This window comes from Candidatus Pelagibacter sp. (assembly GCF_052049855.1).
In the GTDB taxonomy this organism is placed as follows: domain Bacteria; phylum Pseudomonadota; class Alphaproteobacteria; order Pelagibacterales; family Pelagibacteraceae; genus Pelagibacter.
The window spans coordinates 1-56671 of sequence record NZ_JBNGZE010000002.1; the positions used below are offsets into that span (position 1 = coordinate 1).

63 protein-coding genes and 1 pseudogene (1 of these 64 cut by a window edge) are annotated in these 56671 nt (G+C 30.0%); 41 read left to right on the forward strand and 23 right to left on the reverse strand.

Annotation, left to right across the window (positions count from 1 at the left end; genetic code table 11):
- Positions 1–1068 (forward strand): annotated as a pseudogene (locus ACTT9X_RS01985) (hypothetical protein); the annotation flags it as partial.
- Here the strand turns inward: ACTT9X_RS01985 and tyrS are convergent.
- A complete protein-coding gene (gene tyrS / locus ACTT9X_RS01990; RefSeq protein ID WP_440934029.1) occupies positions 1065–2294 on the reverse strand; it encodes a tyrosine--tRNA ligase in 1230 nt (409 codons plus the stop codon). The pseudogene ACTT9X_RS01985 and the gene tyrS overlap by 4 nt on opposite strands.
- Positions 2295–2339: 45 nt before the next feature.
- Between tyrS and ACTT9X_RS01995 the strand changes: the two genes are divergently transcribed.
- A complete protein-coding gene (locus ACTT9X_RS01995; protein WP_440934030.1) occupies positions 2340–3482 on the forward strand; it encodes an anhydro-N-acetylmuramic acid kinase in 1143 nt (380 codons plus the stop codon).
- Here the strand turns inward: ACTT9X_RS01995 and ACTT9X_RS02000 are convergent.
- A complete protein-coding gene (locus ACTT9X_RS02000; RefSeq protein ID WP_440934639.1) occupies positions 3479–4123 on the reverse strand; it encodes an alpha/beta hydrolase in 645 nt (214 codons plus the stop codon). The genes ACTT9X_RS01995 and ACTT9X_RS02000 overlap by 4 nt on opposite strands.
- A 148-nt stretch (positions 4124–4271) precedes the next feature.
- On the opposite strand from ACTT9X_RS02000, the gene ACTT9X_RS02005 reads away from it, so the two are divergent.
- The 9 genes from ACTT9X_RS02005 (at position 4272) to ACTT9X_RS02045 (ending at position 10676) form a co-directional block, all read left to right on the forward strand.
- Complete coding sequence (locus tag ACTT9X_RS02005) at positions 4272–4697, forward strand: Rrf2 family transcriptional regulator (protein WP_440934031.1); 426 nt, start codon at positions 4272–4274, stop codon at positions 4695–4697.
- Between the two features lies 1 nt (position 4698).
- Positions 4699–6141 carry a Fe-S cluster assembly protein SufB gene (gene sufB / locus ACTT9X_RS02010; RefSeq protein ID WP_440934032.1) on the forward strand — a complete coding sequence of 481 codons (1443 nt, stop codon included), beginning with the start codon at positions 4699–4701 and terminating at the stop codon, positions 6139–6141.
- The gene (gene sufC / locus ACTT9X_RS02015; RefSeq protein WP_440934033.1) at positions 6141–6875 is read left to right on the forward strand and encodes a Fe-S cluster assembly ATPase SufC; all 735 of its coding nucleotides are present in this window, start codon (positions 6141–6143) and stop codon (positions 6873–6875) included. Before sufB ends, sufC begins: the two co-directional genes overlap by 1 nt.
- Positions 6876–8123, forward strand: coding sequence for a SufB/SufD family protein (locus tag ACTT9X_RS02020; protein ID WP_440934034.1), 1248 nt, complete (start codon positions 6876–6878; stop codon positions 8121–8123).
- Entirely contained in the window at positions 8120–9337 is a 1218-nt protein-coding gene (locus ACTT9X_RS02025; RefSeq protein WP_440934035.1) for an aminotransferase class V-fold PLP-dependent enzyme, read from the forward strand. Before ACTT9X_RS02020 ends, ACTT9X_RS02025 begins: the two co-directional genes overlap by 4 nt.
- Positions 9337–9801: a Fe-S cluster assembly sulfur transfer protein SufU gene (sufU, locus tag ACTT9X_RS02030; RefSeq protein ID WP_440934036.1), complete on the forward strand. Its 465-nt coding sequence runs from the start codon at positions 9337–9339 to the stop codon at positions 9799–9801. The genes ACTT9X_RS02025 and sufU overlap by 1 nt, the downstream gene beginning before the upstream one ends.
- 3 nt (positions 9802–9804) lie before the next feature.
- On the forward strand, positions 9805–10104 hold the full coding sequence (locus ACTT9X_RS02035; RefSeq protein ID WP_440934037.1) for an SUF system Fe-S cluster assembly protein: 300 nt from the start codon (positions 9805–9807) through the stop codon (positions 10102–10104).
- A complete protein-coding gene (locus ACTT9X_RS02040) occupies positions 10104–10439 on the forward strand; it encodes a HesB/IscA family protein (protein WP_440934038.1) in 336 nt (111 codons plus the stop codon). Before ACTT9X_RS02035 ends, ACTT9X_RS02040 begins: the two co-directional genes overlap by 1 nt.
- 66 nt (positions 10440–10505) lie before the next feature.
- Positions 10506–10676 carry a hypothetical protein gene (locus ACTT9X_RS02045; RefSeq protein WP_440927473.1) on the forward strand — a complete coding sequence of 57 codons (171 nt, stop codon included), beginning with the start codon at positions 10506–10508 and terminating at the stop codon, positions 10674–10676.
- Positions 10677–10684: 8 nt separating this feature from the next.
- Here ACTT9X_RS02045 and glnA read toward each other — a convergent pair whose 3' ends face one another.
- Positions 10685–12091 carry a type I glutamate--ammonia ligase gene (gene glnA / locus ACTT9X_RS02050; protein WP_440934039.1) on the reverse strand — a complete coding sequence of 469 codons (1407 nt, stop codon included), beginning with the start codon at positions 12089–12091 and terminating at the stop codon, positions 10685–10687.
- A 138-nt stretch (positions 12092–12229) separates the two neighbouring features.
- Here glnA and ACTT9X_RS02055 point away from each other — a divergent pair, with 138 nt between their 5' ends.
- Both ACTT9X_RS02055 and ACTT9X_RS02060 read left to right on the forward strand, forming a co-directional pair.
- Entirely contained in the window at positions 12230–12712 is a 483-nt protein-coding gene (locus ACTT9X_RS02055) for a YbaK/EbsC family protein (protein ID WP_440934040.1), read from the forward strand.
- On the forward strand, positions 12709–13596 hold the full coding sequence (locus tag ACTT9X_RS02060) for a DMT family transporter (RefSeq protein WP_440934041.1): 888 nt from the start codon (positions 12709–12711) through the stop codon (positions 13594–13596). The genes ACTT9X_RS02055 and ACTT9X_RS02060 overlap by 4 nt, the downstream gene beginning before the upstream one ends.
- Here ACTT9X_RS02060 and ACTT9X_RS02065 read toward each other — a convergent pair.
- The 3 genes from ACTT9X_RS02065 to ACTT9X_RS02075 are packed head-to-tail and all read right to left on the reverse strand — an operon-like array spanning position 13589 to position 15868.
- Complete coding sequence (locus ACTT9X_RS02065; protein ID WP_440934042.1) at positions 13589–14494, reverse strand: homocysteine S-methyltransferase family protein; 906 nt, start codon at positions 14492–14494, stop codon at positions 13589–13591. The genes ACTT9X_RS02060 and ACTT9X_RS02065 overlap by 8 nt on opposite strands.
- The gene (locus ACTT9X_RS02070) at positions 14494–15084 is read right to left on the reverse strand and encodes a putative 2OG-Fe(II) oxygenase (protein ID WP_440934043.1); all 591 of its coding nucleotides are present in this window, start codon (positions 15082–15084) and stop codon (positions 14494–14496) included. Before ACTT9X_RS02070 ends, ACTT9X_RS02065 begins: the two co-directional genes overlap by 1 nt.
- 37 nt (positions 15085–15121) lie before the next feature.
- Positions 15122–15868, reverse strand: coding sequence for a sulfite exporter TauE/SafE family protein (locus tag ACTT9X_RS02075; RefSeq protein ID WP_440934044.1), 747 nt, complete (start codon positions 15866–15868; stop codon positions 15122–15124).
- 9 nt (positions 15869–15877) lie between these two features.
- Between ACTT9X_RS02075 and moaB the strand changes: the two genes are divergently transcribed.
- Positions 15878–16378: a molybdenum cofactor biosynthesis protein B gene (moaB, locus tag ACTT9X_RS02080; protein WP_440934045.1), complete on the forward strand. Its 501-nt coding sequence runs from the start codon at positions 15878–15880 to the stop codon at positions 16376–16378.
- Here the strand turns inward: moaB and ACTT9X_RS02085 are convergent, their stop codons facing one another.
- The 9 genes from ACTT9X_RS02085 to ACTT9X_RS02125 are packed head-to-tail and all read right to left on the reverse strand — an operon-like array spanning position 16379 to position 22548.
- Positions 16379–16624 carry a DUF1244 domain-containing protein gene (locus ACTT9X_RS02085; protein ID WP_440934046.1) on the reverse strand — a complete coding sequence of 82 codons (246 nt, stop codon included), beginning with the start codon at positions 16622–16624 and terminating at the stop codon, positions 16379–16381.
- Positions 16617–17201 carry a sulfite oxidase heme-binding subunit YedZ gene (locus ACTT9X_RS02090; RefSeq protein ID WP_440934047.1) on the reverse strand — a complete coding sequence of 195 codons (585 nt, stop codon included), beginning with the start codon at positions 17199–17201 and terminating at the stop codon, positions 16617–16619. Before ACTT9X_RS02090 ends, ACTT9X_RS02085 begins: the two co-directional genes overlap by 8 nt.
- The gene (msrP, locus tag ACTT9X_RS02095) at positions 17201–18106 is read right to left on the reverse strand and encodes a protein-methionine-sulfoxide reductase catalytic subunit MsrP (protein ID WP_440934048.1); all 906 of its coding nucleotides are present in this window, start codon (positions 18104–18106) and stop codon (positions 17201–17203) included. Before msrP ends, ACTT9X_RS02090 begins: the two co-directional genes overlap by 1 nt.
- Positions 18093–18545, reverse strand: a complete 453-nt coding sequence (locus ACTT9X_RS02100) for a molybdopterin synthase catalytic subunit (RefSeq protein WP_440934049.1) — start codon at positions 18543–18545, stop codon at positions 18093–18095. The genes msrP and ACTT9X_RS02100 overlap by 14 nt, the downstream gene beginning before the upstream one ends.
- Positions 18545–18814: a molybdopterin biosynthesis protein MoeD gene (locus tag ACTT9X_RS02105; protein ID WP_440934050.1), complete on the reverse strand. Its 270-nt coding sequence runs from the start codon at positions 18812–18814 to the stop codon at positions 18545–18547. The genes ACTT9X_RS02100 and ACTT9X_RS02105 overlap by 1 nt, the downstream gene beginning before the upstream one ends.
- 7 nt (positions 18815–18821) lie before the next feature.
- On the reverse strand, positions 18822–19367 hold the full coding sequence (moaC, locus tag ACTT9X_RS02110) for a cyclic pyranopterin monophosphate synthase MoaC (RefSeq protein WP_440934051.1): 546 nt from the start codon (positions 19365–19367) through the stop codon (positions 18822–18824).
- Between the two features lies 1 nt (position 19368).
- The gene (gene moaA, locus ACTT9X_RS02115) at positions 19369–20361 is read right to left on the reverse strand and encodes a GTP 3',8-cyclase MoaA (protein ID WP_440934052.1); all 993 of its coding nucleotides are present in this window, start codon (positions 20359–20361) and stop codon (positions 19369–19371) included.
- Between the two features lie 43 nt (positions 20362–20404).
- Complete coding sequence (gene iolG, locus ACTT9X_RS02120) at positions 20405–21418, reverse strand: inositol 2-dehydrogenase (RefSeq protein ID WP_440934053.1); 1014 nt, start codon at positions 21416–21418, stop codon at positions 20405–20407.
- Complete coding sequence (locus ACTT9X_RS02125) at positions 21400–22548, reverse strand: Gfo/Idh/MocA family protein (protein ID WP_440934054.1); 1149 nt, start codon at positions 22546–22548, stop codon at positions 21400–21402. The genes iolG and ACTT9X_RS02125 overlap by 19 nt, the downstream gene beginning before the upstream one ends.
- A 28-nt stretch (positions 22549–22576) precedes the next feature.
- Between ACTT9X_RS02125 and iolE the strand changes: the two genes are divergently transcribed.
- A complete protein-coding gene (iolE, locus tag ACTT9X_RS02130) occupies positions 22577–23479 on the forward strand; it encodes a myo-inosose-2 dehydratase (RefSeq protein ID WP_440934055.1) in 903 nt (300 codons plus the stop codon).
- 38 nt (positions 23480–23517) lie between these two features.
- On the opposite strand, the gene ACTT9X_RS02135 is transcribed toward iolE, so the two are convergent.
- A complete protein-coding gene (locus ACTT9X_RS02135; protein WP_440934056.1) occupies positions 23518–24483 on the reverse strand; it encodes a hydroxyacid dehydrogenase in 966 nt (321 codons plus the stop codon).
- A gap of 111 nt (positions 24484–24594) precedes the next feature.
- Between ACTT9X_RS02135 and ACTT9X_RS02140 the strand changes: the two genes are divergently transcribed.
- From ACTT9X_RS02140 to ACTT9X_RS02150, 3 genes are all read left to right on the forward strand, one after another.
- Positions 24595–25191 carry a TRAP transporter small permease gene (locus ACTT9X_RS02140; protein WP_440934057.1) on the forward strand — a complete coding sequence of 199 codons (597 nt, stop codon included), beginning with the start codon at positions 24595–24597 and terminating at the stop codon, positions 25189–25191.
- A complete protein-coding gene (locus ACTT9X_RS02145; RefSeq protein WP_075504318.1) occupies positions 25191–26480 on the forward strand; it encodes a TRAP transporter large permease in 1290 nt (429 codons plus the stop codon). The genes ACTT9X_RS02140 and ACTT9X_RS02145 overlap by 1 nt, the downstream gene beginning before the upstream one ends.
- Positions 26481–26570: 90 nt before the next feature.
- Complete coding sequence (locus ACTT9X_RS02150; RefSeq protein ID WP_440927502.1) at positions 26571–27623, forward strand: TRAP transporter substrate-binding protein; 1053 nt, start codon at positions 26571–26573, stop codon at positions 27621–27623.
- A 40-nt stretch (positions 27624–27663) separates the two neighbouring features.
- On the opposite strand, the gene ACTT9X_RS02155 is transcribed toward ACTT9X_RS02150, so the two are convergent.
- Positions 27664–28134 carry a tetratricopeptide repeat protein gene (locus ACTT9X_RS02155; RefSeq protein WP_440934058.1) on the reverse strand — a complete coding sequence of 157 codons (471 nt, stop codon included), beginning with the start codon at positions 28132–28134 and terminating at the stop codon, positions 27664–27666.
- 120 nt (positions 28135–28254) lie between these two features.
- Between ACTT9X_RS02155 and ACTT9X_RS02160 the strand changes: the two genes are divergently transcribed.
- Together ACTT9X_RS02160 and ACTT9X_RS02165 are read left to right on the forward strand one after the other, a co-directional pair.
- Positions 28255–29472 (forward strand): cytochrome-c peroxidase, encoded by a 1218-nt coding sequence (locus tag ACTT9X_RS02160; RefSeq protein ID WP_440934640.1) that lies wholly within the window; start codon positions 28255–28257, stop codon positions 29470–29472.
- 30 nt (positions 29473–29502) lie between these two features.
- Positions 29503–30585 (forward strand): Gfo/Idh/MocA family protein, encoded by a 1083-nt coding sequence (locus ACTT9X_RS02165; protein WP_440934059.1) that lies wholly within the window; start codon positions 29503–29505, stop codon positions 30583–30585.
- Here the strand turns inward: ACTT9X_RS02165 and ACTT9X_RS02170 are convergent.
- From ACTT9X_RS02170 to ACTT9X_RS02185, 4 genes are read right to left on the reverse strand one after another with little or no spacing between them, the layout of a single operon-like run.
- Positions 30578–31501 carry an NAD(P)-dependent oxidoreductase gene (locus tag ACTT9X_RS02170; protein ID WP_440934060.1) on the reverse strand — a complete coding sequence of 308 codons (924 nt, stop codon included), beginning with the start codon at positions 31499–31501 and terminating at the stop codon, positions 30578–30580. The genes ACTT9X_RS02165 and ACTT9X_RS02170 overlap by 8 nt on opposite strands.
- A 15-nt stretch (positions 31502–31516) precedes the next feature.
- The gene (locus ACTT9X_RS02175) at positions 31517–32497 is read right to left on the reverse strand and encodes a phytanoyl-CoA dioxygenase family protein (RefSeq protein WP_440934061.1); all 981 of its coding nucleotides are present in this window, start codon (positions 32495–32497) and stop codon (positions 31517–31519) included.
- 31 nt (positions 32498–32528) lie between these two features.
- Positions 32529–33398: a 2OG-Fe(II) oxygenase gene (locus ACTT9X_RS02180; protein ID WP_440934062.1), complete on the reverse strand. Its 870-nt coding sequence runs from the start codon at positions 33396–33398 to the stop codon at positions 32529–32531.
- Positions 33399–34343, reverse strand: coding sequence for a ketopantoate reductase family protein (locus ACTT9X_RS02185; protein WP_440934063.1), 945 nt, complete (start codon positions 34341–34343; stop codon positions 33399–33401).
- Between the two features lie 88 nt (positions 34344–34431).
- Here ACTT9X_RS02185 and ACTT9X_RS02190 point away from each other — a divergent pair, with 88 nt between their 5' ends.
- From ACTT9X_RS02190 to ACTT9X_RS02200, 3 genes are read left to right on the forward strand one after another with little or no spacing between them, the layout of a single operon-like run.
- A complete protein-coding gene (locus ACTT9X_RS02190; protein ID WP_440934064.1) occupies positions 34432–35409 on the forward strand; it encodes a DUF1907 domain-containing protein in 978 nt (325 codons plus the stop codon).
- Positions 35410–35437: 28 nt separating this feature from the next.
- Positions 35438–35854 carry a MarR family transcriptional regulator gene (locus ACTT9X_RS02195; protein ID WP_440934065.1) on the forward strand — a complete coding sequence of 139 codons (417 nt, stop codon included), beginning with the start codon at positions 35438–35440 and terminating at the stop codon, positions 35852–35854.
- The gene (locus tag ACTT9X_RS02200) at positions 35851–36666 is read left to right on the forward strand and encodes a 3-methyl-2-oxobutanoate hydroxymethyltransferase (RefSeq protein ID WP_440934066.1); all 816 of its coding nucleotides are present in this window, start codon (positions 35851–35853) and stop codon (positions 36664–36666) included. The genes ACTT9X_RS02195 and ACTT9X_RS02200 overlap by 4 nt, the downstream gene beginning before the upstream one ends.
- On the opposite strand, the gene ACTT9X_RS02205 is transcribed toward ACTT9X_RS02200, so the two are convergent.
- On the reverse strand, positions 36663–37457 hold the full coding sequence (locus ACTT9X_RS02205; protein WP_440934067.1) for an HpcH/HpaI aldolase family protein: 795 nt from the start codon (positions 37455–37457) through the stop codon (positions 36663–36665). The genes ACTT9X_RS02200 and ACTT9X_RS02205 overlap by 4 nt on opposite strands.
- Positions 37458–37460: 3 nt before the next feature.
- A complete protein-coding gene (locus ACTT9X_RS02210) occupies positions 37461–38903 on the reverse strand; it encodes an NAD-dependent succinate-semialdehyde dehydrogenase (RefSeq protein WP_440934068.1) in 1443 nt (480 codons plus the stop codon).
- Positions 38904–38995: 92 nt separating this feature from the next.
- Here ACTT9X_RS02210 and iolD point away from each other — a divergent pair, with 92 nt between their 5' ends.
- From iolD to ACTT9X_RS02300, 18 genes are all read left to right on the forward strand, one after another.
- Positions 38996–40840: a 3D-(3,5/4)-trihydroxycyclohexane-1,2-dione acylhydrolase (decyclizing) gene (gene iolD, locus ACTT9X_RS02215; RefSeq protein WP_440934069.1), complete on the forward strand. Its 1845-nt coding sequence runs from the start codon at positions 38996–38998 to the stop codon at positions 40838–40840.
- Positions 40841–40846: 6 nt separating this feature from the next.
- A complete protein-coding gene (locus ACTT9X_RS02220) occupies positions 40847–42001 on the forward strand; it encodes a Gfo/Idh/MocA family protein (protein WP_440934070.1) in 1155 nt (384 codons plus the stop codon).
- Positions 42002–43024, forward strand: a complete 1023-nt coding sequence (locus ACTT9X_RS02225; RefSeq protein ID WP_440934071.1) for an NAD(P)-dependent oxidoreductase — start codon at positions 42002–42004, stop codon at positions 43022–43024.
- A gap of 22 nt (positions 43025–43046) precedes the next feature.
- Complete coding sequence (locus tag ACTT9X_RS02230; RefSeq protein ID WP_440934072.1) at positions 43047–43796, forward strand: ATP-binding cassette domain-containing protein; 750 nt, start codon at positions 43047–43049, stop codon at positions 43794–43796.
- Between the two features lie 2 nt (positions 43797–43798).
- Entirely contained in the window at positions 43799–44812 is a 1014-nt protein-coding gene (locus ACTT9X_RS02235) for an ABC transporter permease (RefSeq protein ID WP_440908068.1), read from the forward strand.
- A 119-nt stretch (positions 44813–44931) separates the two neighbouring features.
- Positions 44932–45864 carry a sugar ABC transporter substrate-binding protein gene (locus tag ACTT9X_RS02240; protein ID WP_440908067.1) on the forward strand — a complete coding sequence of 311 codons (933 nt, stop codon included), beginning with the start codon at positions 44932–44934 and terminating at the stop codon, positions 45862–45864.
- Positions 45865–45937: 73 nt separating this feature from the next.
- Positions 45938–46399 carry an RbsD/FucU family protein gene (locus ACTT9X_RS02245; RefSeq protein WP_440934073.1) on the forward strand — a complete coding sequence of 154 codons (462 nt, stop codon included), beginning with the start codon at positions 45938–45940 and terminating at the stop codon, positions 46397–46399.
- Positions 46400–46402: 3 nt separating this feature from the next.
- Positions 46403–47317 (forward strand): ribokinase, encoded by a 915-nt coding sequence (gene rbsK / locus ACTT9X_RS02250; RefSeq protein WP_440934074.1) that lies wholly within the window; start codon positions 46403–46405, stop codon positions 47315–47317.
- A gap of 12 nt (positions 47318–47329) precedes the next feature.
- On the forward strand, positions 47330–48091 hold the full coding sequence (locus ACTT9X_RS02255; RefSeq protein WP_440934075.1) for an SDR family NAD(P)-dependent oxidoreductase: 762 nt from the start codon (positions 47330–47332) through the stop codon (positions 48089–48091).
- An 18-nt stretch (positions 48092–48109) separates the two neighbouring features.
- Positions 48110–48859: an SDR family NAD(P)-dependent oxidoreductase gene (locus tag ACTT9X_RS02260; protein WP_440934076.1), complete on the forward strand. Its 750-nt coding sequence runs from the start codon at positions 48110–48112 to the stop codon at positions 48857–48859.
- 1 nt (position 48860) lies between these two features.
- A complete protein-coding gene (locus ACTT9X_RS02265) occupies positions 48861–49763 on the forward strand; it encodes an ROK family protein (RefSeq protein WP_440934077.1) in 903 nt (300 codons plus the stop codon).
- Between the two features lie 190 nt (positions 49764–49953).
- Entirely contained in the window at positions 49954–51210 is a 1257-nt protein-coding gene (locus ACTT9X_RS02270) for an ABC transporter substrate-binding protein (RefSeq protein WP_440934078.1), read from the forward strand.
- A gap of 71 nt (positions 51211–51281) precedes the next feature.
- On the forward strand, positions 51282–52157 hold the full coding sequence (locus ACTT9X_RS02275) for a carbohydrate ABC transporter permease (protein WP_440908057.1): 876 nt from the start codon (positions 51282–51284) through the stop codon (positions 52155–52157).
- Positions 52147–53052 (forward strand): carbohydrate ABC transporter permease, encoded by a 906-nt coding sequence (locus ACTT9X_RS02280; RefSeq protein ID WP_440934079.1) that lies wholly within the window; start codon positions 52147–52149, stop codon positions 53050–53052. Before ACTT9X_RS02275 ends, ACTT9X_RS02280 begins: the two co-directional genes overlap by 11 nt.
- A 2-nt stretch (positions 53053–53054) precedes the next feature.
- Complete coding sequence (locus tag ACTT9X_RS02285; RefSeq protein ID WP_440934080.1) at positions 53055–54149, forward strand: ABC transporter ATP-binding protein; 1095 nt, start codon at positions 53055–53057, stop codon at positions 54147–54149.
- A gap of 1 nt (position 54150) precedes the next feature.
- Complete coding sequence (locus tag ACTT9X_RS02290; protein WP_440934081.1) at positions 54151–54912, forward strand: SDR family NAD(P)-dependent oxidoreductase; 762 nt, start codon at positions 54151–54153, stop codon at positions 54910–54912.
- A gap of 5 nt (positions 54913–54917) precedes the next feature.
- A complete protein-coding gene (locus tag ACTT9X_RS02295) occupies positions 54918–55886 on the forward strand; it encodes an aldose epimerase family protein (RefSeq protein ID WP_440934082.1) in 969 nt (322 codons plus the stop codon).
- A gap of 3 nt (positions 55887–55889) precedes the next feature.
- Positions 55890–56671, forward strand: the 5' portion of a protein-coding gene (locus ACTT9X_RS02300; protein ID WP_440934083.1) for a Gfo/Idh/MocA family protein. The gene runs 256 nt beyond the window's last position; 782 of the gene's 1038 nt are visible here — the first part of the coding sequence; it begins with the start codon at positions 55890–55892; its stop codon lies beyond the right edge, outside the window.

Here is a 56671-nt window from a genome sequence, read left to right on the forward strand (position 1 = left end):
CTTCAAATTAATGGAGAAATAAAAAATGATAAAAATCTTAATATAAATAGTTTTATCATTAATGAAGAAAATAATAACATTAAAATTAAGAATTTATCTCTTAATGCTTCTAACCAAATAATAAAAATTGATCAAGCAAATTTTAATTATTTAGATACAGAAAATAAAAAAAATAATTACAATATAAAAAAAGTAGAAGGCCAAAATTATTTAATTGATGGTATCTCATTTAATGCAAATTCTTTAATTTCGAATTTACTAGATGCTAATGATAAAAAAAAAAACAATCTTTTTGAAAATAACTTAAGTATGGACCTAAATTTCAAGGAAGTTTATTTTGATGAAATACACTTTGTTAAAGATTTAAATGGAAAGATAAAAATTATTGATAATAAAGTAGAAGAAGCAGATATTTTGGCCCTTTATAATAATTCGCAAAATATTAAATTTACAATTAGAACAAATGATCGAGGTGAAAAAATTACGACCCTTTTCTCATCTAAGGCAAAACCATTAGTAGATAGATATAAATTTATTAAAGGTTTTAAAGATGATAGAGATGGATATTTGGACTTTTACTCTTTGAAAAAGGATGGAGTTTCAAATTCTAAATTAGTAATTGATAATTTTAAAGTTAAGGAAATTCCAGCGTTAGCAAAATTGTTAGCGCTTGCATCCCTTCAAGGAATAGCAGATTTACTCACAGGAGAGGGTATAAGATTTACAGATTTTGAAATGAATTTTACTAATCAAGATAAACTAATGAAAATTCAAGAATTATATGCAATTGGTCCAGCAATATCTATTTTATTGGAAGGATACATTGAGGAGGATAAATTAATTAGTTTAAGAGGAACATTGGTTCCAGCGACAACAATTAATAGATCTATTGCTTCAATACCTTTACTTGGAGATTTATTGATTGGAAAAAAAGTAGGTGATGGTGTTTTTGGAGTTAGTTTTAAAATTAAAGGTCCTCCTAAAGATTTAGAAACTACTGTAAATCCTATAAAAACTTTAACACCTAGGTTTATAACTAGAACTTTAGAGAAAATTAAAAAAAATTAATTTAATTCTATTTTAATATGCCTTTTTTTTCCAAGGGAAAGTTTAAGATAGTTATCTTTAAATAAATTTTTATTGATTTCGAATTTTTCATCTGAAATAACATTGTTATTAATTTTTACCGCATTCCCTTTTATAAGTCTTCTGATTTCGCTTTTCGATTTTTCTAGTTTAGATAATAAAACAAGGTCTACTATATTTATTTTTTTTTCTATTTTATTTGATTGAATATTAACTTTAGGTAAGTTCGAACCTAGAGTTTTTCCAAAGAAAGCTTCTTTTGCTGCTTGCTCAGAATTTTTAGCTGCCTCCTTTCCATGCAACATTTCTGTAGTTTTATTAGCAAGTAGTATTTTTAATTCATTTATATCTTTATCTTTTATTTTTTCTATTTCCTTAATTTCAATCTCAGTAAACATTTTTAAAAATTTAATTACATCTCTATCGTCTACGTTTCTCCAAAATTGCCAATAATCATAGGCTGATAAGTATTTTTCATCCAACCAAATAGCCCCACTTTCAGTTTTTCCCATTTTAGCACCAGTTGCTAAAGTAATTAAGGGTGTTGTTAAACCAAAGGTTTGATTATTAGAATATCTTTTAATAAGCTCAACACCATTAACAATGTTTCCCCATTGATCTGAACCTCCCATTTGCAACACACAATTTTCTGTCTTGTTTAATTTAAGAAAATCATATGCTTGTAAGATCATGTAATTAAACTCCATGTAGCTTAGCGACTGCTCTCTATCCAATCTAAGTTTTACACTATCAAATGTTAACATTCTATTTATCGTGAAATGTTTTCCTATATCTCTTAAAAAAGAAATATAATTTAAATCTTTAAGCCAAGTATGATTATTTACAAATATTGGTTTTGTATTTGGATCATTATTATCTAAAAATTTTTTTAAAATATTTTTTATATTTTTAATATTTTTCTCAATCTCTTCTTCGCTTAATATTTTTCTAGTTTTGTCTTTACCAGATGGATCCCCAATTCTTGTAGTTCCTCCACCAAGTAAAACTATTGGTCGATGTCCATTTTTTTGTAGTAGTCGCAAACACATTATTTGTAATAAGCTACCCACATGTAAGCTTTCAGCTGTACAATCAAAACCTATGTAACCTTTAATCTTTTCTTGATCTAATTGTTTAGATAATTCATCTTCACTTGTACACTGATAGAAAAAACCTCTATCTTTAAATTCTTTTAAAAATTTATTCATAAGTTTATAGTTACAATATACAAATTTTTTTTAAAAAGCATATCAATGAAAAAAAAATTATATACTGCAATTGGACTAATGAGTGGAACATCTATGGATGGTATTGATTTATCTATAATTAGCTCAGATGGATACGATGAATTTTCAAATATTTTAGATGATTATTATGAATATGATAAAAATCTTCAAGATCAGTTAATTCGATTAAGAGATTTAGTCTTAACAAAGAAAGATCTTTTACAAAATTCAGAAAAATTAAGAGAATTAGAGCGTAATTTAACTCTTTTTCACGCTTATGCAGTTAATCAATCATTAAAAAAATACAGAGAACCCATTGATTTGATAGGTTTTCATGGTCAAACAATTTTTCATAACCCAAAGGAGAAAATTACCAATCAATTAGGAGATGGAAAATTGTTATCTCAAATGGTCAAAAAAAAAGTCATATATGATTTTAGACAAGCAGATATTCAAAATAATGGACAAGGTGCACCTTTAACTCCAATTTTTCATCATATTTTATCAAAAAAAATTAATAGAAATTTTAATATTAAATTTCCAATAGGTTTCTTGAATATTGGTGGTATCGCAAATGTTACAAAAGTTATTAATGATTCAGATAATTTTCAAAATAATCTTTCTGCTTTTGATATAGGCCCTGGTAATTGTTTAATTGATGAATGGGTAAGAAATAATTCCAATAAAAAATTTGATAAAAATGGTGAATTATCTAAAGCAGGGAAAGTTGATCAATTAATTTTAAATCAAGCAATAGATAATTTTAAAATAAATTCTTACTCCCAGTCATTGGATATTAAAAACTTTGATGTATCTTTTGCAAGAGGTTTATCTTTAGAAGATGGTTGTGCCACTATAACAGACTTTACAGCATATTTAATTGCAGAAGGATTAAAATATGTTAGTCAAGAACAAAGTATTATATTTTTACTCTGCGGTGGTGGTAGTAAAAATAGTAATTTAATTAATCGTATAAAAAATTACATATCAAATGAAAATTATATCAATTTGGAAAGTATAGATAATTATAATTTAAACGGTGATTATATTGAGTCACAGGCATTTGGATTTCTAGCTATAAGGTCTTTTTTGAATTTACCAATTTCTTTTAACACAACAACTGGATGCAAAGAATTTACAGTGGGTGGAAAACTGGTAGAAAATTTTTAATATAGTGCTGTTTCTTTTTTTATATATTTATCAAGATGTTTAATTAAAGAGTCACTTGTTTTTGAAAAAAAGTGATTGGCCTCTGATATTGCATTAAATTCTACTTTAATACCTTTTTGTGCACTTAATCTTTTGTCAAGTTCAGTAATATACTCTACTGGTACCAATTCATCTTTTTTACCATAAGCAACTAAACCAGAAGTTGGACATGGAGATAAAAAAGAAAAATCATAAACATTTGGTTGAGGTGAAATTGCTATAAATCTATTTATTTCTGGTCTTCTCATTAATAATTGCATTGCAATCAAAGATCCAAATGAAAATCCAGATACCCAACATTGAGAATTATCAAAATTTTCTCTTTCCAACCAATCTAAAGCTGCTGCTGCATCAGCAAGTTCGCCTTGCCCATTATCAAATTCCCCATCACTTTTGCCAACACCCCTGAAATTTACTCTGCAAACAGAAAATTCGTTATCCATAAATGCATGAAACGTATCCACCACTACTTTATTATTCATAGTTCCTCCATATTGAGGATGGGGCTGTAATACTAATGCAATTGGAGAAGTATTTTTTTTACTTTTATAATATTTAGCCTCAAGTCTTCCTGCAGGACCAGGTATAAATATTTCTAAAATTTTGTTATCCATAAGCGATATTGATTATTATTCTCAAAAAAAAAGTACGTTTATCATATGTCAGCGACAATATGTTAGTTTTTTTTTATACTCTAAACTTGACCATTTTGGTCAAGTATGTATAAAAACCCAGATTTTAAGGGTAAAAATGAAACTTACATCAAAAGGTAGATATGCTGTGATGGCATTAGTGGATTTAGCTAGGTTTAATAACATCAACCCAGTATCACTAAGAGATATATCATTGAGACAAGGCATATCCTTAGATTATCTAGAACAAATTTTTTCTAAATTAAAAAAAAACGAAATTGTTAAAAGCATTAGAGGTACTCAAGGAGGATATGTTCTTAATAAAAACCCAAACGATATTAAATTAACAAATATCTTTCATGCAGTTGATGAGAAAGTAAAAACTGTTCAATGTAAAAAAGAATCTAAAAAAGGATGCAATGGCAAAGCTACAAAGTGCATTACTCATAATTTATGGGACGAATTAGAGATACACATAAATACATTCTTTGAAAATAAAAGTCTAAAAGATTTATTAAATAATAATAAAGAAACAAGAGTTTAGAATGGACAACAGACAAAAAGAAATAAATAATTTAAAAGACTATAAATATGGTTTTTCAACGGATATAGAAAATATTCAAGCTCCAAAAGGTTTGAATGAAGATGTTATTAAATTTATTTCAAATATAAAAAAAGAACCTGCATGGATGCTTGAATTCAGACTAAGAGCTTTTGAGAGATTTAAAGTATTAAAAGAACCAGATTGGCAGAAACCTAAATTTCCAAAAGTAGATTATCAAGATTTATATTATTACTCTGCTCCTAAAAGTATGAAAGATAAGCCAAAAAGTTTAGATGAACTGGATCCTAAACTTTTAGAAACTTATAAAAAACTTGGAATTCCTTTACAAGAGCAAGCGAGATTAAATGGAATAGCTGTTGATGCTGTATTTGATTCAGTTTCTGTAGCTACTACCTTTAAAGATGAATTAACTAAACAAGGAATAATATTTTGCCCTATATCAGAGGCAATTCAAAATCACCCTGAATTAGTCAAAAAATATTTAGGATCTGTAATTCCAACAAGTGATCATTTTTTTGCAACATTAAATTCAGCAGTTTTTACAGATGGTTCTTTTGTTTACATCCCAGAAGGTGTTAGATGTCCAATGGAACTATCAACTTATTTTAGAATTAATGCTTCAAATACAGGTCAATTTGAAAGAACTTTAATTATTGCAGACAAAGGAAGCTATGTTAGTTACCTAGAAGGATGTACGGCTCCAATGAGAGATGAAAATCAGTTACATGCCGCTAATGTTGAATTAATTGCACTTGATAATGCGGAAATAAAATATTCAACTGTACAAAATTGGTATCCAGGCGATAAGGATGGAAAAGGTGGAATTTATAATTTTGTAACAAAAAGAGGTTTGTGCAAAGGAAAAAATTCTAAAATTTCCTGGACACAAGTTGAAACAGGTTCCGCAATTACCTGGAAGTATCCTAGTTGTATTCTTAAAGGAGATAATTCTGTTGGCGAGTTCTATTCAATAGCTATTACTAACAATCATCAAAAAGCTGATACAGGCACCAAAATGATCCATCTGGGTAAAAATACTAAAAGTAAAATAATTTCGAAAGGAATATCAGCTGGTAGTTCAGATATGACTTATAGAGGTTTGGTTGATATTTCATCAAAAGCAAAAAATTCAACTAATTATACTCAGTGTGACTCTTTATTAATGGGTAACAAATGCGGAGCTCACACTGTGCCTTATATAAAAAATAAAAATTCTGAGTCCAATATTGCGCACGAGGCAACCACGTCCAAGATAAGTGAAGAACAGTTACATTATTGCCAACAAAGAGGTTTAAATCCAGAGGAAGCCGTCGGCTTAATTGTTAACGGTTTTTGTAAAGAAGTGTTGCAACAACTGCCAATGGAATTTGCTGTAGAAGCACAAAAACTTGTAGGTATCAGCTTGGAAGGAAGTGTAGGCTAATGCTCAAAATAAATAATTTAAATGCAACGATTGATAATAAGTCTATTTTAAATGGGCTAACCTTAGATATAAATCCTGGTGAGGTTCATGCAATTATGGGTCCTAATGGATCTGGAAAAAGTACTTTGTCCAACATTTTATCAGGAAAAAAAGGCTATGAAGTTTCAGGGGAGGTTCTTTTTGAAGAAAAAGATTTATTTGAACTCGAAACAGAGGAAAGAGCACATAAAGGTATATTTTTAGCTTTCCAATATCCTTTAGAAATTCCTGGCGTAAATACAAATATATTTTTAAAAACTTCTTTGAATGCTGTAAGAAAAGCGAGAGGTGAGAAAGAGTTGGATGCTATTGAATTTTTAAAATTAGTTAAAAAAAAATCTAAAGAATTAAAATTTGATGAAGAAAAACTAAACAGACAACTAAATGTTGGTTTTTCTGGAGGAGAAAAAAAGAAAAACGAAATTTTACAAATGTCGTTGTTAGCTCCAAAGCTATCAATCCTAGATGAGACTGACTCTGGTTTAGATATTGACGCTTTAAAGATTGTTGCAGATGGAGTTAATACGTTGAGAGATAAAAATAATTCATTTTTAATTATTACACACTACCAAAGATTACTTGATTACATAAAACCTGACTTTGTTCACGTTTTGATGAACGGAAAAATTGTAAAATCTGGTGGCCCAGATTTAGCTTTAGAATTAGAAAAAAAAGGATATGAAAATTTTAATTAAATGAAAGAACAATTACAAAAAGATTTTGATAATAGTATAAAAAATTTAAGTTTATCTCAAAAAGATATTGAAATAAAAAAATTTTGTTTAGACAATTTTATAAACAAAGGTTTTCCAAATAGAAAAGAGGAAGATTGGAAATTTTCAGATTTGAACCAAATAATAAAAAATAATATTGGAGAACTTAGTTTTTATAACGACCAAACTTCCACTAATAAAGTTGATACATCTGTATTTGTAGATGGATTAGAGCATAACAAAATAGTTTTTATAAATGGTAGAATTGAAAAAATTGATTTTGAATATGAAAAAAAAGATCAAATAGAAATAATTGATCAATCAGAAACTATTAATGAATTTAACAATAGTAATTCATTATCTGACTTGAACAATGCTTTTACTAATAAATGTTTTAAAATATTAGTAAAAAAAGGTTATCAGCTAGTAAAACCTCTAATTATCTACCATACAACAAATTCAAAAATTTGGTCTAAAAACATTAATTTACGACTTAATTTTGAACTAGATAAAGATAGCTCATTAAGATTAATTGATTTGTTTAATGATACATCTGAGAAGAATTTTTTAAATATATTTTATAACTTTGAGTTAAAGGAAAATGCTGTTTTAAAAAATTATAAAGTAGATAAATTTGAAAATAAAAATATCAAGTATTCTTTTAATAATCTTGATCAAGATAAGAACAGTATTTCTGAAACATTTATTTTATCCTCTGGATCAAATTTTTTCAAAAGTGAGATAAATTGTAATTTAAATGGAGTTTACGCATCAGCTTTTGTAAATGGTATTTTTTCATTAAATAATGATAAACATCACGAAATCAGATCAATAATAAATCATTTAACTGAAAATACAAAAAGCTATCAATTAATTAAAAGTGTTTTAGATGAAAGTTCTAAAGCAGTATATCAAGGAAAAATTTTTGTAAATTCGGATGCTCAGAAAACTGATGGTTATCAATTGAGTAAAGCAATATTGTTAAATAAAGAATCAGAATTCAATGCAAAGCCAGAACTAGAAATTTATGCTGATGACGTTAAATGTTCGCATGGTTCAGCTTCAGGAAGTTTAAATGAAGATTCTATATTTTATTTAATGTCTAGAGGTTTAAGTTATCAGCAATCAAGAGAACTGTTAATCAATGGTTTTCTGCTTGATGTTGTCGAAAAAATTACTGACTCAGAAATAAAAAACTTAATAAAAAATATGATTGGAATTAAAGAATGAGTATTGATCAGATAAAAAAAGAATTTCCAATTTTTGATGAAAAAATTCAAAATAATGATCTAGTTTATCTAGATAGTGCGAATTCATCTCAAAAACCTAAGATAGTTGTGGATAGAATTAATGAATTTTATACCAAACAATTTTCAAATGTTGGTAGAAGTGTTCATTATCTCGCAGTTGCTGCTACTAATTTGTATGAAAATACAAGAACATCTGTTCAAAAATATATTAACGCTAAAGATAAAAATGAAATTGTCTTTACAAAAGGTGCTACTGAAGCATTAAATTTAGTTGCTAATACATTGGGTCAAAGCTACTTACAGGAAGGTGACGAAGTATTAATTACAGAACTAGAACATCATTCAAATTATGTACCATGGCATTTCTTGAGGAAATCCAAAAATATAAAAATTAATTTTGCTGAAATAAATGAAGAAGGTGAAATCACTCTTGAGGAAATAGAAAAAAAAATAACTCCAAAAACAAAATTAATTTCTATTACTCATCTGTCGAATGTAACAGGTGCAATTTTACCAGTAAAAGAAATTACCCAGCTTGCACATTCAAAAGGAATAATTGTTGTAGTTGATGGATGTCAGGGGGCGCCACATTTAAAATTAGATATGCAAGATTTAGATTGTGATTTCTATGCAATTTCATGTCACAAAATGTATGGACCTACAGGTTTAGGAGTTCTTTATGGTAAGAAAAAATGGTTAGAACAATTACCTCCATACCAAGGTGGTGGAGGAATGATAAATGAAGTTAAAAAAGATAGGATTTCTTATGGTGAATTGCCAAACAAATACGAGGCAGGAACTATGGCCACAGCACAAGTAATTGCTTTCGACCAATCAATAAAATTTTTAGAAAGCATTGGCATAGAAAATGTTATGAAACACGAAGCAGACCTAGTTGAATATGGACAAGAGCTATTACAAAAAAATAACTCAGTTAAACTTATTGGGAATCCAAAAAATAAAGGAGGGGTTTTATCATTCACTATAGAAGGAGTTCATCCTCATGATATTGCAACTATCTTGGATGAGGACGGGGTTGCGATAAGAGCAGGACATCATTGTTGTCAAATTTTACATGACAAACTAAATATTCCAGCAAGCGCTAGAGCATCAGTTGGTATTTATAATACAAAAGAAGATTTAGATCAGCTAAATGAGTCGATAAACAATTGTAAAAAAATATTTAATTTATAATGAATTTAAAAGAACTTTATCAAGAAATTATACTAGAACACGGTAAGAACCCTAGAAATCTTAGAAAGACAGAAGGTTTTAATAAAGACGCTAAAGGGAACAATCCTCTATGTGGTGATAATGTTCATGTTTATTTAAAATTAAATGGACAAAAAATTGTAGAAGATGCATCTTTCGAAGGGAGTGGTTGTGCCATTTCAATGGCTTCAGCTTCTATAATGACTGATTTGATCAAAGGAAAAAATGAACATGAGGCTAAGGAAATAGTTGAGGATTTTTTAGGCATGATTAAAGAAAATCCTGAATTAAATTCTGAGTATTTGAGTGAAGATGAAAAAACTAAACTGATGTGTTTATCTGGAGTTAAACAATATCCAATGAGAGTTAAATGTGCAACCTTATCTTGGCACACAATGGTTTCTGCTTTTGATGAAAAAACTGACGAGGTAAAAACAGAAAATTAAATTATGTCTAAAAAAGATCAGATAATTGAAGAAATAAGAAAAATTTATGATCCAGAGTTACCTGTAAATATCTACGAATTGGGTTTGATTTATGATATTAAAGTAAAGGATGAGAAGTTTGCAATTATTAAAATGACTTTGACAACACCAAATTGTCCAGTTGCAGAAAGTTTACCAAAAGAGGTAAAAGAGGGCGCAATGCAGGTAGAGGGTATCGAGGATGTTGATCTTGAGCTAGTTTGGGATCCACCATGGAATAAAGAGATGATGTCGGAAGCAGCTAAATTGGAATTGAATTTGTAATGAACCCTATAATTAAATTAAGTAATAACGCAGCATCAAGAATAAAAGAGATAATGGCAAATGCTGAAAATGATTCTATTGGTGTTAGAGTATCAGTAAAATCTGGTGGTTGCGCAGGGATGTCATATGTAATGGAATATACAAAAGAGTTAAATCCTAATGATGAAGTTATTGAAGATAAGGGTGTAAAAGTATTCGTTGATTCAGCTGCTATTATGTATCTGCTAGGAACTGAAATGGATTATAAAAAAGAGGAATTATCCTCGTCATTTGTATTTAATAATCCAAATGAAACTGAGCGATGTGGCTGTGGAGAATCCTTTAAAACATCATAGGTTGTATTATCCTAACATTTGCATATCTGAATTGCATTTTATGCATATCTAATGTATAGATTCGTTATGAATAAATTTGAGTTTAAAAATCTAGTTAAGAACCTAAAAGATTCTTTAAAAGAAAAAGCTTTCTTTAAGGATTTACGAAAAGAAGTTGAAACTGGTGCTAACGGTACCCAAGATTACGTCGTAAAAAAAGGTATTAACAAGAATACAATTGCAACAACAAAACAGTAACTAAGTTTTTAGCAGCTGTAATACATCTCAAACTCAACAGGATGAGGTGCATGTTCAAATTTATGAATTTCCTCGAACTTTAAAGCAATATAAGCATCAATTTGATCATCAGTAAAGACATCACCTTGAGTTAGAAATTCTCTGTCTTTATCTAAACTTTCCATTGCTTCCCTTAATGATCCGCATACAGTTGGAATAGATTTAACTTCCTCTGGTGGTAATTCATATAAATCTTTGTCAAATGATTCACCTGGATGGATTTTATTTTTAATACCATCAATTCCAGCCATTAACATTGCTGCAAAAGTTAAATAAGGGTTACCTGATGCATCAGGAAATCTAATTTCACATCTTGCTCCTTTTTTACTTAAGGTAATAGGAATTCTACATGATGCAGATCTATTTCTAGCTGAGTAAGCTAGTAATACTGGAGCCTCAAAACCAGGAATTAATCTTTTATAGCTATTTGTCGTAGCATTTGAAAATGCATTGATTGCTTTAGCATGTTTTAAAATTCCACCAATATAATGCAAAGCTGTTTCCGACAAACCTGAATAAGCATCACCAGAAAATACTGGTGTATCACCTTTCCATATTGATTGATGAGTATGCATTCCAGAACCATTATCACCCGCAACTGGTTTAGGCATAAACGTTGCTGTTTTTCCAAATGAATGAGTTACCATTTGAACAACATATTTGTATAACTGAACATTATCAGCTTGATCAACTAAAGTTCCAAAATACATTCCCAACTCATGTTGACTTGGTGCAACTTCATGGTGATGCTTTTCAACTTTAATACCTACTTCTTTTAAGTTTTTTAAATATTCACTTCTCATATCCTGTTCGCTATCAACAGGCGGTACAGGGAAGTATCCTCCTTTTACACCAGGTCTATGACCCATGTTTCCATTTTCATATTCTTTCCCAGAATTATATGGACCTTCTTTACTGTCTAGGGCAAAGCCGCACTCATTCATATCATTTTTAATTCGTACATCATCAAATACAAAAAATTCAGGCTCTGGACCAAAAAATGCTTTATCTCCAATTCCAGAGGATTTTAAATATTCCTCTGCTTTTTTTGCTATACCTCTAGGATCTCTCTCATATGGTGTTTTTTTTATCGCATCAAGAATATCACAAAACAAAACTACTGTATTATGAGACGTAAAAGGATCCATAAACATTCTTGAAGTATCAGGCTTTAAAATCATGTCAGATTCATTAATTGCTTTCCAACCTGCAATAGAAGAACCGTCAAAAAATACTCCTTCATTTAACATTCCCTCATCAACTACCGTTGAGTCCATAGTTAAATGCTGAAGTTTACCTCTTGGGTCTGTAAATCTTAAATCTACAAATTCTGCATCCTTTTCTTTGATATATTTTAAAACTTTAGCTGCACTCATTTTGTCTCCTATGTAATTTTGTTTGGCCTAATTACCAAAAAAATAATGGAAAATATTGCTTATTTAATAAATAACACCTATGCAATTTTCACATAAGTAGTGTAATTAGTCACTGAATTTTTTAAAGATATTAAAACAATGAATTCAATACTATTTAAAGAGCCGGTTAAAAGAGCAGAAAAAGCAATTAAAGAATTTAATCCTAATCTGAGAGTTATAGTTTTAGAGCAAACAGCAAGGACAGCACAAGATGCTGCTACAGCTTTAGGTTGTAAAGTTGGAGCAATTGTAAAAAGCTTACTTTTCAAAGCAGGAGAAGAATTTATTCTTTGTTTAGTTTCAGGAGACAAAAGATGTTCTTTGAATAAGTTAAAAAAAATCTTAAATGAAAAAGACGTTTCTATGGCTAATCCTGAAGATGTTAAAAAAATTACAGGTTATACAATCGGGGGCGTTTCTCCAACAGGTCATTTGATAAAAATAAAAATATTTATTGATGAAAATTTAAAAAATTTTGACTCTATATTTGCAGCAGCTGGGCATCCAAATGCAGTTTTTAAAATAGATTTTGAAAGTTTAAAATCATTAACATCAGGTATAACACAAGAGATAACTCAATGAGAAAACCTAAATTAATTGATTATTTGTTGTTGACTTTATTATCTCTTATATGGGCCTCAGCTTTTTTTAATATTAAAATTGCCACATATTCTTTTGGACCTATTACCATAGGTTTCTTAAGATCTTTTTTAGGTGCTATGCCTGTTTTAATATTATGCTTTTATAAAAATATTAAAATCGAAGCATTTTCAAAAGATTGGAAGTGGTTTGCAATTATAGGATTAATTAATTTAGCTATACCTTTCATGCTAATATCATATGGAGTAAATTATGTACAAAGTAACTTAGCAGCTATTTTAATGTCCACAACACCTTTGAGCTCAACAGTTTTAGCTCACTTTTTTTTAAAGGGAGAAAAATTTAATTTATTAAAAACAATAGGTTTATTGATAGGTTTTTCAGGAATAGTATTCTTATTTTCAGATAATTTTTTAATTAATAAAAATAACTTTATAGCTGCACTTTTAATTTTGCTTGGATCCACTTGTTATGTAATTGGGGGAGTAATAACCTTAAAAATCAGTAATAAGGAAAATGAAAATGTTACAGTTTCTATTTTAATTTGGTCAACAATTATACTTTTTCCGTTTACCTTAATTTTTGAAAAACCTTGGATGTTAAATCCTTCAACAGACTCAATTATATCTGTAATATATTTAGGAATTTTTCCAACTGGAATAGCATGGTTATTAAGATTTAGAATTTTAAAAACAAATGGATTAATTTTTCATTCACAAGTTTCATACATTATTCCAATATTTGGAATTATTTTAGGTTATATATTTTTAAATGAGATAATTACTTCAAAAATTATTGTTGCCCTAATTGCAGTATTTATTGGAATATATTTAGCAAGAAAAGCAGATTATAAAAATGTTACTTAAGGTTTGCGATTGCTTTTATGTGTGAAGGACTTGTTTCACAACATCCTCCAAGAATAGTTGCCCCAGTTTCTTTAAATTTTTGAACAATTTCTTGAATTTTAATGGGTGTTAAATCTTGTCTTTTTCCTAAAATTTCATTTGGATTAGATTTTTTACCTTTAAAAACAGATGTATAACTTTCCTTTAGTTTAGTAGTAACAAAGCCATTCAATTTAAAACCAAAAGGTATGTTTAAACTTCTTAATTCCTCTAAATTTTTCTCAAAATTTTCAGGAGAAACACATGACAACATCACTCCAAGATTATTTTCGTCAATTATATTTTTTATATCTTTGATTTTTTCCCCACTTGGTAGAGTTGTTCCTTCAGATATATGTAATCCAACTAAATAAGGTTTTTTAAATTCTTTCACTGCATCAATCCCACATTTAACCTCTTTAATACTACTCCAAACATCAAAGTAAAAAAAATCAACATAAGGATTTAACGTCTTTGCTTGACTATGAAAGTTTTCAATAATTTCAATTTCATCTCTATTATCTGCTTCATATGTTAAATTTTGAGGGGGTATACCACCAGCAATATAAGTATTAGGAAATTTTAGTTTTGCAGCTTGGGCAATTTCACCAGCTTTTTGATTTAAATACTCAAATTTATCTAAAAGGTTATTCTCTTTTAAACGTTTTTGCCGTGTTGCAAAAGTTGTAGTGACAATAACTTCTGCCCCTGCTTTTATGAAATCAATATGGGTATCTAAAACAAGTTGATGATAATTTGCATCCAATATAGCATTAGCACTCCATAGTGTTGAATTTGGCTTCATCCCTCTTGCAAGTAATTCTTGACCCATTCCTCCATCTAATATTCTTATTTTTTTAAAAAAATCTTTGTTAATCATTATTTTTTAAAAATGATTTTAGCATTAAAAGAAAAAGATCTTCTTTCAGAATTTATATTAAAAGGATATGCAGTATGCATTAAGTAGTTTGGAAAAATTATTAAGTCTCGTTCTTTAGGTACAATATTGAAAATGCTTCTGCTTAAAAAACCTCTTTGTCCATTTATAAAATCAATTGTGCCATTTGTCTGATCTTTTTTATTTTTTAAAAGTTTATTTTTAGTCATATCTTTTGGAATTTTTAAATATCCTACACCAGATAAATCTCCATCATGATAATGAATAGGATTATATTCATCTTTAAATTGGCTAACTACCCATAAATTTAATATTTTTATATCTTTAACTTTTTTAATTTTTTCATTTTTAAGAAAATCTTTGATATTTTTTTTTATTTCTCCTTCTAAATTTTTTTTTATAAAATTATTTGAAATTTTAACTTCTTTTTTTATTTGACTAGCCAGTTTGGAGCTATAATCGTTTTTTTTTGTTAAATCTTTATTGTCAATTTCTTTATTTAAGATATCTAAAAATTTCTTAGAAATTTTTGTTTTTCCTATAGATGGACCAAAAGGCTTAATATTTTTCACAATTCTCTAAATATCTTAAAAGCAAATTTATTCAACATTAAGCTACAACTTTAATTCCTATTCTTATTGCGACAAAAATTACAAGAAAAGAGGTTAGTAGAGCTAATATTTTGTTTGGTAGAAATTTAATGTTTAATACGCTACCAATTTGTCCTCCAATAAGCACCGATAAAAACAATGGCCAATAAATGATAACCTGATCTAAAATCTGATCTTTTGTTAGCTGTCCTGCTATTCCAAAGATAGAATTGATTAATATAAATAAAGATGCACTACTGGTAATATGTCTAGGGTATCCAGCTTTCATTAAAAAAAGAAGAGGGCTTAAAAAAATTCCTCCACCAATTCCTACTATACCCGACATAAAGCCAATTATCGATCCAATAGAAATTGATATTAATTTTGGTATTTGGTTAATTTTAATTTTTTCTTTATTAAAAGATTTACTCTGAATTAGTAAAAAAATACCTGCAACTAACAAAACACAAAATAATAAAATCTCAAATAAATTTTTTTCTATTTTTATTGATCCTCCAACAAATGCAAAAGGAACAGAACCAATTAAATAAGGAAAAAGTAAATCAAAGTTTATATTTTTAGATCTTATAAAATTGATAGAATTACCAGATACAACAATAATATTACATACAAGAGCTATAATGGGAAATATTGTATAAGGTACACCCCAAATTAAAAGTATTGCAAGATATGTTGAGCCTCCACCAAAACCAACACTTGAGTATATTAATGCCGTTACAAAGAAAAAAATTGATAATATAATCATTTATAAATTATGGATGTAAATATAGCTTTATTAACTGTAACAGATACAAGAACTTTTGATAATGATAAATCAGGTACAATCTTGGTTGAAAAAATTAAAGAGGCTAATCATAAATTGATCGATAGAAAAATTTGTAAAGATAATAAAGAGGATATTGTTAAAATTTTAAAAGAATGGACAAATCAAAAAGATATAGATGTCATAATCACTACTGGAGGAACAGGTCTAACTGGTAGAGATATTACTCCAGAAGCAATAAATGAAATTGCAGATAAACATATACCTGGATTTGGAGAGGTTTTTAGAACAATAAGTCTAAAAACAGTTGGAACTTCTTCTATACAGTCTAGAGCGTGTGCTGCATTATCAAATGGCAAATATATATTTGCATTACCTGGTTCATCAGGAGGTGTGACTGATGCATGGGACGGAATTTTAAAACATCAATTGGATGTCAATCACAAACCTTGTAATTTTGTTGAATTGTTCCCTAGATTAAAAGAAAAATAATTATTTTTGATATTTCTCTTTCCATTCAGAATAAGGCATTCCATATACATGCTCCCTTGCATCAGGATCTGATATTTTCACACCTTTTTTTTCTGCTTCTTCTCTATACCATCTAGATAAACAGTTTCTACAAAAACCAGCTAAATTCATGAGGTCAATATTCTGTACATCTTTTCTTCCATCTAAATGTTTAATAAGTCTGTCAAGAGTAGCTGATTGAATATCTTTTTTGAGGCTTTCATCCATAATTAACATTTCTTTTTTTTATTTTTATTCTAAACGCCAATAACACTATTATTATTATAAAGTATATTAAAGGCTTAAAAAAAATTGTTTTTGATAACCATATATAATGAAGAGATCCAAAAATGGCTATTATATAAACTAATCTATGTAATTTTTTCCAGTTATTTTTAAGCAACTTTACCATTTTTTTTGATGATGTAATCACCAGAGGAATTAATAACAGCCAAGCAGTAAAACCAATGAATATATATTTTTTTTTAACAACATCATCTAATATTGGTTGCCAATCAAATCTATAATCTAATCCAACATAAGTTAACAAATGAAGTGTTGCATAAAAAAAAACAAATAATCCCAATGTTCTTCTGAAACTTACCCATGCAGATAAATTTGTAAGTCTTTTAAGTGGGGTCATAGAAAGTGTAAGGCAAAGAAAAATTAATGTCCACTCACCTGTAAAATGTGTGATTTCTTTAACTGGTTCAGGACCTAACTTGTTTAAAAAAATTTTATATAAGATAATTAAAAAAGGGATTACGCTTAAAATAACTACACTAAGTTTAAAATATTTTTGCATTAAAAATATTTTTTAAGATCCATACCAGTGTATAAACTCGCAACCTCATCTCCATAACCATTAAACATTAAAGTTTTTACTCTAGGTTTCCAGACTCCCTCTCCTATTATTCTTTCAGTTGCTTGTGACCATCTTGGATGATTAACATTAGGATTTACGTTAGAGTAAAATCCATATTCTCTTGGTGAAGCCCACATCCATGAAGAAGTAGGCATTTTTTCAACAAATTTTATTTTAACAATTGCTTTTGCACTTTTAAAACCATACTTCCACGGAATAAAAATTCTTAACGGTGCCCCATTTTGATTTGGAAGTTTTTTACCGTACAAGCCAGTCACAACAGTTGTTAGAGGATGCATTGCCTCATCAATTCTTAAACCTTCATTGTATGGCCAGTTTAAAACCGGGTATCTTTGACCTTTCATTTGCGCAGGATCATATACACTTTCAAATTCAACAAATTTTGCTTTATTAGTTGGATTAACTTTTGACAGTAATTTGCTTAAAGAAAAACCCATCCAAGGAATTACCATTGACCAACCTTCTACACACCTTAATCTGTAAATTCTTTCCTCGGATATAAACGTTTCAGAAATTTCTTGCATCGATAGTTTAATTGGTTTTTCAACTTCACCTTCAATACTAATATCCCATGGTGTAGTCTTAAATATTTGCGAGTTTCGATAAGGATCACTTTTTGATGTGCCAAACTCATAATAATTATTATATGTAGTTATATCTTTATAGCTTGTTAGTTTATCTCTATCATTTGCTAGAGATTTACTTGCAAATGGAATAGATGATATCGCAATAGAACTAGCACCTAATCCAATAGATTTAATAAAAGATCTTCTGTTTTTATAAATTTTTTCTGGTGTGATATCTGAGTATTTAATTTTTTTCATGAACTATAGGATTTCCTTTTAACCAATCGCTTTGATTATTTGTGTAGTGTTCTTTTTTCCATATAGGAGATCTTTTTTTAATTTCTTCTATAATATATCTAGATAATACATATGCTTGATCTCTGTGTTTACATGCAACAGCAATTATAATACTTATCTCTCCAAGATTTAAATAACCTTTAACATGTTCTATAAAAACAGCTTTTTCCTGAATATTAAGTTTTTTATCGGCTTCTTTATATATTTCTTCAAAACTTTTTATCACAAGCTCATCATGACTATCGTACGTAATACCAATTACACTTTTGTTATTATTAAGATTTCTTACAGTACCGGTAAAAAATATTGATGCCCCAAATTCAACAGATGATATAAATTTTTCAGCATCATTTATTGAAAGTTTTTTATTTTTACTATCAACAATTTTTATATGAAGCATTAACCCCCTCCTATAGGAGGTATGATACCAATTTTTTCGTTATTTGTTATTTTATAATTGTCGCTAACAATATTATTTTTCTCTGAACAAAAAGCAGAAGAATTGACAATTTTTTTATATTTTTCATTTCCATTAAATTTTTCCTCTAAATATTGAATTATTTTTTTTCGAATATCCTTTATGGTTGATTTTTGCTCTAAATCTAGTTCTAACAAATGTTGTTCACTAAAATCTCTTGCAGCTCCAAACAACTCAATTCTAACTTTCATTATATTTTTAAAATAAATCTTTTAAAAAGTTTGGTAGACCATCAGGGTTTTTCCATAATCCATTTTTGCCACCTTCTTTTATTAATAATTTTATATTATCTATCTTTAGGTGTGGATTAATTATTTTACTCAAATCATAAATTGTGATTAGAGCAGCATTAACACCCATGATTGCTTCCATTTCAACTCCAGTTTTTGCATACGTTGAGACTACACAAAATACTTCTAGAGATTTATCATCTTCATTCATGATAATTTTTGTAGCAGTATGGTCAATTTTTAAAGGATGACAAAGTGGAATTAATTCACTTGTTTTTTTAACACCTAAAACCGCAGAGACCTCTGCTGAGGTTATTGGATCACCTTTTGGCATTTTTTTATTTTTTATTAGTTCAAAAACATCACCACCGACATAAATTTTTCCAGAAGCTAAAGCTCTTCTAAAAGTTTCTTTTTTTTCTGAAACATCTATCATTTTAAAAGAATTTTTTTTAAAAATTTCTTTTGCCCAATCTTTTAAATCTTTATCGCTTACAATTTTTAAGTTTTTCACATTATCCACCAGTAGTTGATAAATTTTTAGTCAAACCCGTTTCTCCTAGTTCCAAATGATGAGACTCTTTTTTGTAATTAAGTTGTTTTAATATTAGATCTTTAAGTTGATCTATTTGATTATCTTTTTGCATTAAATGTCTAATGTTTATTCCTGTATTTCCAAACAAACATAATCTTAAATCCCCTTTGGCGGTTATTCTTAATCTGTTACAACTTTTACAAAAATCTTTAGAGTAGGGAGCTATTACACCAAATTTACCTATATATTCAGGATTTATATAATTTTTTGCGGGGCCTGAGTCTTTTCCAAAGGTTTGTATCACCCAATTGTTTTTAATTAAATATTTAACAAATTTATTTGCTGATACATGATATTTTTTAAAATAATCAATATTATCTCCTGTTTGCATTAGTTCTATATATCTAAAATCAATTTTATTTTTCTTAATAAAATTACTCCAATCTTTAAAATCCTTTTCAGTATCATTAACTCCTTTGAGAAGCACTGCGTTAATTTTTATATTTTTAAAGTTTAATTTTTGCAACTTTTCAATCCCACTGAGAATCTCTTGCAATCTATTATGACCTGTTATTTGTTCAAAAATTTTAGGATTTAGACTATCTATACTAATATTAATTCCATCTAGGCCACTTTCATTTATTTGTTCTGCTATTTTATCTAATCGATAGCCATTAGTTGTTATAACTGTTTTTTTTATACCTGAATTTTTTTTTATAATTTTAACAATATCTAAAAAATCTTTTCTAACTGTAGGTTCTCCACCAGTTAATCTTATCTTAGAAACACCAAGTTCTGACAAAGCTTTTGCAAGCCTTCCGATTTCTTCTATGTTTATAAAAGTTCTATTATCACTTTTGTCAATCTTATAACCATTTGGTAAACAGTAGCCACATTTAAAGTTGCATACGTCAGAGATTGACAATCTAATGTATGGAAATTTTCTCCCAAAACTATCTTTAAGAATATTCATAAATATAAGTCATTATATTATACTCTAATATTAACAATAAGAATTAAAACTTAATTTTTATTTGTTTTTTTAATTTTAATGAACTTGAGGCGGCATTAGCTATAATTAAAGCTCTTCTTCCATCTTCAAAACTTGATATTGGTGATTTTTTTGTTCTTGAATAAAGAGCTAATTCGTCAAGTTGAAGTCTGTAGGCATCAACATATCTATCTATAAAAAAATTTAAAAGTGGTTTTCTCTGTGATGTATTATTTTTTGTAAAGATTTCTGTTTCATTTTCACTTTTATTTCCAGATATTAACATTCCTTTTGATCCAAATAATTCAACTCTTTGATCATATCCAAAACTACAGTGTCTTGAATTTGTAATTATACACTGTACACCTTTTTTTGATTTTAAAAGACATGAGGCTAATTCATAATCTTTAATTTTATCAAATTTTTTATCTGAAATGTTACTAGCTGTAGTAAAAATATTTTCTATCTCATCTTTTTCTAAGTAAAATCTAAGTAAATCAAAATCATGAATCATCATGTCTTTAAATATACCTCCCGATACTTTTAAATAATTTAATGAGGGTGGCGCAGGATCTCTGCTAGTAATAATTATTTTTTCAAGTTTTCCAATCTTTCCTCGACTTAGTTCTTGTTTAATTGAATTATGTCCGGGATCATATCTTCTATTAAAACCTAATTGAATTTTAGGTTTGTACTTTTTAATTTCTCTTAAACATTTATTAACTTTATCAATATTTAAATCTAAAGGTTTTTCGCAAAAGACTATTTTTTTGAATTTTACAGCCTCTTTTAAAAATTTTATATGAGTAGAGGTACTAGATGTAATAAATATTAAATCTATATTTTTGTCTCTAAAAGCCTTACCAGTATTATTAATATTAATTGTATCAAATTTTTTTGAAAATTTTTTGGCTAACTTTTTATTGATATCAAAAGTATATTTTAAATAAAAACTTTTATGGTTAGTTAAGTTTTCAGCATGCATTTGACCTATTCTACCTAGACCAAATAATGCTACGTTTATTTGATTTTTACCCATTTTTTACTTTTTGATGAAACCTTACATGCACTAATAAATTTTGCTGTCTCTAAACCCTCATCTTCATTTGGATAAAAGTATCTTTTTTTAGTTTTGTTTTTCAAGGAGTCTGCAAACTCTTTATAAATATTTGCAAACGCATCAAGGTAACCCTCTGGATGACCAAATTTTATTCTAGAGAATTGCTTTGAAAATTCTGAATTATGAAATCCTCTTTCTAATAATTTTACAGCACCTTTTTCAGGATTTAATTTAAGATAATTTGGATCATTTTGAACCCATTCTAAACTACCTTTAGAACCAAATACTCTAATTCTTAAACCATAAACACCACCTTTGGCCATTACACTTGTCCAAAACATTCCTTTTGCGCCATTGTTAAAATTGATCATAACCTGTGCATTATCATCCATTTTAATTTTTTTTGATATTTGTTTTATATCTGCAAAAACTGTTTGCCCTTTCAAACCTGAAATATAAGAGGCTAGATGGTACGCATGAGTTCCAATTTCATTTAAAACAGCAGATGTTCCAACTATTTTATTATCAATTTTCCATTTAAGTTTTCTTTTTGCATTTTTTGAATTAATTTTTGTTCCACCGGACCAATCTTGAATATATTCAACATTAATATATTCAACTTTACCAATTTTACCCTTTTCAACTAATTTTTTTGCTTCTCTCACCATTGGATAAGCAGAATAATTATGAGTTAGCGCATATTTTATTTTTTTATTTTTTTTAATTGATTTGAAAAGTTTTTTTGCTTGATCTAAATTTCCTGCAAAAGGTTTATCAGAAATTATATTTATGTTTTTTGAAATAAATTTTTCAGCAATAATTTGATGACTTGATGGTGGTGTCATTATAGCAACTACATTAATTCCATCTTTTCTCTTAGCTTCTTTCTTAGCCATATCTTTATAATTTGAGTAACATCTATCAGATGAAATCCCTATACTCTTTCCAAACTTAGTAGAAATTTTTACATTTCTTGAAAAAACTCCTGCTACTATTTCATATTGATTATCAAATCTAGATGAGATTCTATGTACATGACCAATCCATGATCCAGGACCACCCCCAACAATTCCTAAACTTAATTTTTTAGTTTTATTTGATTTAAACATTGAATATATCTTAGCAAAAAAAATATTTATGTCAGTAAAATTAGGAATAGCACCAATAGCATGGAGTAATGATGACATGCCAGAACTAGGGGGTGATACACCTTTGGAACAATGTTTGTTAGAAGCAAGTCAGGCAGGATTTATAGGTATAGAGTCGGGTGGAAAATTTCCAAACAAGTCAGAGGAATTAATTCCAAAATTAAATGAGTTTAACTTAAACCTTTGTTCTGGTTGGTATGGTGCAAATTTAAGAAAAAATACAGTGGAAGAGGAAAAAAAAGTTATACAAGATCAATTGAAATTATTTAAAGATTGTAACGCACCTTGCATTGTTTTTGCAGAAGTTGCTGGATCAATTCAAGGAGATCCAGACAAAAAACTTTCGACTAGACCAAAAATGGATGAAGAAGAGTCTAAAAATTACTATAAAAAAATTTCTGAAATGGGTAAATATTTACAAGATCAAGGCATGCCACTTGCTTACCATCATCACATGGGAACAGTTATAGAAACTGAGGAAGATACTATAAAATTGCTAGAGAATACTGATGATAGTGTAAAGCTTACTTTAGACACTGGTCATATGCTCTTTGCTCAAGGTAACTCTCTTGAAATATTAAAAAATTTTAGTGATAGGGTTATTCATATGCATTGCAAAGATATTAGAAAAAATGTTTTAGATAAATCATTAAAAGAAGATTTAAGCTTTAGAGGTGCATTTTTAGAGGGTGCTTTTACGGTACCTGGAGATGGCTGTATTGATTACAAACCTTTATTTGATGTGTTAAAAGAAAAAAATTATTCAGGTTGGCTGGTTGTTGAAGCAGAGCAAGACCCAGCAAAAGCAAATCCTTTTGAATATGCAAAGATTGGTTATAAGTATTTAACCGAGACCTTAAATAAAAGTAATATTCAGATCTTTAAAAATTAAAATCTGTTTATTAAAGTATGTTTGTTACTCTGTAGTGTTTATAATTTTACAATTTTAGACTTTTCTAATTTTTCTTCAAAAAAATCAATAATGTTTTGAATTGTTTCTTTTCCCATTCTTGTCATACACTCATCAGTAAAAGCTGCAGTATGTGGACTTAAGTAAACTTTTTCATTTTTAAGAAGAGGATTATTGTCATCAGGTGGTTCTTTTTTAAAAACATCAATACCAGCCCCAAAAATTAAATTTTCATTGAGCGCTTTATCGAGATCTTCTTCATGAATAATTCCACCTCTTGCTGCATTAATAATAATGCAAGTTTTCTTCATTGTTTTTAGTAAATCATAATTAATTAAATTTTCTGTTTTGTCCGTTAAAGGCATATGGAGTGAAATAACATCCATAGTTTTTACTGCTTCAGCTAGATCTTCTATTTTTTTTCCTCCTAATTCTTCAATTTTATCTTTGTCTACAAATGGGTCATAAACAAAGACATTCATTTCAAAGCCCAGACATCTTTTGATTAAAGCTTTTCCTATTCTTCCAAAACCCATTATCAAAAAATTTTTTTTCCAAACTTCTATTGTTTTTGGTAATTTATTTCTGTCTTTAAAATTTCCATCCCTTACTGTCTTGTCAAATAAGCCTTTTCTTTTTGCAATATTTAACAAAACGAACATTACATGTTCTGCAACTGTAACAGCATTAGCATTAGCTGTTATTGCTATTTTTATATCTTTTTCTTTAGCTTTTTTTAAATCGATATTGTCGTAACCAACACCATGCCTTGAAATAATTTTTAAATTTTTTGCTTCTTCAAAGGTTTCACCAGGAAGCTTTGCAATTCTTATTGATGCACCATCGCAATCTTTTAATTTTGATTTTAAATTTTCTATTGAAGTATCATCAGTTACTTCAACATCAAAATTGGGATGGTTATTTATTAATTCCATACCTTTTTCATGGACTTTTTGAATAATTAATATCTTTTTTTTATTGCTCATAATTATATATCAATTTTTTAGAGAGCATTTTTAATACGAGAATTATTCTATAAAGTAAATTAGTTTTTTGATTAAAGTTGTATTTATTAAATATTTAAAATAAATTTAGTTGTGAATTTGACAATTAATATCCTACTATCTTTTTTTAAGATCCTTGAGAAAATAAATACTTTTTTTTTAAGAATTGGAAGACAGTTTGCATGGATAGCAATACTTTTGATGGTGATTGTCATCTTAGTACAAGTATTTTTTAGATATGTATTAAATAACGCACTGCCATGGCCCGACGAGGTTGCTAGATTTTTGATGTTATGGATGACAGGATTGATTGCACCATCTGCGTATAGATGGGGTGGATTTGTTTCTATTGATTTATTAGAAAGATTTTTACCAAAATTTATCTCCACATTATTAACTTTATTTTTATTAATAGTATCTCTTTTTGTCTTAGTAATAGGTTTAGAATTAGGATTTAAACATATTAATGCTGGATGGATATTTAATTCTTCATCGATAAAGATTCCTTTTCATTTAATTGGTGGTAAAGCAGAACCAATAAAATTAGCTTGGATGTATATGTCATTACCTGTGGGGATTATTTTTTTAATTTCTGTGAATATAGAATTAATTTTAAGAAATATTCTGACTAATTTTTCAAAGTTAGACTTGCCTGAAGATTACGATAAACAAAAGTTGGAGACACAATAATGTTAGTTTGGTTTCTTCCTTTATTTTTATTATTTTTGTTAATTGGTTTACCTGTTTTTTTTGGATTGTTAGCAGCACCAGGAATTTTGCTTTGGTTAAATGATCAAGCTAGAGATGGAGCTATGCTTTATAGAAATATATATAATGGAATAGATAGCTTCCCTTTGATGGCAATTCCATTTTTTATGTTAGCAGGGGAGTTAATGAACAGAGGAGGAATAACTCATCGACTTGTTGAATTTAGTCAAGCGATGATGGGTCACTTAAAAGGTGGATTGGCTCATGTCAATGTACTAACTTCAATGTTGTTTGCTGGTTTATCTGGTTCAGCTGTAGCTGATACTTCAGCAATTGGATCAATGCTTATTCCTGCAATGGAAAAACAAGGATATACAAAAAAATTTGCAGCTGCTATTACTGCAGCTAGTTCAGTAATCGGACCTATAATTCCACCCTCAGGGATAATGATTATTTATGCGTATGTAATGGGTGAGAGTGTTGCGGCATTATTTTTAGCAGGAATTGTACCTGGTATTTTAGTAGGAGTTAGTTTGATGGTCACAATAAAATTCATGGCCAAGAGATATAATTTTCCAGCAGTAACAGAAAAAACAACCTGGGGTCAAAGAGGTAAGGCATCTCTAAAAGCTTTTTTTCCTTTGATGACACCAGTAATAATTTTAGGTGGTATTCTTGGTGGAATTTTTACACCAACAGAAGCATCAGCTGTAGCAGCTGCTTACGCAATGTTTATCGGTCTATTTGTTTTAAAATCATTGAAATGGAAAGATGTTCCTAAAGTGATGACAAAAGCAGCGATGGTATCTTCTGTTGTACTTCTTTTAGTTGGTGCTGCAATGGCTTTTAAAACTGTAGTTAGCTTATCTCATGCACCTGAGCATCTTGCTGCGTTCGTTTTAGGATTAACTGACAACCCGTATGTTTTATTGTTTCTTATAAATATTTTATTATTTGTTGTTGGAATGTTTTTAGATGCAGGTCCAGCTATAATTATTTTAGGACCAATTCTTGGACCAGTTTTTGTTGAACTTGGAGTTCATCCTGTGCATTTTGCAATTATTATGTCCGTTAATTTAACAGTTGGTTTAGCAACTCCACCAATGGGTCTTGTGTTATTTGTTGCATCTTCTGTGTCTGGGGAAAGAGTAGAAACAATAGCAAAAGCTATATTGCCATTTTTAGCAGTAGAAGCTATAGTAATATTTTTAATAACATATTTTCCATCAATTTCGATGACGATACCTTTGCTTACTGGATTCGCAAAATAAATTTAATTTTTTTTTTACTAGTCGATAGACTCTCTAATTCAATTTAAGTATAGTTTTCATACATAAATATTTAATGAGAGGGAAATAATTATGAGTAAATTAATTAAATCATTTTTTTCATTATTATTCTTAATTAGTTTTACTGCATCTGTTTCAGCTGCAGATTATAACTTAAGAATGACAATGAACTCTAATGATCAAGATGAAGATTATGATGGTGCTGTGGTATTTAAAAACTACGTAGAAGCAGCTTCAAATGGAAAAATAGCTGTAGAACTATTTGTAGGTACGCAGCTTTGTTCAAAGGGTGCCGAGTGTTTACAAGGTGTATCTGATGGAAGTATAGATATTTACATTTCTACTTCTGGAGGTGCAGCAGGTGTATTCCCATATGTTCAAGTTTTAGATTTACCTTATCTAATGGCTGATGACAGAATTGCTGAAGATGTAATGCAAGGTGATTTTGTAAGAACAATGAGAAAAATGGCACTAAAAGATTCAAATGACTCAATTAGATTGATGACAATTGGAAATACTGGAGGATGGAGAAATTTTGCTAATACAAAAAGAAGAGTTGCAAATCCATCTGATATGAAAGGTTTAAAAATCAGAACGGTTGTAGCTGATTTACCTCAGGAGCTTGTAAGAGCATTAGGTGCATCCCCAACTCCTATTCCATGGCCAGAATTATTTACATCATTTCAAACTGGTGTAGTTGAGGGTTCTAAAAATGGAATTACTGACATAATGAACATGAAGTTTCCTGATGCAGGTCTTAAATATGTTACTTTAGACGGTCATGCATACATGGGAGCATTATGGTGGATGAATAATGCAAAATACGAATCTATGTCTACGGATCTTAAAAAGGTTGTGACTGATGGTTTTTATGCTTTACAACAAGCAACTTTTGCATCTCCTAAAAGAAAATCAATCAAAGCTTATGAAGACTTTGTAGCAGGTGGTGGAGATTTATATGTTCCTACGCCTGATCAAAAAGCTAGTTTTAAAAAAGAAGCTAGCCCAGTGTATGATTGGTTTAAAGCTAATGTTAAAGGTGGAAAAGAGATTTTCAACGCTTTAACTAAAGCGGTAGCGAGTGCAGAGAAAAGAGCATCGAGCGCATACAAAAAAGATTTGTAATTTCAAATGAATATAATGGGGCGGATTTTAGTTCGCCTCATTATCTAAAAGGATATATCCAAGATTTATAATCTTTTATGAGAATATGAGCTTTTTCAATTTGTTCAGGAGTCATTTTTTTAATAACTTCTTCCTGAGAAATTGCAGCATCAGGATCTCCACCAATAGCAGACAAACCATACCACATATAAGCTCTAACAAGATCGGGAGCAGGAAGTCCTCTACCAATTTCGTAATACCACCCAACACCAGATTGAGCACCAGGATGACCTTTCATGGAAGATCTGAGATACCATTCAAAAGCTCTAACATCATCTCTTTCAACACCGAGACCCATAGCGTACATAATACCAATAAGTTCTTCAGCATCAGCATTACCAGATCTAGCTGCTGGCATAAGTTCTTCCATAGCTTCTTTAAATTTTCCATCTTCCATCAAATCTCGAGCATTTTCTATTTCTGCAAAAACTATGGATGGAAGAAACAAAAGTATAAAAAGATATTTAAACATTTAAAAATAATAATATTTATAATTCCATTTTTAATTTCAGTAAATAAAACTTACGCAACTGATTTACCAAAACCATTAAAGATTGAAGATTTCCATCAAGTTGATATAGAAAAAGTTAAAATTGGAAGACTTTTATTTCACGATAAAATTTTATCTGCAAATCGAAATATTGCTTGCGCAACCTGTCATAGTCATGATCTAGGAGGTTCAGATGGACTTTCGTTAGGCATTGGTGAGGGAGGTCAAGGTATAGGATTAGAGAGAACTGCAGGTGAGGGCGATGATAAAATAAAAAAACGAATTCCAAGAAATGCTTTAGCTTTATGGAATTTAGGATTTAAAGATATTACAACATTGCTTCATGACGGAAGAGTGACTAAATCTGATATATTTGGTAATGGTTTTAATACCCCAGCGCAAGAACTACTTCCAAAAGGACTCGATAATATAGTTGCAGTTCAAGCTTTGTTTCCAATGACTAGACAGTTTGAGATGGCAGGAAATCCAGGTGAAAATGAAATTATAGGTTTAGTCTCAAAAGTTGGCAAAGATAGTATGAGAATTGATAGGGTATGGCCTGTAATTACAAACAGGATTAGAGGAATTCCAGAGTATGTTGAGTTATTTAAAAATGCTTTTGATGATGTTAATAGTCCTTTAGATATAAACATTACACATATTGTTAATTCAATTGCTGCATTTGAAATTCATGAATGGACATCTTTTGACTCTCCCTTTGATGAATATTTGAATGGAGATAAACAAGCTTTAACTTTAAAGCAAATAAATGGCATGAACTTATTTTATGGAAAAGCAAACTGTAGTTCTTGTCACTCAGGATCTTTGTTGTCAGATCAAAAATTTCATTCAATAGGAATTCCCCAATTTGGTCCTGGAAGAACCCGGCCTTTTGATCCCTATGCACGTGACGTTGGACGAATGGTTGAAACTGACAATATAAACGACATGTATAAATTTAAAACACCAGCATTAAGAAATGTTTCTTTAACAGCTCCTTACGGTCATAATGGTGCTTATCCAACTTTAAAATCAATAATTAAGCATCATTTAAATCCAATTAAAATGAATAAGAATTGGAAACCTGAATATGCAAATTTACCTAAGGCACCTTGGTTAGAAAAAATTGATTTTGTAACTTTTTCAGACAAAAGAGAACAAGACAGAATTCTATCAAGTATTGACATACAGCCTATAGAGTTGAATCATAAAGAAATAGATCAACTTGTTTCTTTCCTAGAATCATTAACTGGCAGAAGTGGAAATCAGAGACCGCTAGGTAAACCTGATAAAGTGCCAAGCGGGCTAAGTATTGATTAAGTTTTTAAATTAAACTGATACAAACAGAATATGAAAAAAATAAAATATGGAATAATTGGAGCAGGGACAATGGCTCGAGAACATATTTTAAATATATCTTTAATTGATAATGCTGAAGTAGTTGCACTTGCTGATCCTCATGAAGAATCATTAAATCAATGTAAAGAAATTATAAAAACAAAAGTTTTTTGTTTTAAAAATCATTTAGAAATGATTGAAAAAAATATTGTTGATGTATACTTAATTTCATCTCCTAACTTTACTCATATAGAAATCTTGAAAGATGTAATCAAAACTAAAAAACACATATTGGTAGAAAAACCATTATGCACTAATACAAAAGATTGTTTAGAAATAAAAAAACTTACAAAAGATTATCCTTCAGTATTTTGGACTGCGATGGAGTATAGATATATGCCGCCAGTTTCAAAGTTTATTAATGAAATTCATAATAATAAAATTGGGGATTTAAAAACTTTAACCATAAGGGAACATAGATTTCCTTTTTTAAATAAAGTAAATGATTGGAATCGTTTTGAAGAAAATACTGGTGGTACACTTATTGAAAAATGCTGCCATTTCTTTGATTTAATGAGGTTGATTATCCAAAGTAAGCCACTCAGTGTTTATGCAAGTGGTGGTCAAGACGTTAACCATTTAGATGAAGTATATAATGGAAAAAAACCAGACATCATTGATAATGCCTATGTGATTGTAAATTTTGAAAATGGAGCAAGAAGTTTGCTTGAGCTTTGTATGTTTGCAGAAAATTCTGACATGCAAGAAGAGCTTGTAGCCACAGGAAATAAAGGAAAAATTGAAACTTCAGTCCCCTCCGATGATTCAGGTAAAACCTCATCAAATATAAGAATTGGGATGAGAGATGGCAAAACACATGTTGAAAATATTGAAGTAGATAAAAAAATTCTTGAGGCGGGCCACCATCATGGATCTACTTACTACGAACACTTAGCTTTTTTGAAAGCTATTGAAAATAATTCAGATCCAGAGGTTTCATTAGAAGATGGTTTAATTGCTGTTTCTGTGGGAGAGGCTGCAGAGCAGTCAATAAAACAAGGTCGATTAATAAATCTAGAAGAAATAATTAGTTAAAAAAATCTGTAATTTTTTTAACTATAAAGTCACTTACTCTAATGTTTGACTCAGTTGTTACACCAGAAATATGAGGTGTAAGTATACAATTCATACCAGGTTTTATCATGTTGTAAAATTCACTCTCTATTGGTTCTTTTTCAAACACGTCTAGAGCAAAGCCAGAAATATTATTTTTGTTGTAAGCTTCAATTAAATCACTCTCATTTATTATACCTCCTCTAGAGGTATTTATTAAAATCGGTTTATTTTTCATTTGAGAAAATGACGATTTATTAATCAAATTTTTAGTTTCATCTGTTAAAGGCAGGTGTATGGAAATGATGTCTGATTTTTCATATATCTCCTTTAAACTTAATAATTTAGCATCAATTTCTTTATTATTTATTTCCTTAACATAAGGATCGTAAGCTAAAATCTTTAAACCATTTTTTGAAGAATACTCAGCAACTTTTTTCCCAATTGTGCCAAATCCTATTATTCCTAAATATTTTTGTTTTATTTCTATAGATTTAATGGTTGTTCTTGGCCATTCACCCTTGATAGTTCCATTATGAAACATTGGAATTTTTTTTATAAGAGACATTGATGAAGAAACGACATATTCAGCAACAGAATCTGCATTCATTCCTGTAGCTGGTTGAACATGAATATTTTTATTTTTGCAATATTCTGTATCAATATTGTCTAAACCAACACCCAGCCTTCCAATAAATTTTAATTTTATTGCATTTTTTAAAATATTTGAATTTAACTGAGTTTTATTTCTAACAATCAAACCATCATAATCTTTAACCATTGTTATTAGTTTTTTTTCATTTTCACATAATTTTTCATCATACATAACATCAAATTTTTTATTTAAATTTTCTAGACTATTTTGGTTGATGAATTCTGTAATTAAAATTTTAGTCATTAATTTTTTTAGATATTAAACTAAATTAGACAAGTCTCTTTTATTATTCTTGTACGTTGGCAAAGGATACTTAAATGCATGTTTTCCAATACGTCTTTCTTTAGCGTTCTCCCACAGAGATAACCATTGTTTAAAATTTTGAACTTTAAGATTTTTTTTATTTTTACTTCTAACATAAAAGTTTGGAAGCGGCTCCCTGCCTGATGGTTGTCCTGCAACATTATATCTTAAATCAGCACTAATTCTAAAATCATTTGATCTATTTGGTAATGAGCAATGAATAGAATGCTTGTGCAATAATATTATATCACCCACATTTGCCTCTAAATAAATGTGTTCCATTTCATCAAGCAATTTACTGTTTTTTAATTCCACCTGTCCTCTATATCCTGATACGTGGTTTAATAATCCCATTTTATTAATTTTTTTTACTGTAATCATACATCCATTCTTTTTAGTAGTTTTGGTGAAAGGAATCCACACTGTGACCATATCAGTTAATTTTTGTCCTTTAGAATTTAAAACGGCAGCGTCTTGATGCCATGGTGTTCTACCACTTAAGCCGTCATGAATTGATCCTTTTGGTAATTTTTTTTCAGGTTGTTTAATTCTAGTATTTTGAACAGGGTTAGACATTATTTCTTTACCTAAAATTTTTTCTACAACATCTAAAATTCTTTTATTTGTAATTAAATTCCATAATGATTGAGTAGCGAAATAATCACTATCTCTTTTAACATGGTCTCTAGGTAATCTTGTATTAAAATATTGATCTAGATCATAAATATTAAGTTTTGATATATATGAATATTTTCTTTTAAAATTTAGATTAAGAACTTTTTTAACCTCAGTTTTTTTTGCATACTTTTGAATGAGACAATCCATAACAAATTCCATATCATTAAGAACTGGTTTTAAGTCTCTTCTATAGTTAAGTACATTTTTAACAATTAAGTACCCATTCTCATATAATTTTTTTTGAAAAGTATTTGTCATTGTTAAAATTTATTTTATCATTGAAATAATTTCAATGGTTTGGTGCTGTGGTTAAATAGTTCGCGTCATGAAAAGAGGTCAACATTCTTTTTTTGTTGCTAACTATATGAGGATAATACGAGATTCCTTTATAATTCCATACAACTGGTTTGTTTAAAGCATAACTTCCATAAATAAAAAAACGTTTTGGACAATTTTTCTCTATAAAGCGCTTTACTCCATGATAGGAATTTGGAGTAGATTGAAAAAAAACAACAGTTCCTTTTTTGGGTGTAAAAGACTTAACTATTTCTAACTCGTTTATTTTTGGAAATCTTCTAAAACTCTTTCTTAAATTTTTTTTAGCCTTTTTCCTGTAGATAGTTAGAGAGCCGCCATTTTTTTTTGGTATGTCTGTTAGATAAATTAAGAAATTATATAACCTAGTTATATCATCCCTATGAGGCCTTAATCTATATCCTCCTTTTGATACCGAAAAATCAATATCTAAATTTACTTTAGGATTAGTATAATTATTACCCAATATTTTTTTTAATTCATTAGAATTTAATTTTTTTTTAATAGTGAACTTTTTAGGATTAAAAGATTTTGGTTTATATAAATTAACCCACGATCCATCTTTAAAATTTTTTGTAAAAAGATTTTCAATTTTTTTATAAAAAGTCTTGCTATTAAAAAGCTTAAAAAGTTTTGCAGAGTAAACAGAGTTTTTGATATATGAATTAAAATTTTTCGAACCTTTATTTATCCTACTTCTACCACCCATAATCATATCATCAAATGATTTAGAGTTACTTATTTCTTTAATTAATAAATTACAAATACCTTTAGAAACAACATTTTCACCAACTAAAACTGGAAAGTTACTTTTGATTTTTTTTAATTTATTTGTACCAAGCATTTAGCTGTACATACCTTCTTTCACTTTAATCATTTTATACATAAGGTCATTTAATGGTGTCTTAACACCATGTTTTTTACCTATCTTTGAAACCGCACCACTAATAAAATCTATTTCAGTTTTTCTCTTGTATTGAACATCAAAAGCCATTGATGACTTATTAGTTTGCATTGAATCTACAATTTTATTAAACATAAATAAGCATTCATCTTCAGAAACATTTACACCATCAGCAAGTGCAACTTCTCTAGTTTCTAAAATTATTTCTTTACCTAAACCACGAGATAATTCATTTGCTTTGTTGTTTATATACAAGTCCGTATGATGAAGATCAAAAATTGCAGACAAAGGTCCAATTGCTGTTAGAGCAAAAAGCTTCATCCATTTTCTTTTTTTTACATCTTCAGCCGCAATCATTTCCAAATTATGTGCAGTAAAAGTGTCAGCTATTTCTGTAATTCTTTCTGTTATTCCTCCTTCATATTCACCAATCCAAGATGGTAACGAACCATGATTCATTATATGACCTGGTCCTAAAATATTTGAAGCTTGAGTAGTTGTCCCACCAATTACTTTTTCATTACCTACAATACTCTGAATAATTGCTTCATGACCAATACCATTTTGAAAAGACATGAAGACTGTTTTTTCACCAATAATATTTTTAATACTATTTAGAGCTGGTTCTAATGCAGTTGCTTTACACATAACTATTACAGCATCTACTTTATCTAACGAAGATGGATCTGAAGTAGCTTTAACATTGATTACTCGGTCACCACCATGTCCATCCATTTTCAAACCATCTTTATTAATTGCATTTACATGTTCTTTCCAAACATCAATTAAAATTACATTTAAACCTTTTTCAGCAAGTAAACCGCCAAACAAGCAACCCATTGCTCCTGCACCAAGGACTGCTACCTTCAAATCTTTGTTAATCATCGTTACCTTTTTTAAAATTATTTATGTATAGAAATTATATATATTATCTATAGACAATATGCAAAATAAATTATAGCTTATTATCATCATGCAATTAAAAATAGAAAAAGGAACTTTTAAAAATTATCTACTAGAAGATATTTCAGATGCGTTAAGAAAAGGGTTGTCTGAAAATTTCAAAAACGTTGAGGTAGAAGTGGTAGATTGCCCAAATCTAAGAGATTGGGATTGTCCATCAGAAGGAATTAGTGGAAATCAGAAAATAATAGATGTTGGCGGAGAGCCTTATATGCATGATCCAAAATTTATTGGTGCAGAGTTTGACTATCAAGAAATATCTAAAATGATTGATTCTGAAAAATCTTATGCTTTAGGAGCTGGATCAGGTGCAATGTCATGTTTAGATGGTCATTGTGGAGAATTAGTTATTAATGAAAATTTAATAACTGAAGAGTCTAAATCAATAATAGCAAGAGTGAGTCCAGACAAAAAATGTATTGTTGAAAAGTATTCTGCAAAAAAACACGGTGGACTTGGAAACATTTATTATACAGACGGCAAACAAGGAAAAGTTATCAAAATTAAAATTAAAGGTAGAAATGGAGAACAAGGTTCTTTGCCTCAAGCAATGAGGTCTTCTTTATCAAAAAATTTAAAAATTAAAGATAATGAACATTTGTCTCTTGCTGGCGTATTTAGAGTATTAAATGGAAAAATAAGATCGCATGTGCAACCTGATTATAAAGATATTAAACACGAGTATTATGATCCAAAACAAATGAAATGTGTAAAAGATTTTCTTCAATTTTATGAGCCAGTTGGACCAAAATTACAATGTTATTCTATTCTTTGGACTGGTGATCCTACTGGAGGAGAATTGAATCTAAGAGAGTCTGGTGAACATACTCATTTTCATTCTTACGAACATGACAGAGATGCAGGACATTATCATTTTGATGTATCACCTGAAGAAATAGAATATGAAGGTTATTTTAATACCGCAACAGAAGTACATAGAGTTAATAACATTTATAAAGAACTATTAAGTAAAAATAGTATTGAATAGAAAACTCAATGAGTTTAAATTTATTTAAATGAAAAGACAGTTCAAGTATCCTAAGCACTTTGAAGAACAAAAAAAAATCCCAAAACTTACTCAAAAAAGAATTCAATTAGCAGAAATATCACTTGGAGATTTTGAAGGAAGATTAGCTAACGAATTATTGAATTGGTTTTCCTTAACCCCACAACATTGGATAATGTTACATATGGTTATGCTTGCTTATTACAAAAATAAATCAATAACTAAAAATCAATTACTTAAAGTAATTGAAAAATCATATTTAACCTCAAATGTTTACATCGATACTGCAATTAAAAAAGGTTATTTTAGAATTATAAGAAATGAGAGGGACAAGAGATCTATATTTATTTTACCTTCAGTAATTACCATTAAAACCTTTGAGGAGTTTATTGATAGGAGAGATATTCTATATAGAGGAATTAAATGAAGAATATCTATACTTGGGCTGCTAAACCGGCAAAACGAACTTTGACTGTTAGGGATTTAAAAGCAGCAAAAGGAAAAAGAAAATTTACACAAGTTACAGCGAATAGTGTTGAAGAAGCTGAAGCAGCCGAAAAAGCAGGCTTTGATATGATTATATCAAATGCAAAAAATGTACTTCCTGTAAGAGAAGGTTCAAAAAATTTATTTTTAACAGCTGCTTTGGTGTTGAATGAGTTTGTCACTGCAGAAGATATTATGCGTGGAGCTTTTAAAGCATTAGAGAATGGTGCGGATGCAGTTATGACACCAAGAAGTATGGACATAGTTGAACTGCTGGCTAAGGAAGATGTTCCAGTAATGGGGCATTTAGGTTTAGTTCCAAGAAAATCTACTTGGATTGGTGGCTTAAGAGCAGTTGGCAAAACTGCTGATGAAGCTTACGAACTTTTTCAAAAATTTAAAAGATTAGAAGATGCAGGTGCGTTTTCGGCTGAGTGTGAAGTAATACCTGAAAATGTAATGGGTGAAATTTCAAAGCGAACAGACATAGTTACTATTTCATTAGGTTCAGGTAAAAACGCTGATGTAATGTATTTATTTATGGAAGATATCTGTGGTGACACAGAAAATCCCCCAAGACATTCAAAAGCATATGGAAATTTATTGAAACTTAGAAATGAAATAAAACTAGAAAGAGTAAAGGCTTTGAAGGCTTTTAAAAAAGATTCTATGAATGGAAAATTTCCTGGAAAAAAACAATCCTCTAATTTAGAAGAAAAACAATTAGAGGAATTTTTAGAACAACTTGATTAGTAAGTTGAGTTATCTTCTTTTTTTGATAAAGAACCCTTCATTTTGTCTACTGTGGCTTTAGCACCAGCACTTAAAGCTCTCAAATCAGATGCTATAGTCACAAAATCAAAACCTTTTTCAATCATCTTGGTAGCATATTCTGTAGTACCGTTATGAATTCCTGCAAAAATATTATTTTTTTTAGCATGTTCTAAAATTCTTAAAATTTCAGAATAAGCTTTTGTAGTCTCTGACCTATCAAAACCAGGTTTTTCACCTATTGCTAAACTTAGATCTGCTGGGCCAATATAAATACCATCGACACCTGGTGTAGACATTATCTCATCAAGATTTTCTAAAGATTCTTTTGTTTCGATCATTGCTAATTTTAGTATTTCTTCATTAGCGTGATCAGCATAATCAGCTCCACCATAAATTAGACCTCGTATAGGGCCAAAACTTCTGTAGCCATCAGGTGGATACATGCATGCTTGAACAAAATTTTCTGCCTCTTTTTTATTGCTTACCATTGGACAAACAATTCCATAACAACCAGCATCTAAAATTTTCATAATTTGACCTGGTTCATTCCAGTTAACTCTAGCTAAAGGAGTTACATCTGTTGTTGATATTGTTTGCATCATTGGAAGTGCATTACTGTAATCAACTAAACCATGTTGCATATCTACTGTAAGAGAATCCCATCCTTGATGAGCCATTGCTTCAGCGGAGGCTGTGCTAGGAATGGCACACCAACCATTGATTACAGGCTTACCTTCCTTCATCATTTGTTTGATTTTATTTTTTCTCATTTTCTAGATTTTTAAACCCATGTGAGTGTATTTCACATTTAGATAATCTTTTATCGCACCTGAACCACCTTCACGTCCATAACCAGTTTGTTTTATTCCTCCAAACGGTGCCTCAGCAATAGCAACAACTCCAGTGTTTACTGCAACACAACCTGACTCTAATTTTTCAGATCCAATGTGAGCTTTGTCCATAGAGTTAGTGTATAAATAACTACATAATCCCAAGTCATTATCATTTGCTCTTTCAATTACTTCATCGAAAGTTTTAAAAGTTAAAATTGGAACTAGTGGACCGAAAGGCTCTTCTTTCATGATTGTAAAATTATCTTTAACGTCATCAAAGACTGTTGGTTCATAATAATATCCCTTATTGAAACCAGAGGGTTTTTGTCCACCCATTAACACTTTAGCTCCCTCCTTTTTAGTAGTTTCAACTAGTTTTTCTATTTCTTCCAATCTCTTAGCAGTAGTTAAAGGGCCCAGATCCACACCTTGGTCCATACCGTTTCCAATTTTTAATTTTTTTGCTCTTTCAATGAAAGCATTAACAAAATCCTCTTTTCTGTTTTCTTGGATATAAAATCTATTAGGTGAAATACAGACCTGACCGTTATTTCTAAATTTACCAGTTATTGCTATATCAGCTACTTTGTTCATATCTACATCTTCACACACAATAAAAGGCGAGTGTCCACTAAGTTCCATAGTAACTCTTTGAACTTTATCAGCTGCTTTTTTTAAAATAATTTTACCCACTCTTGTTGATCCAGTAACTGAAACTTTTTTAATTATATCCGACTCCATTAATTCATTTGATATTTCAGCAGGATCGCCTGACAAAAGACTAACGACACCATCTGGCACACCTGCTTCTTTGCAAATATTTACTAATTCCATTACAGCGCCAGGAGTAATTACATCTGGTTTACAAATTACTGAACATCCTGCAGCTAGGGCAGTAGAAATTTTTCTAGATGCTAAAACTATTGGGAAATTCCAAGGAACTAAAGCAGCAACAACTCCCACGGGCTGATAATAAACATGAACTCTAGTATCTGGAAATCTACTTTGTTGTGTTTGACCATAAATTCTTTTTGTTTCTTCAGCATTCCACTCAAAAATATCAGCTCCACCACCTACTTCACCAACAGCTTCTGCAAGAGGCTTTCCAACTTCAAGAGTTAACCATTTTGCTATTACATCCTTTTTCTCTCTCATCATGTCTGCAATTTTTCTAAGTACGTAAGCTCTTTGCCATGGCGCAGTATTTTTCCAAACTTCCAAACCTTTTTCTGCAGACTTTAATGCTTTTTGTACTTCAATAGATGAAGCTTTTGATGCTTTTCCAATTACTTCTTCTGTTGCAGGGTTGATTACGTCGTAAGTTTCTTTTTTTTCTGCTTGTTGCCACTTACCATCAATGAATTGTCCAAATTTTTCGTACATAGAATTTATTTTTAAGTTTACTTAGTTAGGTTTTTTAATTTATAAATAGAATTATATATAAACACTATACATATTAAAAGATAAACATATTAATGAAAAAAATTACTCTCACATGTGCTCACGCGATAGTAAAATATTTGATTGCTCAGAAAATATTAATTAATGGTAAAAAAGAACCGTTATTTCCAGGTGTCTTTGGGATCTTTGGACATGGAAATGTAGCTTGTTTAGGTCAAGCACTAGAAGAAAGTAAAAAAGAACTTCCAACATACAGAGGACACCATGAACAAAATATGGCTCTTACTGGAATTGGTTATGCTAGGGCAAAAAGACGACAACAAATTTTTGTAGCAACATCCTCTGTTGGGCCTGGTGCAACAAATATGGTTACAGCTGCAGCAGTTGCCTTGAGTAACAGATTGCCTATTTTGTTTCTACCAGGAGATACTTATGCAAACAGAATGCCAGATCCGGTGTTGCAACAAGTTGAGCATTTTAATAATCCTGGAATAACAGCTAATGATGCGTTTAAACCAGTTACAAGATATTTTGATCGAATAACTAGACCAGAACAGATTATTCAATCATTCCCAGCAGCAGTTCATACAATGTTAGATCCTGCAGACTGTGGTCCAGCATGTATTGCTTTAAGCCAAGATGTACAAGGTCAAACCTTTGATTATTCAGAAGAGTTTTTTAAAGAAAGAGTACATGCAATTAGAAGACCAAGACCAGATGAATTTCAAATTAAAGAGGCAGCAGAAAAAATTAAGTCATCTAAAAATCCAATTATAATTTCAGGTGGTGGGGTTTTTTACTCAGATGCAATGGAGGTGTTGAGTCAGTTCGCGATCAAACACAATATACCAGTTACACAAACTGTAATGGGATATTCTACAATGAAAAGTGACCATTCTCATTTTGCAGGTCAAATTGGTGGTTTAGGTGGAAAAAATACAAATACTTTAGCAAAAGAAACAGATTTAGCAATTGCAGTTGGAACTAAACTTGCAGATTTTACAACTGGATCATGGGCAAATTTTGAAAACAAAAATTTTAAACTAGTTTCAATAAATGTATCAAGATTTGATGCTAACAAACATTTAGCGCAAGCTGTCATTGGAGATGCTAAAGTTTCATTAACAGAGCTTTCACAAGTATTAGGTAGTTGGAAAGCTGGAGAAGAATGGAATAAAAAATCTCAAATTGAACTCAAATCATGGAATGACCATATAGATAAAGAGAGTGCGCCGACAAATCAAGAAGTTCCAAGTTATGTCCAGGTTATTGGTGCAATTTATAGAAACTCTGACCCAACAGATATTGCAGTTACCGCAGCAGGAGGCTTAGTTGGTGAAGTTGTTCAAGTTTGGAGACCTAGAGAATTAAATACTCATGAAACAGAGTGGGGTTTTAGTTGTATGAGTTATGAAATTTCAGGAGCACTTGGAATAAAAATGGCAAATCCAGATAAAGAAGTAATTTCTTTTGTAGGAGATGGCTCTTATCTTTTAAATAACACAGATATTTATTCATCAGTTATTACAAAAAATAAATTAATAATTATAGTTTGTGATAACGGTGGGTTTGCAGTTATCAATCGACTTCAATTATTTAAAGGTGGTAAAGAATATAATAACTTATTAAAGAGCTCTAATACTCCTGGATTAGTTGATGTTGATTTTGCAAAACACGCAGAAAGTATGGGAGCTAAATCTGAACATGTTAATTCAATTTCAGATCTTGAAGCTGCATTTAAAAGAGCAAAAGCATCTGATGTAACATACGTTATTTCAATTAAAACTCATGCTTATAAGTGGGTTGAGGGTTCTGCTTTTTGGGACAGTCCAACACTTGAAATTCCTAAAACTAAAGAAAATGAAGAGGCTTTAAAACTTTATAAAGAGGGAAAAGATAAACAAAGACAAGGCGTATAAATCTTTATGAATAAAATTTTTAAGGTCGGTCTTATAGGCTGTGGTCACATTGCCGAGACATACTTTAGAGGGCAACAATATTTTAATAATTTTAAAATAATTGCTTGTGCAGATATTGATCAAAAAGCAGCCAATAAATGTGCAAAATTATACAATATTAAATCTAAAACAGTTTCAGAAATTTTAAAAGATAATGAAATAGAAGTTATTTTAAATTTAACAATTCCACAGTCTCATTATTCAGTATCAAAAAAAGTTTTGAACTCAGGTAAACATGTTTATTCAGAAAAACCACTAGCAACTTATTTTGCAAAAGGTAAAGAACTTGTCTCACTAGCAAAAAAAAATAAACTTTATCTTGGAAATGCTCCAGATACATTTTTAGGTGGAGGAATTCAAAAAGCTAGAGAATTAATTGACTCAGATTTGATTGGAGAGATTAAACTTGGTAATGCAATTTTCGCATTTCCTGGAGTAGAGTCTTTTCATCCAAAACCTGAGTCTTGGTATAAAAAAGAAGGAGGCCCAGTAATCGATATGGGACCATATTTTTTTACAACATTAGTTAATTTACTTGGACCTGCAAAACAAGTTCAAGGAAGAACATTAACTGCTTTTAAAAAGAGAATTTATGGAGTGGGACCTAAAAAAAACAAATCATTTAAAGTGGAAACACCTACAACATATTTAGCGACAATCCAATTTCACAGTGGTGCTATAATTCAGGTAACACTCTCATTTGATGTAATTAATCATCAAAGAAACCATATGGAGCTTTATGGTACAAAAGGATCGATTATTGTTCCAGATCCTAATATGTTTGGGGGTTCTGTTTTTATTTCTGTTACAGAAGGTGGAAAATGGGGTGAACATAAAACAGACAAGATGCATTTAGGAAAAATAAACATAACATCATCTAGTGGAAGATCAAATGAAGCTGCTACAAATGCAAACTATCGGAGTGTTGGTTTATCTGAAATGTTATATTCTATTCAAAAAAACAAAAAACATAGGTGTTCAGGTGATTTATCTTTACATGTATTAGATATAATCGAGTCAACCATGAGGGCAGCTAACACAGGAACTCCTCAAAAAATAGAAACAAAATGTGATAGGCCAAAAAAATTTACTGAAGAAGAAGTAAAAAAAATTTTAATTTAGATGTCAAAACCAATTGTTATATCTGATCCTTTTCCAAGAACATTGGATCTGATTTTTACAAAAAAAAAATTAAAAGAATTAAAAACAAAATATAAAGTTTTAATAGCACCTAATAAAAAAAAAAAACAATTTTATGAAAACTATATTAATAAAGCTACTTTCATTATGGGTCAGCCAGACTTAGATAAAAAAATTTTGTCAAAAGCAAAAAAATTAAAAGCAATAATAAATGTTGAAAGTAATTTTATGAATAATGTTGATTATACTTATTGTTCTAAAAAAGGAATCCATGTAATTGCAACCTCTCCAGTATTTTCAAAGCCTGTAGCAGAAATTGCATTAGGAATGACACTTTCTTTATTAAGAAATATTCATAATGCTCATTTTGATTTTGTAAAAGGTGAAGAGAAATACGGATTAGAAAGTAATTTAAAAGCATCACTTTTATCAGGAAAAAAAATTGGATTGTTAGGATTTGGCGACCTAGCAAAATCGTTATATCCACTGTTGCTGCCTTTTACAAAAGATATAAATGTTTATGACCCTTGGTTGTCTAAGAACAAAATTAAAAGCTTTGGATTTAATCCAGTTAGCTTAAATAATATGTTTAAAACGTGCGAAATTATTTACGTATTAGCAGCAGTAACAACTAAAAATAAAAATTTAGTAAATAAACGTTTAATTAATAAAATGAAAACAAACTCATTATTTATATTGATGAGTCGAGCAGCAGTTGTAAATTTTAAAGACTTGATCACGAGAGTTAAAAAGGGAGATATTTATGTAGCTACAGACGTTTTTCCTGAGGAGCCAGTGAGAAAAAATGACCCAATCAGAAAAGTTAAAAATATTTTGTTTTCATCACACAGAGCTGGAGCTTTGACTGAGGCTTTTTTTGCCATGGGGGACATAGTTTTAAAGGACATGCATTTAATATCAAAAAATTTAAAACCTAAATTTTGTAAAAAGGCTGAATTAAAGACAGTAGGATTATTAGCTTCAAAACCAGTTGCAATTAATTGATATTTTAATAATTTTATAACTTATGTCACCAACTAGCAATCCACTACTAGAAGCAAGAGGAATAACAAAATATTTTGGAACCATAACAGCATTGGAGAACGTAAACTTAAAAGTTCACGCAGGAGAATGCTTAGGTGTTGTTGGAGATAATGGAGCTGGAAAATCAACTTTGATGAAAGTATTATCTGGTCTTTATAAACCTAGTGCAGGCTCATTATTCTTTCAAGGCAAAGAGGAAATTTTAGAAAGTCCAAGAGACTCTCAAAACTTAGGATTAGAAATGGTTTATCAAGATCTTGCACTAGCAGGCAACTTACCAATAGGAGAAAATATATTTCTTGGAAGAGAACCCACTAAAAATTTAGGATTTATAAAATTATTAGACTTTAATAAAATAAAAGAATTAACAAATGCTCATCTAGATAAATTAAAAATTAATGTAAAAAGTGCAGATCAAAAAGTAGAGGAACTATCAGGTGGTCAAAGACAAGCTGTTGCAATAGCCAGATCTACAGCTTTTAATGCTAAAGTAGTAATTATGGATGAACCAACTGCTGCATTAGCAATCAAAGAAGTGGGTAAAGTATTAGATCTGATTAATAGTTTAAAAAAAACAGGTGTTGGAGTGATTGTAATAAGTCATAGAATGGATGATATATTTACAGTATGTGACAGAGTAATGGCTTTGTTTCAGGGAACAAATTTTGCAGAAGCAAGTCTATCAAATACTTCTAGAGATGAAGTGATTGGTTGGATTATGGGAAAAAAATAAATATGGAAGATAAAGATAAAAAAATTGTAAGTCTTCATTTGAAACTAATGCCATATTTAGAAAAATATGGAATTCTTCTTTTATTAGTAATTATGATTTTGGTTATGCACATATTACAACCAGATGTTTTTTTATCTTGGAGAAATGTAACTAACGTTTTTAAACAAATATCTTGGCAGTCAATGTTAGCTTTAGGAGTATTTATGGTAATTGTGACTGCTGGAATAGATCTTTCAGTCGGTTCAATTATGATGTTATCTTTAATGATTTTAGCTGTAGTTGCTAAAGCTGGAGCACCTTGGTACATTGTGGTTATTACACCTTTGATTGCAGGGTTTTTGTGTGGTCTATTTAATGGTCTTGGTATCACCTTGCTTCGCATGCCTCATCCTTTTATAATGACTTTAGGTACACTTTATATATTTAGAGGAACTGGAAACCTAATCTCTGGTGGAACCCCTATAAGTGGTTTTACAGACGAAGTTAGGTACCTTGGTCATGGAAGAATTGATCTTCAATGGTTAGGATTAGAAAAATCGCAGTACCTTCCTGTAAGTTTAGTATTAATTGCAATTGTATATATAATTTTTTGGATTTTCTTAAATCATAGCAAAACTGGAAAATGGATTTATGCAATTGGAGGAAACCCAAATGCTGCTAGGGCATCAGGAATAAATGTTAACAAAATTTTAGTTATAGTTTATTCATTATGTGGATTTCTATCTGGCATTGGTGCTTTAATTTTAGCTGGCAGAACTGACTCGGGTTATCCCAACGCTGGACTTCAATCTGAACTTGATGCGATCGCTGCATGCATAATTGGAGGTGCAAGTTTTTTTGGTGGTAGAGGTACAGTTTTAGGAGTATTTGCAGGTGTAATGATCATGGGAATTTTAAGAAATGGTCTCAATTTGATGGATGTTAGTTCTTTTTGGCAGCAAGTTTTAATAGGCTCAATAATAGTTCTTGCAGTTTATATAGATGTATTAAGAAGAGATTTGGGAACTAGAAAGTAAATTATACGTACTTACACGCGTTAGTTGTATTCAAAATTGTCTTAACACCTTTATAAACAGTTGAACTCTTCTCATTTTTTTTATTTAATTTAGTTTTTAAATAACAATAGGGGAAATAAATGAAAAACTTAACACGAAAAATTGTTGTTTTTTTTACAGCAATTTTTTTATCAATCAGTTTAGGTTCAGTATCTTTTGCTGATGGACATGGTAAAAAAATCCTATTCAGTATTAAAGGTCCTGGATCTGGAAATCCTTTTTGGGCATCTGTAACAAAAGGTGCTGAAGAGGAAGCTAAAAAACTAGGCGTTAAATTAATTTTAATTGCACCTCCTCAAGAGGGAGATGTTCAGGCACAGATAAACCAAGTTGAAGACCAATTAGCGAAAGGTGTTGATGCTTTAGCGCTAGCACCAGGAGATCCAAATGCGTTTGCTCCGATCGTTGATGATGCTATCAAAAGTGGAGTTCCAGTTGTATTCGTTGATACAAAGGGAATTAACGAAGGAGTAACTTTTATTGGAACGAACAATATGAATGGTGCAGAGTTAGCTGCAAAATTTATTTGTGATAAAACTCCTAAAGGTTCAGATGTTGCAATTTTAACTGGTATCGAGTCACAATCTACAGCGTTGTTAAGAAGAGATGGCGCTATAAAAGGTTTTAAAAATTGTGGATTAAACATTGTTGCAACCCAAACTGCTGAGTGGGATACTGCAAAAGGTAGATCTGTAACAGAGTCGATCATTTTAAAAAATCCAAACATCAAAGCAATATTTGCTTCAAATGATAATATGGGCTTAGGTGCTATGCAGGCTCTTAAAGATGCGGACATGAATGATGTGGTTGTGGTAGGATTTGATGCTACACCAGATGCAGCTACAAGTATCTTAAAAGGAGAGATGACAGCAACAATTGCTCAGTTTTCTTATAACATGGGTGCATATGGGGTTAAATATGCGCTTGAATTAGCTAATGGTGGAAGTATTGATCCGAATATCGATACTGGAACACAATTAGTAACAAAAGAAAACGCTAACGATTTTAAATAATCGATAGATATATAATTTAAAAAAAAGGGTGGAATTTAATTCCACCCTTTTTTTTTATGTAATATAATAATTCATGCTTATTAAAATTGATCCAGTATTAAGCCCAGATTTACTTTTTCATTTAAGATCTATGGGTCATGGAGAAAAACTAATATTAGCTGATGCTAATTTTCCAGCAAATACTACAAATGATAAAGTGATAAGATTGGACGGAGTTGGTATAAAAGAAGCAGCCTCTGCTATACTTTCAGTTTTTCCACTTGATAGTTTTATAAATTCAAAGGGAGGGTCTCCAGCTTTGAGAATGCAAGTAGATGACAAACCTGAAGAGTTAACTGAAACACATAAAGAATTTATTGATATTGTAAAAAAAGTCTCTGGTGAAAATTGGAATGTAGGATCAATTTCAAGACAAGAATTTTATGAAGAGGCTAAGAAGGCTTATTGCATAGTTACAACAACAGATGCTAGACCATTTGGTTGTTTTATAATTACCAAAGGAGTCATTTTACCTGACGGAAACGTTTGGACTTAAAAAATGAAAACCATATCAGTATTTGGTGTATTTGTAGCAGATCTTTGCTTTATAGCTAATGCAATCCCTGAAAAAGGTCAAACAATTCTTGGTTCAAAGCATATTGTTGGGCCAGGTGGAAAAGGGTCAAATCAAGCAATAGCTGCCGCTAAATTAAAAGGGAAAGTAAGTTTTATAACAAAAATAGGTAATGATAAAAATGGTGAGATGGCTTTAAATTTATATAAATCATTGGGCATGGATATTGCTTCTATTATTAAAGATAAAAATAACTCAACTGGAGTTGCAGGAATAATGGTCAATGAAAAAACAGGAGATAACGCAATAAATATTATACCTGGTGCTGCTGGAACACTAACTAATGATGATATTGAAAAAAATTTAAATTTTATTGCAAATACAGATATATTTTTAACACAACTGGAAACACCATATGATGTTACGAAATATGCATTAACTAAAGCTAAAGAAAATAAATTGACCACAATATTAAATCCAGCACCTGCATGCCAAATTAATGATGATGATTTTAAATTAATTGATTTTTTTACACCTAATGAAACTGAGGCTGAATTTTATTTAAATAAAAAAATTGAAACTGAAAAAGACATAAAAATTGCCTCAGAAGAATTTTTAAAAAAAGGCACTAAAAACGTGGTTATAACTTTAGGGGAAAAGGGATGTTATTTTGCAAATAATAAAGAAAACTTTTTCATGGATGCATTTAAGTTTAAAGAACCAGTACTAGATACTACTGGTGCAGGAGATGCTTTTAACGGTGCTTTGGCTGTTGGGTTATCAAAAGATTTAGATATTAAAGAAGTGTTAACTTTTGCGAATAAGGTTGCAGCAATTTCAACCACAAAACAAGGTGCAGCTGCCTCAATGCCATCAATGGAAGATTTAAAGAATTATTAATATAATTTCAAAATGAAAACCGAATATTTTGATCTTAAAAATAAAAGAGCGTTAGTATCAGGTGGAGCCTCAGGAATAGGCGCATCAATTGTTGAGCATCTTTGTGAGCAAGGAGTTGAAGTTTATTTTTTTGATATAAATAAAAATGAAGCCAAAAAAACTATAAACAAAATTAAAAAGAAAAAATTTAAAACCCCTTCATTTGTAGAATGTAATATTAAAAATATTAAAAAATATAAATTATCAATTTTTGAAATTATAAAAAAAAAAGGTCCTATTGATATTTTAGTAAATAATGCTTCTAACGACCAAAGACATAGTTTAGAGAAAATTACAGAAAAATATTGGGACGATAGAATGGCGATTAATTTAAAGCATTATTTATTTGCAATTCAGGCAGTTAAAAAAAGCATGATAAAAAACAATGGAGGATCAATAATTAATTTAGGTTCAGTTAGTTGGTTAAGAGGTGCAGTGATGTTTCCAGCTTATAGCACAGCAAAGGCTGGTATCCACGGTTTAACAAGATCTTTAGCAAGGGATTTAGGGAAATATAATATAAGAATTAATTCAATTGCTCCCGGTTCTATTGCTACTGAAAGACAATCAAAATTATGGCTTAATCCAAAATTTAAAAAAGAAATATTAAAAAATCAGGCTTTAAAAAAACAACTTTTACCTAAGGATGTTTCTAAAATGGTGCTATTCTTAGCTTCAGAAGTATCATGGGGTTGTACAAAGCAAAATTTTACAGTAGACGCTGGTTTGATTTAAAATAAGTTTTTAAAAAATATGATTAAATTTGATCTAAACAATAGAGTTGCAGTTGTAACTGGTGGAGCCCAAGGGTTTGGGCTAGCAATAACAGAAAGATTTATCGAAGCAGGTGCTAAAGTTGTGATTTGGGATATTGACAAAAGTGCTGCTAAAGAAGCTCTTGATAAAGTAAAATCAGAATATCTTAGTCATGAGGTAGTAGACGTCACTAATTTTGAATTAGTAAATAAAAATTTAGAGGAAATAGAAAAAAAACATGGAAAAATAGATATTTTTGTTAACAACGCAGGTATTGCAGGAATGAACACTACAGTGGCCGAATATCCTTTAGATGAGTGGAAAAAAGTAATGAATTTAAATTTAAATTCTGTTTTCTATTGTTGTAAAGCAGTTGTTCCATTTATGTTAAAAAATGATTATGGAAGAATAGTTAATATTGCATCAATTGCTGGAAAAGAAGGCAATCCTAATGCAAGTGCATACAGTACATCTAAGGCAGGAGTTATAGGTTTAACAAAATCTCTAGGTAAAGAACTGGCACAAAAAAATATAGCTGTAAATTGTGTAACTCCAGCAGTAGCAAAAACAAGAATATTTGACCAAATGACAGAAGAACATATTAATTACATGTTATCAAAAATTCCTAGAAATAAATTTGCTAAGGTTGAAGAATTAGCCTCCTTAGTAACTTGGTTAGCTAGTGAGGAGAATTCTTTCTCCACAGCAGCTGTTTTTGATTTGAGTGGTGGAAGGGCTACTTACTAATATGCAAGTAGGTATTGATGTTGGAGCTACTAAAATTGAAAGTGTAGTTCTTGAAAATGATGGAGAAGAAAAACATAGATCAAGAATATCATGTCCAAAAGATTATACTCAAATTGTAACTGCCATAAGAGATATACATAAAAAATTAGAAAAAGAATTTAAAAAAGAGCTCCCAATTGGAGTTTGTCATCCAGGAGTACATTCACCCCAAACAGGATTAGTTAAAAATGCTCCAAATATAACATGGTTAGAAAAAAGACCTTTTCAAAATGATTTACGTAAAGCACTTGGAAAGGAAGTTTTTTGTGAGAACGATGCTAATTGTTTTGCTTTATCTGAGGCTATAGATGGATCAGGAAAACATTATAAAATTGTCTATGGTATTATTTTAGGATCTGGCGTTGGGGGTGGATTAGTAATAGATAAAAAAATTGTCAGCGGCCCTAACGGCGTTGCAGGTGAATGGGGCCATAATCAAATACCATATTTTGCTGCTAAGAAAGAAAAATTTGACTCCAGCAACACACGTGAAGCAGAGATTGAAAGTTTTTTATCAGGTTTAGGTCTAGCTAAAAGATTTAATAAGATTTATGGAAAAAGTTTAAAAGCTAATGAAATTTTTGAATTAAATAGAAAACATGATTTGGATGCAGAAAGATTTATTGATGATTTCAAGGTTAATTTAGCAATGTCACTTTCAAGCATCATAAATATTTTAGATCCAGATGCTTTTGTTTTTGGAGGTGGTGTTTCAAATGAAATTGATTTTTTACATGAAGTAGATTCATTGGTAAGAAAATTTGTAATAGGACGGGAATATGAAGGAGTCTTTTTAAAACCAAAATATGGTGATGCTAGTGGTGTTCGTGGTGCTGCAAGATTAGGAAGAAGCGCGACATATTAAGGCTTCAACTTTTAATTGAATTTATCTTTTTAATTATTTTTTTTAATTAAAAAAAACATTGTAAAATATAGTTAAAAACCAATATCAATCTTTAGTTGTATAGCGTTTTTTTAATTATCAATTGAGAATTATTCTACTTATAGTTCCCTATTTAAAAAATAGTTAACTAAATAAAAGAGGAAGAGAAGATATGAAAAAACTAATAATTGCTTTAATTACATTAGCCTTCACATCTACTTCATCAATTGCAGGACCTAAGATAGAGGTATTGCACTGGTGGACGTCTGGTGGTGAAGCTGCTGCTCTTAAAGTTTTAAAAGATGATTTCGCTGCAAACGGCGGTGAATGGATGGACATGCCTGTAACAGGTGGTGGCGGAGACGCTGCTAACGTTGCCTTAAAAGCGAGAATAGTTGCTGGAGATCCTCCGTCAGCATCTCAAATTAAAGGTCCAACAATTCAAGAGTATGACCAAGAAGGTGTTGTTGCTCCATATAACATTGATGCAATTGCGCAATCTGAAGGTTGGGATAAACTTTTAGATCCAATGATTGCTGCTGTACACAAATGTGAAAATAACAGTGGACCATATTGTGCTGCACCAGTTAACATTCATAGAATCGACTGGATGTGGGCTAACAAAGCTGTATTTGATGCTAATGGTATTTCAGTTCCAACAACTTGGGACGAAGTAAATGCTGCTGCAGAAAAATTAAAAGCTGCAGGAATAATTCCATTCGCTCATGGCGGTCAAGCTTGGCAAGATGCTACAGTATTTGAAGCAGTTGCTATGGGTATTGGTGGAAATAACTATTACAAAAACTGTTACGTTGATCTTAAAGAAAGTTGTTTAAGAAGTGAGACTACAGTTAAAGTTTTTGATCAAATGAGAAAACTTCAGAGCTATACTGATGAAGGTAGTCCAGGAAGAGACTGGAACGTTGCTACTGGTATGGTGATTGAAGGAAAAGCTGGTTTCCAAATTATGGGTGATTGGGCAAAAGGTGAATTTACAGCTGCTGGAAAAGTTCCAGGTGTTGATTACTATTGTGCTCCTACTCCTTCAAATAATGGATACTTATACAATGTAGATAGTTTCATATTCTACAAAACTAGCGATCCAGAAAAACAAGAAGGTCAAAAACTATTAGCAAAACTAATGATGGGTAAAAATTTCCAAAAAGTCTTTAACCTATACAAAGGTTCAATCCCAGCTAGACTAGATGTTCCAATGGATGAGTTTGATAAATGTGCAAAAACTTCTAACTCTGATATTAAAACAGCAGGAGCTAGTGGTGGATTAGTTCCAAGTTTTGCTCATGGTATGGCCCAAGGAAATACTATGAAAGCTGCACTTCAAGATATAATCACAGAACACTTTAATTCTGATATGTCTTCAGTAGATGCTGCTAATGCATTGGCTGACTCAGTTTTAGCAAATATGTAGTTCATAAAAATTAAAAAGGCCACTTTTGATTAAGTGGCCTTTTTTTTAAATCAAAATAGAAAATATTTATAATGTTCAAGTGGTTAGAAAAAAATTTACCTAAAATTGTTATGGCTCCAGCAGTGGGTTTAATTGGCTGGTTTGTTTATGGATTTGTACTATGGACTTTATATATATCTTTTACGAATTCTAAAATTTTACCAAAGTATGAACTATGGGGTTTTGGACAGTATGAGAAACTTTGGGCATCAAGAAAATGGCTTATTGCAGTAGATAACCTACTTATATTTACAGCTTTGTTTTTAATTTTCTGCGTAGTGATTGGGATTATTCTTGCAATATTTTTGGATCAAAAAATTAGAGCGGAAGGTTTATTAAGAACAATTTATTTATACCCAATGGCTCTGTCATTTATTGTAACAGGAACTGCGTGGAAGTGGATATTAAATCCAACTTTAGGAATACAAAAAATGTTCAGAGACTGGGGTTTTGAAAACTTTACTTTTGATTGGCTGGTAGATAGGGAAATGGCAATTTATACCATTGTAATTGCAGGTGTTTGGCAATCCGCAGGGTTTGTAATGGCGCTATTTTTAGCAGGATTACGATCAGTTGAAGACGAAATTGTAAAGGCAGCAAAGATAGATGGTGCAAGTCTATTTACAGTTTATTGGAAAATATTATTACCGATGATGAGACCAGTATTTTTTACAAGTTTTGTAATTTTAGTTCATATTTCTATTAAAAGCTATGATCTGATCGTAGCATTGACTCAAGGTGGACCAGGTATTTCTACGACTATGCCAGCCTTATACATGACCCAAACTGCATTTCACAAAAGTCAGGTTGGTTTATCCGCTGCGAGTGCAATGATGATGTTTATGGCTGTAGCAGCTGTGATTATTCCATATTTATACTCAGAGTTAAGGAGAGAAAATGCAAGATAATTTAAAATCAGCCTCTTACCAGCAGCTAGAGCAAAAATCAAAATATACAAATCTGTTTTTGAGATGGTTTTTATATTTCATATTAATAGTTTTTGCTTCTTATTTTATTTTTCCACTTTACGTGATGGTAGTCACCTCTTTAAAGACAATGGAAGAAATACGTCAAGGAACACTTTTAAGTTGGCCAAGTGGATTAAATTTAGAGTCTTGGGCTGTTGCGTGGGGCGGTCGAGGTTATGGAGCCGGTGACACTTTTTTAAGACCATATTTTTGGAATTCAATCAAGATGGTTATTCCAGCGGTATTTTTTTCAACATTCATTGGAGCGATGACAGGATATGTTTTAACTAAATGGAGATTCAAAGGAGATCAGTGGGTTTTTCTTTTTCTATTATTTGGATGTTTCATACCTTTTCAAGCAATATTACTACCAATGGCAAGAACACTTGGAGTATTAGGAATTTCAAATTCAGTAGTTGGATTAGTTTTAGTTCACACGGTTTATGGAATACCTTTTACCACACTATTTTTTAGAAATTATTATATTTCGGTACCTACAGAATTAGTTAAAGCTGCAAGAATAGATGGAGCAGGATTTTTTAAAATATTTTTCAAAATTTTACTTCCAATATCAGCACCAATTATTGTTGTAACTGTAATTTGGCAGTTCACACAAATATGGAATGATTTTTTATTTGGATCAACCTTCTCATTTGGAGAAGCAGCACCTATACAAGTAGCATTAAATAATATGGTTTTATCAAGTACAAGTGTGAAAGAATATAATGTAGATATGGCTTCAGCTATTATAGCCGGCATTCCAACACTTATAGTTTATGTATTAGCAGGTAAATATTTTATTAGAGGATTAACTTCAGGAGCAGTGAAAGGATAAAAATGAAAACGTTAAAAATTGAAGAACTATCGAAAAACTTTGGATCGACTGAGGTTTTAAAAAAAATTAATTTAGAAATAGATGAAGGAAATTTCCTAGTTCTTTTAGGACCATCTGGTTGTGGAAAATCAACTTTATTAAATATTATTGCAGGATTAGAAACGATTAATGAGGGCGATGTTTTTATTGATGATTATAATGTTAGCAAAGTAGAGCCAAAAGACCGTAATATTGCTATGGTTTTTCAATCTTACGCTCTATATCCATCAATGAATGTTAAAGAGAATATGATTTTTGGCCTTAAACAGGCAAAAACATCAAAAGAAAAAATAGAAGAACAGTTAGAAAAAGTCTCAAAATTTCTACAGGTGGATCAATTGTTAGAGAGAAAACCTTCTCAATTATCTGGAGGACAACGACAACGTGTTGCTATTGGAAGAGCTCTCGTAAGGGAACCAAGAATATTTTTGTTTGACGAACCTTTATCTAATTTGGATGCAAAGCTACGGGTTGAAATGAGGAGAGAAATAAAAAAACTTCATCAACAGCTAAAAACAACAGTTGTTTATGTGACACATGATCAAACAGAGGCAATGAGTTTAGGTACTAATATTGCGATTATGAATCACGGAGTAATTCAACAAAATGATACTCCTGAAAAAATTTATAATAAACCAAGCAATACTTTTGTTGCAGATTTTATTGGATCACCATCAATGAATCTTATTAAGGGAAAACTAAAAGAAAATTCAGGTGACTTATTTTTTACAGTCAGTGATTCAAATTTAGAAATTCCAATAAAAGATTATGATTTTAAAGATAAATCAAATTTAAATAATAAAGAGGTTTTATTTGGTATTAGACCCGAACATATTTTCTTTAAAAAATTTAATGAAAGCGATTTTGAAGTTAATTTAAGAGCAGATCTAAGTGAATACATAGGTCATGAGCAAATAATGACTTTTGATTATGCAAATCAAGAAGTGTTAGCTAAATTTCCATCTACAATTAAAATAGATTTTGGTAAAGATACAAAATTATACTTTGATTTAACTCAAACATCTTTATTTGACGCTCAAACAGAGGAGAGAATTTAGTATGAAAGTAAAATATTCAGATTTAAAAAATAAAAGAATATTTATAACAGGAGGAGGTTCAGGAATTGGAGCATCAATTGTTGAACATTTTTGTGAGCAAGGAAGCGAGGTTCATTTTGTTGATATTAATTTAAAAGCAACAAAGAAATTATTAAACAAAATAAAAAAAAATAAATTTAGATTACCAACTTTTATAGAGTGTAATTTATTAGATATTGATAAATTAGAAAAAATAATAAAAAAAATTATTTCTACCAAAGGACCAATACATGCTTTAATCAACAATGCAGCTAACGATGATAGGCATACCACAGATCAGGTTGATGAAAAATATTGGCAAAATAGAATGGATGTAAATTTAAAACACTATTTCTTTGCTGCTAAGGCAGTTATAAAAGGAATGAAAAAAATTAAAGCAGGATCTATTGTAAATTTGAGTTCAGTCTCATGGATGTTAGGAGAGGGGGATAAAGTAGTTTATGAAACTGCTAAATCTGCTGTTGTAGGTTTAACAAGATCATTTGCTCAAGAATATGGAAAATACAATATTAGAACAAATTCAGTTGTCCCTGGTTCAATTGCAACTGAAAGACAAATTAAGCACTGGTTAACACCAAAATACAAAAAGCTTATCTTGGACAGTCAAGCTTTAAAAAGACAGTTAAAACCAAACGACGTAGCTCAGCTAGTAATGTTTTTAGCATCAGATCAATCTTCCGGATGTACAAAACAAAGCTTTATTGTTGATGGTGGTATAACTTGATCTAAGTGAAAGTTGAAAGCTCTACAATTCAAAATAAATTTTTAAGAGTTCAAACTCTTAATTATGGTGCCAGTCTTTTTGAAGTTTATCACAAGAAAAAGAAAATAAATTTAATCCTAAATTTAGGATCTAAAGAAAACTATCGATACAAACACCCAAGTGTTGGATCCACCTGTGGAAGATATGCAGGTAGAATTTCATATTCGAAATTTAAGATAAATAATAAAAAATTTTTTTTAAATGCAAATGAGGGAAAAAATATAATTCATGGTGGTAAAGTCGGTTTCTCAATTCTTCCATGGAAAAAAATAAATCAAACAAAAGATAAAATAGTATATCAAATCCATTCAATAGATAACGATCAAGGCTTTCCAGGAAATCTAGTTGTTAATTGTATTTATCAATTAAGAAATAAATTTCTGATAATAAAATATGAATACAAATCTAATAAAAGTACCCATGTTAATTTAACAAATCATAGTTATTGGAATTTAGAAAAAAATAAAAAAAATATGATTTATAATCATCAATTAAAATTAAACTCATCTAAATATCTTCAAATAAATAAAAATTTAATCCCAACTGGTAAATTCAAAAATGTAAAAAAATCTATTTATGATTTTTCTAATTTTGAAAACATCGGTAAAAAATTGGATTACTTTAAAAATAAAAGGCTTAATACAAAATTTAAAGGTTTTGACACAACTTTTGTTGTAAAGAAAAACATTAGAAATTTAGTTGGAAATTTAAAAAATAATAATACCAATATCCAAGTTGATTTTTTTTCAAATTTACCCGGTGTTCAACTTTATTCAGCACAAAATCTGAACTACAAAAAAAAATTATTTCCTTATCAAGGCATTTGTTTAGAAACACAATATTTTCCTGATGCACCTAATAAAAAAAATTTTCCTAGCACTTTAATAAAGCCTAATAAAAGATATACATGCTTTACAAAAATCAAAATAAATTAATTTATGAGTAAAAAAATTAATATTTCAATCGTTGGAACTGGTTTAATGGGTTTACAACACATAAAAGCTATTCAAAAATCTAAGAAAGCAAATCTTCATTCAATAGTAGATATTAGTAATAATTCTAAAAACTTATCAAAAAAATATAAAATTCCATTGTATTCAAATGTATCAGAGCTTTTAAACCTAAAAAAACTCGATGCTGTAATAGTTGCTACCCCCAATCAATTGCATGAAAAACATACTGTAAGTTTTTTAAAAAAAAAAATACCTGTCTTATTAGAGAAACCTATTTCAGACAACATTCATTCTGCAAAAAAAATTATAAGTAGCGCTTATAAGAATAAAACCCCATTACTGATTGGATATCATCGTAGACACAATTCAATAGTCTCTAAAGTAAAAGAACTAATTAACAAAGGTAAATTAGGGAAAATTGTTTCAGCAAACGTTTTGTGTTGGTTGTATAAACATAAAGAATATTACAAAGAAAAATGGAGAGTTAGTAAAGGTGGGGGGCCTTTAGGTATCAATTTAGTTCATGACATTGATATGATTTGCTATTTATTGGGTTCAATTAAATATGTCCAAGCATTTACAACGAATAAAACGAGAAAATTTCAAGTAGAAGATACAGCTACAATAAGCTTGATATTTAATTCAGGAGCACTATGTACACTAAATTTGTCAGATACAATTGTTGCACCGTGGAGTTATGAATTAACCGCTGGAGAAAACCCTGTATACCCAATTACAAACCAATCTGCATATATGATTGGAGGTAC

Bases quoted from the DNA above. Each gene is read 5' to 3' on its own strand.
- moaB (WP_440934045.1), top strand. From the start codon at position 15,878: ATGGATGTAAATATAGCTTTATTAACTGTAACAGATACAAGAACTTTT.
- ACTT9X_RS02285 (WP_440934080.1), top strand. From the start codon at position 53,055: ATGAAAACGTTAAAAATTGAAGAACTATCGAAAAACTTTGGATCGACT.
- ACTT9X_RS02185 (WP_440934063.1), bottom strand. From the start codon at position 34,343: ATGATTAACAAAGATTTGAAGGTAGCAGTCCTTGGTGCAGGAGCAATG.
- sufC (WP_440934033.1), top strand. From the start codon at position 6,141: ATGCTCAAAATAAATAATTTAAATGCAACGATTGATAATAAGTCTATT.
- ACTT9X_RS02200 (WP_440934066.1), top strand. From the start codon at position 35,851: ATGAAGAATATCTATACTTGGGCTGCTAAACCGGCAAAACGAACTTTG.
- ACTT9X_RS02135 (WP_440934056.1), bottom strand. From the start codon at position 24,483: ATGAGCAATAAAAAAAAGATATTAATTATTCAAAAAGTCCATGAAAAA.
- ACTT9X_RS02265 (WP_440934077.1), top strand. From the start codon at position 48,861: ATGCAAGTAGGTATTGATGTTGGAGCTACTAAAATTGAAAGTGTAGTT.
- ACTT9X_RS02175 (WP_440934061.1), bottom strand. From the start codon at position 32,497: ATGACAAATACTTTTCAAAAAAAATTATATGAGAATGGGTACTTAATT.
- ACTT9X_RS02100 (WP_440934049.1), bottom strand. From the start codon at position 18,545: ATGCTTCATATAAAAATTGTTGATAGTAAAAATAAAAAACTTTCAATA.
- glnA (WP_440934039.1), bottom strand. From the start codon at position 12,091: ATGAGTGCAGCTAAAGTTTTAAAATATATCAAAGAAAAGGATGCAGAA.
- ACTT9X_RS02230 (WP_440934072.1), top strand. From the start codon at position 43,047: ATGTCACCAACTAGCAATCCACTACTAGAAGCAAGAGGAATAACAAAA.
- sufU (WP_440934036.1), top strand. From the start codon at position 9,337: ATGAATTTAAAAGAACTTTATCAAGAAATTATACTAGAACACGGTAAG.
- ACTT9X_RS02205 (WP_440934067.1), bottom strand. From the start codon at position 37,457: ATGAGAAAAAATAAAATCAAACAAATGATGAAGGAAGGTAAGCCTGTA.
- ACTT9X_RS02045 (WP_440927473.1), top strand. From the start codon at position 10,506: ATGAATAAATTTGAGTTTAAAAATCTAGTTAAGAACCTAAAAGATTCT.
- ACTT9X_RS02075 (WP_440934044.1), bottom strand. From the start codon at position 15,868: ATGATTATATTATCAATTTTTTTCTTTGTAACGGCATTAATATACTCA.
- ACTT9X_RS02195 (WP_440934065.1), top strand. From the start codon at position 35,438: ATGAAAAGACAGTTCAAGTATCCTAAGCACTTTGAAGAACAAAAAAAA.
- ACTT9X_RS01995 (WP_440934030.1), top strand. From the start codon at position 2,340: ATGAAAAAAAAATTATATACTGCAATTGGACTAATGAGTGGAACATCT.
- ACTT9X_RS02155 (WP_440934058.1), bottom strand. From the start codon at position 28,134: ATGTTTAAATATCTTTTTATACTTTTGTTTCTTCCATCCATAGTTTTT.
- ACTT9X_RS02150 (WP_440927502.1), top strand. From the start codon at position 26,571: ATGAGTAAATTAATTAAATCATTTTTTTCATTATTATTCTTAATTAGT.
- ACTT9X_RS02210 (WP_440934068.1), bottom strand. From the start codon at position 38,903: ATGTACGAAAAATTTGGACAATTCATTGATGGTAAGTGGCAACAAGCA.
- ACTT9X_RS02255 (WP_440934075.1), top strand. From the start codon at position 47,330: ATGAAAACCGAATATTTTGATCTTAAAAATAAAAGAGCGTTAGTATCA.
- ACTT9X_RS02020 (WP_440934034.1), top strand. From the start codon at position 6,876: ATGAAAGAACAATTACAAAAAGATTTTGATAATAGTATAAAAAATTTA.
- ACTT9X_RS02125 (WP_440934054.1), bottom strand. From the start codon at position 22,548: ATGTTTAAATCAAATAAAACTAAAAAATTAAGTTTAGGAATTGTTGGG.
- iolE (WP_440934055.1), top strand. From the start codon at position 22,577: ATGTCAGTAAAATTAGGAATAGCACCAATAGCATGGAGTAATGATGAC.
- ACTT9X_RS02025 (WP_440934035.1), top strand. From the start codon at position 8,120: ATGAGTATTGATCAGATAAAAAAAGAATTTCCAATTTTTGATGAAAAA.
- ACTT9X_RS02165 (WP_440934059.1), top strand. From the start codon at position 29,503: ATGAAAAAAATAAAATATGGAATAATTGGAGCAGGGACAATGGCTCGA.
- ACTT9X_RS02055 (WP_440934040.1), top strand. From the start codon at position 12,230: ATGAATTCAATACTATTTAAAGAGCCGGTTAAAAGAGCAGAAAAAGCA.
- ACTT9X_RS02245 (WP_440934073.1), top strand. From the start codon at position 45,938: ATGCTTATTAAAATTGATCCAGTATTAAGCCCAGATTTACTTTTTCAT.
- ACTT9X_RS02240 (WP_440908067.1), top strand. From the start codon at position 44,932: ATGAAAAACTTAACACGAAAAATTGTTGTTTTTTTTACAGCAATTTTT.
- ACTT9X_RS02005 (WP_440934031.1), top strand. From the start codon at position 4,272: ATGAAACTTACATCAAAAGGTAGATATGCTGTGATGGCATTAGTGGAT.
- ACTT9X_RS02275 (WP_440908057.1), top strand. From the start codon at position 51,282: ATGTTCAAGTGGTTAGAAAAAAATTTACCTAAAATTGTTATGGCTCCA.
- ACTT9X_RS02090 (WP_440934047.1), bottom strand. From the start codon at position 17,201: ATGCAAAAATATTTTAAACTTAGTGTAGTTATTTTAAGCGTAATCCCT.
- ACTT9X_RS02180 (WP_440934062.1), bottom strand. From the start codon at position 33,398: ATGCTTGGTACAAATAAATTAAAAAAAATCAAAAGTAACTTTCCAGTT.
- iolG (WP_440934053.1), bottom strand. From the start codon at position 21,418: ATGGGTAAAAATCAAATAAACGTAGCATTATTTGGTCTAGGTAGAATA.
- ACTT9X_RS02040 (WP_440934038.1), top strand. From the start codon at position 10,104: ATGAACCCTATAATTAAATTAAGTAATAACGCAGCATCAAGAATAAAA.
- iolD (WP_440934069.1), top strand. From the start codon at position 38,996: ATGAAAAAAATTACTCTCACATGTGCTCACGCGATAGTAAAATATTTG.
- ACTT9X_RS02290 (WP_440934081.1), top strand. From the start codon at position 54,151: ATGAAAGTAAAATATTCAGATTTAAAAAATAAAAGAATATTTATAACA.
- ACTT9X_RS02235 (WP_440908068.1), top strand. From the start codon at position 43,799: ATGGAAGATAAAGATAAAAAAATTGTAAGTCTTCATTTGAAACTAATG.
- ACTT9X_RS02190 (WP_440934064.1), top strand. From the start codon at position 34,432: ATGCAATTAAAAATAGAAAAAGGAACTTTTAAAAATTATCTACTAGAA.
- msrP (WP_440934048.1), bottom strand. From the start codon at position 18,106: ATGAAAAAAATTAAATACTCAGATATCACACCAGAAAAAATTTATAAA.
- ACTT9X_RS02220 (WP_440934070.1), top strand. From the start codon at position 40,847: ATGAATAAAATTTTTAAGGTCGGTCTTATAGGCTGTGGTCACATTGCC.
- tyrS (WP_440934029.1), bottom strand. From the start codon at position 2,294: ATGAATAAATTTTTAAAAGAATTTAAAGATAGAGGTTTTTTCTATCAG.
- moaA (WP_440934052.1), bottom strand. From the start codon at position 20,361: ATGAATATTCTTAAAGATAGTTTTGGGAGAAAATTTCCATACATTAGA.
- rbsK (WP_440934074.1), top strand. From the start codon at position 46,403: ATGAAAACCATATCAGTATTTGGTGTATTTGTAGCAGATCTTTGCTTT.
- ACTT9X_RS02145 (WP_075504318.1), top strand. From the start codon at position 25,191: ATGTTAGTTTGGTTTCTTCCTTTATTTTTATTATTTTTGTTAATTGGT.
- ACTT9X_RS02065 (WP_440934042.1), bottom strand. From the start codon at position 14,494: ATGATTAACAAAGATTTTTTTAAAAAAATAAGAATATTAGATGGAGGA.
- ACTT9X_RS02035 (WP_440934037.1), top strand. From the start codon at position 9,805: ATGTCTAAAAAAGATCAGATAATTGAAGAAATAAGAAAAATTTATGAT.
- ACTT9X_RS02170 (WP_440934060.1), bottom strand. From the start codon at position 31,501: ATGACTAAAATTTTAATTACAGAATTCATCAACCAAAATAGTCTAGAA.
- ACTT9X_RS02085 (WP_440934046.1), bottom strand. From the start codon at position 16,624: ATGGATGAAAGCCTCAAAAAAGATATTCAATCAGCTACTCTTGACAGA.
- ACTT9X_RS02260 (WP_440934076.1), top strand. From the start codon at position 48,110: ATGATTAAATTTGATCTAAACAATAGAGTTGCAGTTGTAACTGGTGGA.
- ACTT9X_RS02105 (WP_440934050.1), bottom strand. From the start codon at position 18,814: ATGAAAGTTAGAATTGAGTTGTTTGGAGCTGCAAGAGATTTTAGTGAA.
- ACTT9X_RS02060 (WP_440934041.1), top strand. From the start codon at position 12,709: ATGAGAAAACCTAAATTAATTGATTATTTGTTGTTGACTTTATTATCT.
- ACTT9X_RS02280 (WP_440934079.1), top strand. From the start codon at position 52,147: ATGCAAGATAATTTAAAATCAGCCTCTTACCAGCAGCTAGAGCAAAAA.
- ACTT9X_RS02225 (WP_440934071.1), top strand. From the start codon at position 42,002: ATGTCAAAACCAATTGTTATATCTGATCCTTTTCCAAGAACATTGGAT.
- ACTT9X_RS02270 (WP_440934078.1), top strand. From the start codon at position 49,954: ATGAAAAAACTAATAATTGCTTTAATTACATTAGCCTTCACATCTACT.
- sufB (WP_440934032.1), top strand. From the start codon at position 4,699: ATGGACAACAGACAAAAAGAAATAAATAATTTAAAAGACTATAAATAT.